We start from the raw sequence: 41,363 nt of genomic DNA, 5'->3' as shown, positions 1-41,363 counted from the left end.
CGGCACGGCGCTGGCGCTCGCGGCGGCGCGGGCCGGGCGGCGCGTCGTGCTCTGGGCCCGCGACGCGGAGACAGTGGCGAGCCTGCGCGAGAAGCGCGAGGCGCCGCGGTTGCCGGGGGCAAAGCTACCCGAGGCGATCGAGCCGACTTCCGACATCGCGCTGCTGGCCGGGGTCGAGGCGCTGATCCTGGCGGTGCCGACCCAGGCCTTGCGTTCGGCCGCGACGCTGCTGGCGCCGGCGCTGCCGAAAGGGCTGCCGGTGATCTCGGCCGCCAAGGGCATCGAGCAGGGCAGCGGGCGCTTCACCACGCAGGTCATCGCCGAAGCGCTGCCGCAAGCTTGTCCGGCGGTGCTGTCGGGGCCGAGTTTCGCCGCCGACATTGCGCGCGGATTGCCGACGGCGCTGTCGCTAGCCTCCGCCGACGCCGCTCTGGCCAAGGCACTGGCGGAGGCGCTGAATTCCTCGGCGCTGCGCCTCTATCACAGCAATGATCCGCGCGGCGTCGAGATCGGCGGTGCCGCCAAGAACGTGCTCGCCATCGCCGCCGGCATCGCCATCGGCCTCGGGCTCGGCGAGAGCGCGCGGGCTGCCCTGGTGGCGCGCGGATTTGCGGAACTCCGCCGCTTCGGCGAGGCGCATGGCGCGCAGGCCGAGACGCTGATGGGGCTGTCGGGGCTGGGCGACGTCGTGCTCTCCTGCGCCACGGCGCAATCGCGCAACTTCGCCTATGGCCAGGCGCTGGGGCAGGGCAAGACCCCTACTGACGCGTCCGGGGGCAGGCTCGCCGAAGGCGCCTTCACAGCCTCCGTGCTGGTCGAGATGGCGCGTGCGGAGGCGATCGACATGCCGATCGCCGAGGCCGTATCAAGCATCATCGCTGGGGCAGTCGGGGTGCGCGAGGCCGTCGCCGAGCTGCTGGCGCGGCCGGTGCGGGCGGAGAACTGAGCGGAGAGGATATGCATGGCGAATGACTGGTCCGATCTGACGAAGCGCGTCGCGCGCGGCATCGCCGAGGTGCGCAAGACCACGGGGGCCGAACTGGTGGCCGAGAGCCAGCCGGTGCCGCTCGCCGGGCGCATTGCCCAGCGGGTGATCGAGCTGCGCCGCCGGCGCGCCGAGGACACGCATCGCTTCGTGCTGATCCTGCCCTTCGGCGAAGCCGAGGTTCGCGTCGAGCTCAGCCCGCAGGACTATGCCGGGCTGACGCGCGAGATGGTCAGGTTCTGGAACGAGAATGGCGAGGCGGCATCGCGGCCGCCGGTGCCCCTGAAGGAAGAGGACGAAGGCTGATGGCGCACTGGCTGATCAAATCGGAACCGTCGGTCTACTCCTGGGACGACCTGGTCAAGGCCGGCGCCAAGGGCACGCATTGGGACGGGGTGAAGAACCACACCGCCAAGCTCAACCTGATGGCGATGAAGACCGGCGAGCAGGTCTTCTTCTATCACTCGAACGAGGGTCTCGAGGTCGTCGGCATCGCCGAAGTCATCAAGGAGCACTATCCCTGGACCGAGGCCGGCCCGCCCTGGGTGTTGGTCGATTTCAAGGCGCTGAAGCCTTTGCCGAAGCCGGTTTCGCTCGCCGCCGTCAAGGCGGAACCGAAGCTCGCCAAGATGGCGCTCGTCACCTCCTTCCGCCTCTCGGTGCAGCCGGTGACGGACGAGGAATGGGCTCTCATCTGCAAGATGGGCGGGCTCTGACAACCACGATTTCCGCCGAAAGTCGCAGCAACGAAAGTGCGAGCCCGCGGCGCTTGTCGGCGTGATGTCGCGCCCTATGATGCGACCAACTTGAAAAAGGCCGGTCGGATCGCGGTGGCATCGCCGTCGCGATCTGCATGCCGGCCCCGATGACGGCCGAAGTCCGGGGAGACGCCTGTTATGACCGAGATGATCTACGACGTGCCGGCTTCCTGGGCGAAGAAGGCCTATCTGAACGACGCCAAGTACAAGAAGATGTATGCGGCCTCGATCAAGGACCCGGACAAGTTCTGGGCGGAGCAGGGCAAGCGGATCGATTGGTTCAAGCCCTACACCAAGGTCCGCAACGCCAGCTACAAGCCGGGCAAGGTCTCGATCAAATGGTTCGAAGACGGGACCACCAATGTCGCCTTCAACTGCATCGACCGGCATCTTGCGACGCGCGCCAAGCAGACGGCGATCATCTGGGAAGGCGACGACCCCTCGGAGTCGAAGAAGATCAGCTACGGCCAGCTCTATACCGAGGTCTGCAAGTTCGCGAACGTACTGAAAGCCAAGGGCGTCAAGAAGGGCGACCGGGTCACGATCTACCTGCCGATGATCCCGGAAGCGGCCTATGCGATGCTGGCCTGCGCCCGGATCGGGGCGATGCATTCGGTGGTGTTCGGCGGCTTCTCGCCGGATTCGCTGGCGAGCCGCATCGAGGACTCCGATTCGAAGATCGTGATCACCGCCGATGAAGGCCTGCGCGGTGGCCGTGCCGTGCCGCTGAAGAAGAATGTCGATGCCGCCGACGACAAGGTGAAGGGTGGCATCGCGACGGTGATCGTGGTCAAGCGCACCGGTGGCAACGTCACCATGAAGGACGGCCGCGACGTCTGGTATCATGACGAGATCGCCAAGGTGTCCGGCCATTGCCCGCCGGTCGAGGTCAAGGCGGAGGACCCGCTGTTCCTGCTCTACACCTCGGGCTCGACGGGCAAGCCCAAGGGCGTGCTGCACACCAGCGCCGGCTATCTCGTCTACGCCGCGATGACGCATCAATACGTCTTCGACTACCATGACGGCGACATATACTGGTGCACCGCCGATGTCGGCTGGGTCACCGGTCACAGCTACATCCTCTACGGGCCGCTCGCCAACGGCGCGACCACGCTGATGTTCGAAGGCATCCCGACCTATCCGACGATCTCCCGCTTCTGGGAGGTGATCGACAAGCACAAGGTCAACATCTTCTACACCGCCCCGACCGCGATCCGCTCGCTGATGGGCGCCGGCGAGGAGCCGGTGAAGAAGACCAAGCGCAAGTCGCTGCGGCTGCTCGGCTCGGTCGGCGAGCCGATCAATCCCGAGGCCTGGGAGTGGTATCACCGCGTCGTCGGCGAGCGCCGCTGCCCGATCGTCGACACCTGGTGGCAGACCGAGACCGGCGGCATCCTGATCTCGCCGCTGCCGGGTGCGACCAAGCTCAAGCCCGGCTCGGCGACGCGGCCCTTCTTCGGGGTCAAGCCCGAGCTGGTCGACGCCGAGGGCAAGGTGCTGGAGGGCGCGGCCGAGGGCAACCTCGTCATCGCCGAGAGCTGGCCCGGCCAGATGCGCACGGTCTATGGCGACCACAAGCGCTTCGAGGAGACCTATTTCGCGACCTATCCGAACAAGTACTTCACCGGCGACGGCTGCCGGCGCGACGCCGACGGCTATTACTGGATCACCGGCCGCGTCGACGACGTGATCAACGTCTCCGGCCACCGGATGGGCACGGCCGAGGTCGAATCGGCGCTGGTGGCGCATCCCAAGGTCTCGGAAGCGGCCGTGGTCGGCTACCCCCACGACATCAAGGGGCAGGGGATCTACGCCTATGTCACGCTGATGGCCGGCGAGAAGCCCTCTGCCGACCTGAAGAAGGAGCTGGTCTCCTATGTCCGCAACGAGATCGGCCCGATCGCCTCTCCGGACCTGATCCAGTTCGCGCCCGGCCTGCCCAAGACCCGCTCCGGCAAGATCATGCGTCGCATCCTGCGCAAGATCGCCGAGGACGAGTTCGGCGCGCTCGGCGACACCTCGACCCTGGCCGATCCGGCCGTCGTCGACGACCTGATCGCCAACCGGCAGAACAAGCGAAAGGCGGGCTGAGGCTCGGGCGGCCTCAGGCTGCCCTGACCCGATCGGCCACGACCTGACCGGCGAGCCCGTGCTCGCCGGCGACGCCGACCCGGTTTCGGCCCTCGGCCTTGGCCATGTAAAGCGCCTGATCGGCTGCTTCGATCAATATCTTCCAGCCAGGGCCATCGCGTCGGCCCGTGGCGACGCCGAAGCTCGCAGTGACGAGCACTTCGGTGCCGTCGTCGAGCGCGATCGCCTGCTCGGCGATCGCCGCGCGCAGCGTTTCCGCGATCCGCGCCAGCGTGCGCAGGGAGGTGCTCGGCAGGACGATGGCGAACTCCTCGCCGCCATAGCGCATGACGAGGTCGTTCTTGCGAACCATTTCCACCACCAGCCCCGCCGTGGCCCGCAGGACCTGATCGCCGGCGATGTGGCCATAGGTGTCGTTGATCAGCTTGAAGCGATCGATATCCATCAGGATCAGGCCGGTTTCGACAGGCAGGTCGGCGAAGCCGGAGTCGTCCTGGCCGAGGCGATCGAACGTGCGGCGGTTGAGCAGGCCGGTCAGCGCATCGGTTTCGGCCTGCACCTTCAGGCGCTCGGTGAGGCGCAGGCGCTCGCGCAGCTTGAGGCGCAGCGATTCAAGGGCCGCGAACAGCTCATGAATCTCGCCGCCATGCCTGCTGACGCGCGTCGGCTGGTCGAGATTGCGTTCCTCGGCGAGTGCCACGATGTGGTTGCGGGCCTGCAGCAGCGGGTGGAAGATGCGCCGGCGCGCCAGCACGAGCAGCAGCAGATTGGTGAGGACGATCAGAACGGTGAAGGCCACGAGGAACTGAAGCCAATGGACGCTGTTCGCCCGGGTGGCCCGTGCATGCGCCAGCATATCGTCGAGGAAGCCGTCACGCAGGCGTTCCAGCGGCGCCATCGTCGGAACGTACTGCAAGGTCATCTGTTCGGTGGTGACAGAATAGTGGCCCGTCTTTCCCTCGGCGCTCAGCCGCGCGATGAGATCGAGCCCGTCGCGGAAGTAACGGATTCTCGCCTCGCCGACGGCGGCGACCAGCTCGGGCGCGTCGGCGTGCAGGGCAAGCTGGTGTTCCAGCGATTGCCAGATCTGCAGGACGCGCCCATGAGTCAGGATGAGTTCGTCGTAAGCCGTCGCGGAGAGCGGCTGGCGCGCAGCGATCGACGGGGCGAGAAAGGATCCGAGGCGCCCTGCATACTCGCGCAGATCGCCAAGCATCAGCCCGGTCAGGGCATGCCCCGTCAGCGAGATGTCGTGTTCCATCAGCTCGGCCATGGCGGCGAGCACCACTGGCCGCATCGTCTCGACGACCCCGAACATGCCCGCGATCACGCTGCGGATCTCGGTGGTGTCGCGCTCGGCCAGTGGCCGTGCGCTCAGCCGATCCGCTGCGCGTCTTGCCGTGGCGAGGCTGGCGCGGAGGTTGTCCAGCTTGTCGCGATCGACGAGACGCCGGGTGATCTCACTACCGTCATCGGGTGTGATCTCGGCCAGGGCCTGATCGCTCACTGTGCGGAATTTGGCGAGCTTGCGCGCGGCAGGGCCGTCCGCCGCCGGCTCCTCGCCGAGCACGCTGTTCATCGGGCCGCGTTCGGCCGAGAGCCGGTTCGCTGCTGTCAGCACTTTCCTGTAGAGCGTCAGCGCCTCGAGATTGCGGCTGGCACGGACATAATCGCTGCCGAGAATGGTGATCAGGCTGAGCGCCAGTGCAAGCGAGAGCGCGAGCAGGACCATGCAACCCAGAACGAGCTTGGTATCGAGGCTGGCGCCCGAGCGCGGGCGAATGGCGGCTCGCAATTCGAAACGATTACTCAAAGCTAATGTACGCTTCCGACAGGCACGTTGCCGTTGCGTGAGCTATCGAAGCTGGCGATTGAGATTCAGTAAACTCATTGCCGCCAAAAGCCGGCTTCAGCCTTCGCCGGGCTTGCGGCGGCCCTTCCGGCCGAGCTTCCTGCCATAGAGTTCGAGCTTGTGGCGGACGATCTCGTAGCCAAGGTCGGCCGCGATCTTCGCCTGGAGCGCCTCGATTTCGGGCGAGGAGAATTCGACGACCTGGCCGGTCTCGACATCGATCAGATGGTCATGGTGCTGCTGGTCGGCGTGCTCGTAGCGCGAGACGCCGTCCTCGAAGGCATGGCGCTCGATCGCGCCCTGCGTCTCCAGCAGTTTCATCGTGCGATAGACGGTCGAAAGCGACAGCGTCGGGTCGTGCAAGAAGGCGCGCGTGAAGATGCCCTTCGCATCGGGATGGTCATCGGCCTCGGCCAGGACCCGCAGGATCAGCCGGCGCTGCTGGGTCATGCGCAGGCCCGCCTTGCGGAGCTGGTGCTCGAATTCCGTTACGCGCTGGTCGATTCCTTTCATGCGCGAGAGGTAGCAACCCTGAGACGCATTTGCAAAAATGACTTGTCGCAATTGGGTTGCAATTGCGTTGACAGATGCAAATAGTTTGCAATAGCGTTGTATCAATCGCTGTTCGCTATCGGAGAGACCATGCCCTCGCGCCGCTGTTTCCTTGATCTCGTGGCAGCTGCGACGCTGACGCTTGGCTTCGCCGTTTTCGCTAGTAGCGCCCTGGCACAGGCCGCGCCGGGCAAGCCGCTGCGCGTCGTCACGACCTTCACGGTGATCCAGGACATCGCCCAGAACGTCGCCGGCACGGCGGCGATCGTCGAGTCGATCACCAAGCCGGGGGCAGAGATCCACGATTACCAGCCGACTCCGCTCGACGTGGTGAAGGCACAATCGGCCGATCTCGTGCTCTGGAACGGCATGAACCTGGAGCGCTGGTTCGAGAAGTTCTTCGACAATGTGAAGAACGTTCGGAGCGCGGTGGTGACGGACGGCATCGCGCCGATGGGCATCAAGGACGGACCCTATGAGGGCAAGCCCAATCCGCATGCCTGGATGTCGACGGCGAGCGCGCTGATCTATGTCGAGAACATCCGCAAGGCGCTGGCCGACGCGGATCCGGCCAATGCCGCGACCTATGCCAAGAACGCCGCCGACTATGCGACGCAGATCAAGGCGATCGACGCGCCCCTGCGCGCCCGACTCGACAAGGTGCCGGCCGAGAAGCGCTGGCTCGTCTCGAGCGAGGGCGCCTTCAGCTATCTGACGCGCGACTATGGCTGGCGCGAAGCCTATCTCTGGCCGATCAACTCCGACGAGCAGGGCACGCCGCAGCAGGTGCGCCGCCTGATCGACCTCGTCCGCAAGAACAAGATTCCGGCCGTGTTCAGCGAGAGCACGATTTCGGACCGTGCCGCCAAGCAGGTCGCGCGCGAGACCGGCGCCAAATATGGCGGCGTGCTCTATGTCGACTCGCTCTCCGATGCGCGCGGCGCGGTGCCGACCTATCTCAAGCTGCTCGAAGTCACCGTCGATACCATCGCGAAAGGGTTCGGCCAGTGAATCCGCGGACCGCCGAGATTCGCCCGGGGCAGGGAGCGACGCCGTCGATCGTGGTCAGCGGCGTCACCGTGCGCTACGCCAATGGCGTCACCGCGGTGAACGATGCCTCCTTCGCGCTCGGCCCCGGCACGATCTGCGCGCTGGTCGGCGTCAACGGCTCAGGCAAGTCGACGATCTTCAAGACGCTGATGGGCTTCCTCAAGCCGGCGCAGGGGCTGGTCAGCATCGCCGGTATGGAGGTGCGCGCGGCGCTGAAGCGCGGCCTCGTCGCCTATGTGCCGCAGGCCGAGGAAGTCGACTGGACCTTCCCGGTGCTGGTCGACGACGTCGTGATGATGGGGCGCTACGGCCATATGGGCTTCATGCGCCTGCCGCGTAAGGCCGATCGCGAGGCGGCCGAGCTGGCGCTCGAGCGCGTCAACATGCTGGAGTTCCGCCGCCGCCAGATCGGCGAACTCTCCGGCGGCCAGCGCAAGCGCGTCTTCCTGGCGCGGGCGCTGGCGCAGGGCGGACAGGTGATCCTGCTCGACGAGCCCTTCACCGGTGTCGACGTCAAGACCGAGGACCAGATCGTCGGGCTCATGCGCGAACTCAGGGCGGAAGGCCGGCTGATGCTGGTCTCGACCCATAATCTCGGCTCGATCCCGGATTTCTGCGACCAGGTCGTGATCGTCAACAAGACCGTGCTCGCGGCCGGGCCGACCGAGACGACCTTCACCCAGGACAATCTGCAGCGGGCCTTCGGCGGCGCGCTCCGGCATTTCCGCCTGGAGGGCGCGAGCCTGCATGCCGACGCCGACCAGCGGCGCGTCACCGTGATCACCGACGACGAGCGCCCGCTCGTCTTCTACGGCGATCGCGATCATGAGAAGCCCGCCGCCGGCAGGAAGGACGGGCAGCCGTGATGGAGCTCCTGCTCGAACCCTTCGGCTATCAGTACATGGTCAAGGCGATCTGGGTCTCGGCTCTGGTCGGCGGCGTCTGCGCCTTCCTGTCCTGCTACCTGATGCTCAAGGGCTGGTCGCTGATGGGCGACGCGCTGGCGCATGCGATCGTACCTGGCGTCGCGCTCGCCTATCTCTTGAAAGTTCCCTACGCCGCCGGCGCCTTCTTCTCCGGCCTGCTGGCGGCGCTTGCCATGGCGCTGGTCAGGGTGCGCACGCAATTGCGCGAGGATGCCGTGATCGGCATCGTCTTCACGACGTTCTTCGCCGTCGGCCTGATGATCGTCTCGATCAACCCGACCTCGGTCAACGTCCAGTCGATCGTGCTCGGCAACATCCTCGGCATCTCCGACGAGGACGTCGTCCAGGTCGCGATCATCGCCTTCGTCTCGCTCGCTATCCTGCTACTGCGCTGGAAGGACCTGATGCTGGTCTTCTTCGACGAGAACCAGGCGCGTGCGGTCGGCCTGTCGCCGACGCGGTTGAAGATCCTCTTCTTCGTGCTGCTTTCGGCCTGCACCGTCGCGGCGCTGCAGACGGTCGGCGCCTGCCTCGTCATCGCCATGGTGGTGACACCCGGCGCGACCGCCTATCTCCTGACCGACCGCTTCGGGCTGCTTATCGCAATTGCGGTGACGATGGGCGTCGTGACGTCGGCGGTCGGCGCCTATGCCAGCTATTTCCTCGACGGCTCGACCGGCGGGCTGATCGTCGTGTTCCAGACGCTGCTCTTCCTCGCCGCCTTCCTGTTCGCACCCAAACACGGCCGCCTTGGCGCGCGCCGGGCCGCCAGCGTCGGAGGCCCGGCATGAGCCTCGTTCAAACCTGGCTGCTCGCGCCCTTTGCGCACGAGTTCATGCTGCGCGGCCTTGCGGTCGCAGTGATGGTCGGCCTCGTCTGTGCCGTGCTGTCCTGCTTCCTCGTCCTCAAGGGCTGGTCGCTGATGGGCGATGCGGTCTCGCATGCGGTTCTGCCCGGCATCGTGCTCGCCCATATCGCGAGCCTGCCGCTCGCCATCGGCGCCTTCGCGGCGGGCCTCACCTGCGCCTTCGGCATCGGCTATCTCAAGGAGAACAGCCGGGTGAAGGAGGACACGGTGATGGGCATCGTCTTCTCCGGCATGTTTGCGCTCGGCCTCGTGCTCTTCGTCAAGGTCGACAGCGACCAGCACCTCATGCACATCCTGTTCGGCAATATGCTGGGCGTGACCTGGGGCGACATCGCCGAAACGGCGCTGATCGCCTTGCCGGTCGCCGGCTTCATGCTCGTCAAACGACGCGATTTCCTGCTACACGCCTTCGACCCCGCACATGCGCGCGCCATTGGCCTGCCGGTTAAGGCGCTGCATTTCGGCCTGCTCGCCATGCTGGCGCTGACCATCGTCGCGGCGCTCAAGGCGGTCGGCATCATCCTGGTCGTCGCCATGCTGGTCGCGCCCGGCGCGATCGGCTTCCTGACGACGCGCCGCTTCGACCTGATGCTCCTGACCGCGATCGCGGCGGCGGTGACGTCGAGCGTCTTCGGCACGATCCTGAGCTTCCATCTCGATGTCGCGACCGGGCCGTGCATCGTCGTGGTGCAGGCGGTTCTCTTCCTGGCGGCGTTGGCGCACAGCCTGTGGCGCGCCGGACGGCGGCGGATGGCGGCTGCCTGAGCTCAGGCAGCCTGCGCCGGCTCGCTGTCCTCGATGCGGCTGACCTCGACCCACTGGTTGAGGCACTGGCAGAAATGGCCGCTGGTCAAGAAGGCGATGTCGGCCGCGTCGCGCCCAGCCGCGATGCGGACCATGCCGTCGACCGGTGCCAGCCGCGTCGGATCGACCAGCCACCACTGGCCGTCGAGATAGACCTCGAAGACGGCGTGGAAGTCCGGCGGAGCGAGATCGGCTGCATAGACGCTGACGGCGCGGGCCGGCAGATTGAGCGCACGGCAGAGCGCGATGGCGAGATGGCTGAAGTCGCGGCAGACGCCGGCGCGGTCGATGAAGGTCTGCTCGGCCGTGGTCTGGGCGTTGCTGACGCCATGGATGTAATCTACGTGCTCCTGCAGCCAGTCGACCACGGCGAGCACCTTGGCGCCGCCGGCCTCGATGTCGCTGAACTCGCGCTGGGCGAAGCGCATCAGGTTGTCGGAGGGGCAGAAGCGGCTCGGCAACAGATAGGGCAGCACCTCTGCCGGCAGTTCGGCCCAAGCGTGCTGGCGCGCATCGGCGTGCAGCAGGCGGCGTGTGCCGTTGTCGATCGTGCCCTGATACTGGATCGAGACCTGGCCCGACAGCACCCCGCGGAAGCGGCGCATGCCGGTGTCCGCATCCAGGTCCCGGATCAATTCGGCGGGCTGGTCGATCAGCAGTTGCTCCGAAACGATGGTCTGATCCGGGGACCGCGCCGGCTCGATCGCGACGATCACCGGCGTTTCATGGTCGAAGCGATAGACCAGGGTGGCGACGACCTTCAACTTCACATCCTGCTCCTTGCGATTGCCGACGCGCGTCAACGTGACGAGGAGCAGGAAGTTCCGCGATTCCCGCGACAACGGCGCGACAGTTGGGCGCCGTCGTCGCGCGCCGTCAGCGCTTGGTCAGGAAGGCCATGAAGGCGGCCTGTGCCTCGGCCGATTTCAGGCGCTCGCCGAAATGGCGTGCCTCGGTGCCGATCGTCTCGGCCACGGCGGCGGCGCTGCCGCGCTTCAGCAACGACTTGGTCAGCGCGACCGATTGTGGCGGCAGCGCCGCCAGCGCCCTGGCCTTCTCGAGCGCGGCCGCCAGCGCGCCGCCTTCGTCGGTGACGCCGTTGATCAGGCCGGCGTCCTGCGCGACCTCGGGCCCGAAGGGCTCGCCCAGCATCAGCAATTCGGCGGCGCGCTTGCTGCCGGCGATCAGCGGCAGGAGATAGCTCGAGCCGCCTTCCGGGCAGAGGCCGAGGCTGACGAAGGGCATGCGGAAACTGGCGCTGCGTCCGGCGAAGGCGAGATCGCAATGCAGCAGCATGGTGGTGCCGATGCCGACGGCGAAGCCTTCCGCCGCAGCGACAATCGGCTTCTTCGCCGTCGAGATCGCGGTCAGGAAGTCGATGGCAATCTCGGCGCCGACGCCGGTCGCGGCAGCCGCAGCGAAATCCTTGATGTCGTTGCCGCTGGTGAAGCAGCCGCCGGCGCCAGTGAGCACGACGGCGCGCACCGAGGCGTCGGCATCAGCGGCGGCAAGCGCGTCGATCAGCCCCTGATAGGTGGCGCGGTCGAGCGCATTGCGCCGATCGGGCCGGTTCATGGTGATCTGCCTGACGCCCTCGGCCAGGGTCTCGCTCAGAACGGTCTCGGTCATGCAAACCTTCTCGAATGTCCTTCCTGCCGGAAACGGGCGGCAGACGATGGGGGAGCCGCTTGCGCCGGTCAAGGAAGCCCTTAGGCTCGCGGCATTGCGGGGCTCCCGTCATTATTTTAAGTTTCAACTAATTCAGCGGTGCGGTTGCGCTGCGAGCAGGACAGGGTGGAGATCGCATGCCTACCGTTACGTTGACCCGCCAGGGCGAGATCGCCATCGCGACGCTCGACAACCCGCCTGTGAATGCGCTCTCGGCTGCGCTGCGGAATGATCTCAACAACGCGCTGGCGCAGGCGATGGCCGATCCGGCCGTGACGGCACTGGTCATCGCCGCCAAGGGCCGCGCCTTCATCGCGGGCGCTGATATCAGCGAGTTCGGCAAGCCTCCGGCCCCGCCGATCCTGCCGGACCTGCTGGCGGCGATCGAGGATGCGCCGAAACCTGTGGTCGCTGCGATCGAGGGCGTCGCATTGGGCGGCGGGCTGGAAGTCGCGCTCGCCTGCCATGGCCGCATCGCGACGCCGGCCGCGAAGCTCGGCCTGCCGGAGATCAAGCTCGGCCTGATTCCGGGCGCCGGCGGCACACAGCGCCTGCCGCGCCTGATCGGAGCGGCCGCCGCCTTCCCGATGATGCTCTCGGGCGAGCCGATCCCGGCGCAGAAGGCGCTGGCGCTCGGGCTGGTCGACAAGCTCGTCGAGAGCGATGCCGTCGGTGCAGCGATCGCGCTGGCGCAGGAGCTGGCGGACGAGGGCGCGCCTGCGAGGACCGGCGCGCGCACCGACAAGCTGACCGGGAGCGAGCGCGAGGCTTTCGAGGCACTGGCCAAGGATGCGCTGTCGAAATCGGGCGAGATGCCGAATGTCGCGGCGCTGGTCGAGGCGGTGCGGGCGGCGCTGACGTTGCCGCTGGCGGAGGGGCTTGCGACCGAACGGGCTCTGTTCGTGAAGCTCCTCGGCGACGAGCGCTCCAAGGCGCTGCGCTATGTCTTCTTCGCCGAGCGCGAGGCGGCGAAGGTTCCCGGCATCGACGAGAGCGTGAAGCCGCGTCCGATCGCGCGCGCCGCCGTGATCGGCGCCGGCACCATGGGCGGCGGCATCGCGATTTGCTTCGCCAATGCCGGCATCCCGGTGACGCTGATCGAGACCACGCAGGAGCAGGTCGACAAGGGCCATGCCCGGGTGCGCGACACCTATGGCTTCTCGGTCAAGCGCGGCTCGATGACCGAGGCGGTGCGCGAGCAGCGCATGGCGCTGATCACGCCGGCGGTTGGGCTCGCCGCCGCCGCCGAGGCCGACATCGTGATCGAGGCCGCCTTCGAGGAGATGGGTGTCAAGCGCGAGATATTCGGGGCGCTCGACGCGATCGCCAAGCCGGGCGCGATCCTCGCCAGCAACACCTCCTATCTCGACCTCGCCGAGATTGCCGCCGTGACGAGCCGGCCGGCGGACGTGCTCGGCATGCATTTCTTCAGCCCGGCCAATGTGATGAAGCTGCTGGAGATCGTTCGTCCCGCCGGCGTCGCCAACGACGTCATCGCAACCGCGATCGGCCTCGGGCGCAAGCTCGGCAAGGTGCCGGTCGTGGTCGGCAACTGCTTCGGCTTCGTCGGCAACCGCATGCTGGAGGCGCGCACCCGCGCCGCCGAGCGCCTGCTCGTCGCCGGTGCCATGCCGCATGAGGTCGACGCGGCCTTGACCGGCTTCGGCTTCAAGATGGGCCCTTTCGCCATGTCCGATCTCGCCGGCAACGACATCAGCTGGCGCAGCCGCAAGGCACGCCGCAAGAGCGCGGCAGTGGCCGATGCGATCTGCGAGCGCGGCTGGTTCGGCCAGAAGACCGGGCGCGGCTATTACCGCTATCCCGAAGGCGCGCGTGCCGGCGAGCGCGATCCCGAGGTCGAGGGGCTGATCGCCGAGGTTTCGGCGAGCAAGGGCGTGACCCGGCGCAGCTTCACCAGCGAAGAGATTCTGGCGCGGCTGCTCGACCCGATGGTCAACGAGGGCGCGCGCATCCTCGACGAGGGCATCGCCACGCGCGCCGGCGACATCGATACGGTCTGGCTCAACGGCTACAACTGGCCCGCCTGGCGCGGCGGGCCGATGCATTGGGCTGAGAGCGTCGGACTGGCCACCATCGTCGAGCGGCTTGAGCAGCAGGCGAAGGAAAGCGGCGATGCCTCGCTCGAACCCGCGCCGCTGCTGCGCAAGCTCGCGGCCGAGGGCAAGGGTTTCACCTCGCTCCGCGCCTGATCCGTCAAGGCTCCTCGGCGGCGAAGCCGAGGGGGATCGCCGTGGTCGACTTCAGCTCCTCCATGGCGAACATGGAGGTGACGTCGCTGAGCTCGATGCGCGAGATCAGCTTCTTGTAGAGTGCATCATAGGCGGAGATGTCCGAGACATAGGCCTTGAGCAGATAGTCGATATCGCCGCTCATCCGATAGAAGTCGACGATCTCGGGCAGGTCGTGTACGGCGGCGTGGAAGCGCTCCAGCCATTCCATCGTATGGCGCGCCGTCTTCACCGCGATGAAGACGGTGACGCCGGCCTTCAGCTTGGTGCGGTCGAGCAGCGCGACGCGCCGCCTGATATGGCCTGCTTCTTCCAGCTTTTGGATGCGCCGCCAGCACGGTGTCGGCGACAGTCCGACCGCCGCCGCGATCTCCGCCAGCGGTTGGCTCGCATCCTGCTGCAGCAGGGCGAGAATGCGCAGATCGAAGGTGTCGAGCCTGGCCACGGCGATGGATCTCCTCGGAACAGAATATCACTCGCTATCTACGAGCGGAAATTATTTTCTCATATCGAGAACTATATTGGTATCAGTTTCTAATTTTGCGGTATTTTTAGCGGCGGATCGCAAACCGTTCCCACCGGGTCCGGCCTATCATCCTCCTGTCATTCGATGCGACGGGGGATCAGGGACATGCAAGGCTTTCTCGGCGAGGAGCGGAGCGGCGCGGTGCTGAATGCCCTGCAGACCCATGAGGGCACCTGCTCGCGCGACTATCTCGCCGCGGCCCGTGCCGTCCTCAACGAGCTCGTTGCTATCCCCGACCTGATCCAGGCCCTGCCGCTGCTGCGTAAGCAGGGCGGCTATGCCCGCAACCTGCTCGCCGGCAACGAGGCCGTCAGCGTCTGGGCGATGGTCTGGGGCGAAGGCGCCACGACCTGCATCCACGACCATCACTGCTCGTGCTGCTTTGGCATGGTCGCGGGCGCCCTGACGGAAACCTGGTATCGCGCCATCGATGCCAATCGCGCCGTTCCGACCGAGGAGCATGAGCGCCAGGCCGGCTATGTCGCCTGCATGCTGCCGACCGGGCCGAACATCCACCGCATGCAGAACCGCGGCGTGGGCGATGCGATCTCGATCCACATCTACGGCTACGACCACCATCTGCACGATTCCTCGGTCGAGACCGAGTATACCGCCGTCGCGGGCTGAGGCGCGGGGCGCGCCCTAATCCAGCCAGCTGGTGAAGCCCTCGACCGGCTCGCGCTCCGGCACGAGCCGGTTTGCCGGCGCGTCCGGATCGGCCTTGCCGATTGCGATGCCGCAGACCACGACCTCGCTCTGTGGAATGGAAAGCTCGCGCCGCACGATTCCATGAAAGCTGGCGAAGATCGCCTGCGGGCAGGAGTCGAGATCATGACCCTGCGCCGCGATCAGCAAGGTCTGGACGAAGGCGCCGAGATCGAGCCAGGAGCCGATCTCGAGATCGCGGTCGACCGTCAGCATCAGCGCGACCGGCGCGCCGAAGAAGCGCAGGTTCGCCTCGGTCTGGCGGCGCATACCGGCATGGTCGCCCTTGGCGACGCCGAGTAGGCCGTAGAGGTCCCAGCCGACCTTGCGGCGGCGAGAGAGATAGGGCTCGCGGAGGGTCGCAGGATAATAGCGATACTCCTCCTCACGCGGGGAGGGATCGTCGAGCGCGGCAACCAGCGCCGTCTCCAGCTTCGCGCGGGTCCTGGGGCCGAGCACGCGCAGGCGCCAGGGCTGCATATTGGTGCCGCTAGGCGCCTGCGCGGCCAGTGCGATCAGGCGGCGCACCAGTGCCGGATCGACGGGATCGGGCAAGAAGGCGCGCACGGCGCGGCGGCTGGCGATGGCCTTCTCGACCGCCTCAGCCGCCGCTGCACTCATGCGCTGAGCGGCTGGCGCGCCGCGAGGAAGGCCTCATGCTCGCGGATCAGCCCGCCATCGAGCGCCTTGGCGATCAGCTTGCGGGTGTTGTCGAGGCCGTAGATCGCAGCGAAGGAGCCGAAGCGCGGGCCCTGATCCTCGCCGAACATCACCTGGTAAATCGCCTTCCACCAGTCGCCGGAGACGCCCGGCCGCTCCGGCGTCGCATTCTTGGCGCTGAGGTTCTGGTAGCGCGGGATGGCGCGGGCGACGTCGAGGGCCGCATCCTGAACCTCTTCGGCGCTCGCACCTGCCGGCAGCGCGGCGAGTGCCGCGTCCAATGCTAGGAAGGCGGCGCGTTCGGTCTCGTCGGCCGGGCGGTAGTGCTTGGCCGGCTTCACGAAGTCTCTGAAGTAGGCGAGCGCGTAGCCGACGAGCGCATCGAGCCGCGGATGTGTCTGCGGCGAGATGCCGGGCGCATAGCGCTGCAGGAAGCCCCAGAGCACCGCCTTGTCCTCGGAGTTCGCGACGGCGACGAGGTTCATCAGCAGCGAGAACGAGATTTGCGTGCGCACCGCATTGTCGCCGGCGCCGGTGGCGACCACCTCCGGCTGCGGCGGGGTGCCGGCATGGATGTGCCAGACCGGGTTGCCGAGCCGGTTCTTCCAGTCCTGCCGATCATAGCCGCCCAGGAACTGCATGTAGTCGTCGACCGCGCGCGGGATCACGTCGAAATGCAGCTTCTTGGCCTCGCGCGGGCGCGAATACATGAACAGCGCCAGCGACTCCGGCGGGCCATAGCTCAGCCAGTCTTCGATGGTCAGGCCATTGCCCTTCGACTTCGAGATCTTCTGGCCCTGCTCGTCGAGGAAGAGTTCGTAGTTGAAGCCCTCCGGCGGCGTGCCGTCGATCGCGCGGGCGATCTGCGAGGAGACCTTGACCGAGTCGATCAGGTCCTTGCCGGCCATCTCGTAGTCGACGCCGAGCGCGACCCAGCGCATCGCCCAATCCGGCTTCCATTGCAGCTTGGCATGGCCGCCGGTCACCGGCGTGGTGAAGCGCTCGCCGCTCTGCGGATCGGTCCACGTGATGGTGCCGGCCTCGACATCGCGCGCTTCGATCGGCACCTGCATGACGATGCGGGTCTTCGGATGGATCGGCAGGAAAGGCGAATAGGTCGCGGCGCGCTCCTCGCGCAGGGTCGCCAGCATGATCGACATGATCTTGTCGAAGCGGGCCAGCATCCTGAGCAGGGTCGCGTCGAACTCGCCGGCGCGATAGGCGTCGGTCGAGGACTTGAACTCGTAGTCGAAGCCGAACTGGTCGAGGAAGGCGCAGAGCCGGGCATTGTTGTGCCGGCCGAACGAGTCGTGCGTTCCGAACGGGTCCGGCACCTCGGTCAGCGGCTTGCCGAGATGCTGAGCCAGCAGCTCCTTGTTCGGGACGTTGTCCGGCACCTTGCGCAGGCCGTCGAGATCATCCGAGAAGGCGATCAGCCGGGTCGGGATCGCGCCGTCGGTGAGCACCTGGAAGGCATGGCGCACCATCGAGGTGCGCGCGACCTCGCCGAAGGTGCCGATATGCGGCAGGCCCGACGGACCGTAGCCGGTCTCGAACACCACCTCCCGCTTGCCCGATTTCTGCAACCGCGCCACGAGCTTCTTGGCTTCCTCGAACGGCCAGGCGGCCGAGACGCGGGCGGCTTCGATCAGCGCGGGTTCGAAAGCGGGCATTTTGGCTAGAGGTCTCGCAGGATAGGGCAGGGAAGGGCGCGGTTTCGCAGATATGCGCGTGCGGTGCAACAACCGGGACGCCATCTGCCGGCAAGATGGAAAACGCCTGCCTGAAAAAGCGGCAGACAACCCCGCCCGGTCGATTGACTCACAAGAGAGCCCCGTTAGCGTCGTCGTACAACATAAGCAGGGGTCGGCTTCGATGGTTCGTGAGGTGAAGTGGGGGCATTCCGGCTCGCAGCGGGCCGGCAAGGGTTTGGCGTGGGCGCTCAGCCGCCGCGTCGCGCTCGCCGGCGCGGCTGCGCTGGCACTGGGGGCGATGTCGCCGGCGAAGGCGCAGACCGCGGTCAAGTTCACGCTCGACTGGGTGTTCCAGGGGCCGACCTCGCCGTTCCTGGTCGCGCTGGAGAAGGGCTACTACAAGGCCGAGGGGCTGGACGTGACGATGGATCCCGGCCAGGGTTCGGCCGGCGCGGTCCAGCGCGTCGCCACCGGCGCCTACGATATCGGCTTCGCCGATGTGAACTCGCTGATCGAGTACAACGCCAAGAACGCCGGCAAGGAGATCCTCTGCGTCTTCATGGCCTATGACTTCCCGCCCTTCGGCGTGCACACGCTGAAGAAAACCGGCATCACCAAGCCGGCCGATCTCGCCGGCAAGAAGCTGGGCGCGCCGGTATTCGACGCTTCGTTCCGGCTCTTTCCCGCCTTCGCCAAGAAGGTCGGCATCGATGCCAAGAGTGTCAATCACGTCAACCTGACGCCGCAATTGCGCGAGCAGTCGATGGTGCAGGGCACGGTCGACTTCATCAGCGGGCACTTCTTCTCCTCGGTGCTCGACCTCAAGGCGCGCGGTGTGAAGCAGGAGGACATCGTCTCCTTCAATTACTCCGACTACAAGATGGACGTATACGGCAACGGCATCATCGTCTCGCCGGCCCTCGCCGAGAAGCCTGAGGTAGTGAAGGGCTTCCTGCGCGCCACGGCCAAGGCCTGGAAGGAGGTCGCCGCCAATCCGGCTCTCGGTATCGCCGCCGCCAAGAAGCGCGACCCGCTGATCGACGAGAAGCTCGAGACCGAGCGCCTCGACCTGTCGCTGAAGATGAATGTGCTGACGCCCTTCGTGAAGGAGAACGGCATGGGCGATGTCGACCCGGCGCGCTTTGCCCGCTCGGTCACCGACGTTGCCGACGCCTTCGGCCTGCCGGCCGCGCCGGCACCCGACAAGGTGTTCACCAACAAGTTCCTGCCGCCCAAGGCGGAGCGCATGGTCGCGCCTTGAGGCGTTGATCTCAGCCGTCATGGTCGGGCTCGACCCGACCATCTCCTGGAGACTCCTGGTCCTGAGATTCTCGGGACAAGCCCGAGAATGACGCCCTCCATGCCGGCTTCCACCGACAGCCCTCTCGTCGAACTGCGCAAGGTCAGCCTCGCCTATGGCAGCGGGCCTTCGCGCATGCTGGCGCTGGAGGATGCGACGCTCGACATCGCCAAGGGCGAGTTCATCGCCGTGGTCGGCCCCTCCGGCTGCGGCAAGTCCACGCTGATGAAGCTGGTCACCGGGCTGCTGCCGCCGAGCGGCGGCGAGGTCCGCGTCCACGGCCAGCCGGTCAAGGGCCCGATCCGCGGCGTCGGCATGGCCTTCCAGGCGCCGACGCTGATGCCTTGGCGCACGACGCGCGACAACATCCTCCTGCCGCTCGAAGTGGTCGAGCCGCACAAGCGCCGCTTCCGGGCGAACAAGGGCGAATACGTCGAACGAGTGGAAAAGCTGCTCGCCTCGGTCGGCCTCGGCGGCTTCGGCGACAAGTTTCCCTGGCAGCTCTCCGGCGGCATGCAGCAGCGCTCCAGCCTGTGCCGGGCGCTGGTGCACGAGCCCGAGATCCTGATGCTCGACGAGCCCTTCGGCGCGCTCGACGCCTTCACCCGCGAGGAGCTCTGGGGCGTGATGCAGGCGCTCTGGCTGGAGCGCCGCTTCACCGCCGTGCTGGTGACGCACGACCTGCGCGAGGCGGTCTATCTCGCCGACACCGTCTATGTGATGAGCCGCCGGCCCGGACGGATCGTCAAGATCAGCAAGATCGAGCTGCCGCGCCCGCGCACGCTGGAGACGACCTTCACCGCCGAGTTCGTCGACATCGTCCACGATCTGCGCGAACGCATCCATATGGAGCATGCGTGATGCGGCCCCGGCAGGACCAAGGTCATGACTGATCGGCAGAGGCAGATCCTGCTCGTTGCCATGCCCTGGCTCGCCATGGCGGGCCTGCTGCTGCTCTGGGAACTCGCCTGCATCGTCTTCGACGTGCCGGAGATCCTGGCGCCGAAGCCCTCCCGCATCTTCGAGGTGATGATCCAGCGCTGGGACATCCTGCTGCGATACTGCCTGGAGACCTTGTGGACGACGGCGATCGGCTTCGTGCTGGCGATCGGCTTCGGCGTTCTGCTCGGCCTTGCCGTCGGTGCCTCGCCCTTCGTCTATTCCGGGCTCTACCCGCTGCTGATCGCCTTCAACGCGGTGCCCAAGGTCGCGATCGTGCCGATCCTGATGATCTGGCTCGGCGTCGGCGCCTTGCCGGCGATCATCACCGCCTTCGTCATCTCCTTCTTCCCGATCGTGGTGAACGTCGCGACCGGCCTCGCCACGATCGAGCCTGAGATGCGCGACGTGATGCGTTCGCTCGGCGCCAGCCAATGGGAGATCCTGACCAAGGTCGGCGTGCCGCGCGCCATGCCCTATCTCTTCGCCAGCCTGAAGGTTGCGGTGACGCTCGCCTTCATCGGCTCGGTGATCTCCGAGACGGTCGGCGGCAATCGCGGCATCGGCTTCCTGATGCTCTCGGCCGGCGCCCGCAACGATTCCGCCACGACCTTCGCCGGCCTCTTCGCCATCGCGATCATGGGCGTGCTGATGTACGCCGCCTGCGCGCTGGTCGAGCGCCGGATGACGCGCTGGGCGTTCAGGGGCGAGATCGTCGGCTGAGAGGCGGTCGACCTCTCCCGTCATTGCGAGGAGCGAAAGCGACGCAGCAATCCCAGGGGCCCCAGAACTCTACGCCCTTCTGAATTGCTTCGCTTCGCTCGCAGTGACGATCGAAGTCGGAGCGCTCTCGCTAGTGACAGCGCGGCTGCGCAACAATATACAGTCAATCCATTCAGTGCTTCGCCTCGTTACGGATCGCATCGATGGATTGGCTCCCGGATCTGACCCAGAGCGACAAGCCGCGCTATCTCGCCATCGCAGACCGCATCGCTGCCGACATCGCCGCGGGAGCGCTGTCGGCGGGTGACAGGCTGCCGCCGCAGCGTCGGCTGGCCGAGGCGCTCGCCGTCGACTTCACCACCGTGGCGCGCGGCTATGTTGAGGCGCAGCGGCGCGGCCTGGTCGAGTCGAGGGTCGGGCAGGGCACCTTCGTCAAGGCGGTGCCGACGAAAGCCGTGGCGCCGGACAGAGACTCGATACCGCGCGTATCCGCGCCGGAGCTTGTCGACCTCTCGATGACCTTGCCGCCGGAGCCCGACGATCCGGCACTGGTCGCCCGGCTGCGGCAGGGCATGGTCGAGGTCAGTGAGCGACTGGTCAGTCTGCTGCGCTATCAGCCGCTCGGTGGCTCGCCAGCCGACAAGGCTGCTGCTGGGCTCTGGCTCGGACGGCGCGGGCTTGCCCCCGCCCCTGAACAGCTCTTCGTTGTGCCGGGCGCGAATGCGGCGCTGCTGGCGATCCTGAGCGCTCTCGCCAGGCCGGGCGATGCGGTGATGTGCGAGGCGCTGACCTATCCCGGCATCCGCTCGATCTGCGCCCAGCTCGGCCTGTCCCTGACCGGGCTTGCCATGGATGGCGACGGTCTCGACCCCGACGCCTTTGCCGAGGCTTGCGGCCGCCTGAAGCCGAAGGCGCTCTATCTCAATCCCGTGTTGCAGAACCCGACGACGATCACCATGCCGGAACGGCGACGCGGGGAGATCGCAGCGATCGCCCGCCGGCATGGCGTAGCGATCATCGAGGACGATGCCTATGGCTTCCTGCCGCCCGATGCGCCCGCTCCCTTCGCAGCGCTGGCGCCGGAGCTGACCTGGCACATTGCGGGCCTGTCGAAATGCCTTGGGGCCGGCTTGCGGCTCGCCTATGTCGTGGTGCCGGATCTCCGTTCCGGCTGGTCCTTCGCCGCCGCGCTGCGGGCCAGCAGCATCATGGCCTCGCCCCTGACCGCGGCGCTTGCGACGCATTGGATCGAGGACGGCAGCGCCGATGCGCTGCTTGCCTTCGTCAGGGCGGAGACGGCGGCGCGGCAGCGACTCGCCGCCGAAATCCTGCCGGCGGGCTCGAGCCGCGCCGATCCGCTCAGCTTCAATCTCTGGCTGGAGCTGCCGCAGCCATGGACCCGGGCCGCCTTCGTCGGGCAGATGCAGGCGACCGGAATCGGCATCGTCGCCAGCGATGCCTTCACCGCGAAAGGGCCGGCGCCGGAAGCTGCCCGCATCTGCCTGGGAGGGCCAATCGGCCGAAAGGCGCTGGGCGATGCGCTCGCCTTCATGGCGCACGCACTGGAGCAGGCTCCGGAAGCGAGTGTCCGAGCGCTCTGATCGGATCGGGACTGTGCCCAATGCATAGGGTGCGACAGTGCTGCATACGCATGAATATTGACTGCAATCAATATCGGGATTATGTGGCTGTCAATCTCTGGTGAATGCAGTCAATTTCGTTGCTTCACCGTCAGGAGGACGACATGGCACATCAGCATTGGCCGGCGCTGTCTCCGCTCAAGACCGGCCTGCGCGGCCGCTGCCCGCGCTGCGGTGAAGGACAGCTCTTCGACGGATTTCTGACGCTAAAGCCGCGTTGCGAGGCCTGCGGGCTCGACTATTCCTTCGCCGATCCGGCGGATGGCCCGGCCTTCTTCGTGATGATGTTCGTCTGCGTGCCGGCGGTCGCCTTCCCGCTCTGGCTGGAGCTGAGCTACCAGCCGCCGACCTGGGTGCATCTGGTCACGACCTTGCCGCTGGTGCTGCTGACCTGCATCCCGCCCCTGCGGCCGCTCAAAGGTTGGCTGGTCGCATCGCAGTATTTCTACAAGGCCGAGGAAGGGCGCCTCGCCAAGCCGAGCCAGCCCGCCAGGGATGATCAGAACGGGCTGACCGGGAAAAACCGGATGAACAGCCTGGCATAGGTGCCGTCGTCCCAGAGGCCTTGCAGCGCGTAGTCGATCGCCCGCTTCAGCGCGAGATCGTCCTTGCGCAGCAGGAAGCCGACGCCCTCGCCGAAATAGCGCGCTTCGAGATAGGGGCCGCCGGCGAAGGCGAATTCGTTGCCGCCACGGCCGGCGATGCTCAGCGCCAGCGAGACCCCGTCTCCGAAGACATATTCGGCATCGCCGCTGCGTAGCATGGCAAGGGCCGCCTGCAGGTCGGGTGCTGTTCGGCGCTGGATGAACGGGGCGAGGCGCTCGAGGAAGGCCTCATGCGCGGTGCTCGCGACCACGGCGACGCGGGTGCCGCGCAAGCTCCCCAGTTCGAGGTCCGCACGGGCATTGCCCCGCGTCGTCAGCAGCCTTGCGGGCGAGCGGTGATAGATCTGGCTGGCGGCGAAGCGGGTGCGCAGTTCGACAGTGACCGGGATGGCGGCGGCGAGCACGTCGCCGCGTCCCTCGGCGAGGGAATCCAGCAAGGTGTCGAAGCGGCGCGCCTGGATGGTGCAGCTCAACATCAGCTTCTCGCAGACGGCTCGTGCGAGCTCGACGGAGAATCCGGTGACGCCGCCTTCCGGCGTGGCGAAATGCATCGGCGGGAAATCGTCGTCGGTCAGGAAGCGGATCACGCGCGGCGGGCCGGGATCGGGCCGCTCGACCCTGACATTCGGGTCCCAGTAGTTCGGCACCACATAGGTTGCGGCCGGCTGCGCCTGGGCCTTCGCTTCCGCTGAGGGCAGGAGCAGCAATGCGGCGAGGGCACTGGTGGCCAGGGCGTTGGCGAAGCGGGCGAACATCGCCTGTATCTGGCGTCAGGGCGGGGCGGGGATCAAGGGGGACCAAGTGCGTCATTCTCGGGCGGAGCGAAGCGCAGGCCCGAGAATCTCCTGACGAGGTGGCGCCGATCGGAGCCTCCTCCAGCCTGCGATGCTCGGGTCAGGCCCGAGCATGACGCACGTCATTCACCCCAGCGCCGCGGCCGTCGCCTTCGCGCCCTTCTGGAACAGGCTGTCGAGATGGCCGGCCACGGCCTGCGTGAAGCGCTCCTCGCGCGGCAGGTCCTCGCCGAAGATCGCGCCAATGCCGAACAGGGCCGTGCTCAGCGCCACGGCATCGCGGCCGAGCGCCTTGGCGCGGATCGCGAATTCACCGGCAAGCGGGTCGCGCACATCGATTTCAGCGCCCGTCTCGTCGGTGCCGGTGACATAGGACATCCAGGCGGCGACGCCGAGGGCAAGGTGATCGATCGGCGCGCCGGCCTTCAGCCGCTCGCGGATGGTGCCGAGCAGGCGCTGAGGCAGCTTTTGCGAGCCGTCCATGGCGATCTGCCAGGTGCGGTGCCTGATTGCCGGGTTCTGGAAGCGGGCGAGCAGGTCACCGGCATAGGTCTTGAGGTCGACGCCCTGCGGAGCAGGCACGGTCGGAATGATCTCGTTCCACAGGCCTTGCAGGAAGCGCGCGAAGACCGGATCACGGCTGGCCTCTGCGACCGTCTCGTGACCGGCGAGATAGCCGAGATAGGCCAGGCTCGAATGCGCGCCGTTGAGCATGCGCAGCTTCATGAACTCGAACGGCGCGACCTCGGAGACCATCTGCGCACCGACCGCATCCCAGCGTGGCCGGCCGGCGGCAAACACGTCCTCCACCGCCCATTGCCGGAAGGGCTCGCCGATCACCGGTGCGGCATCGTCGAGGCCGAGCAGGCCAGCGACCTCGGCGATATCGGCCTCGGTGGTCGCCGGCACGATCCGGTCGACCATGGTCGAGGGGAAGGCGCCGTTGGCTTCGATCCAGGCGGCGAGCTTGTTGTCGCGCAGGGCGGCGAAGTCCCTGATGAGACCGGCCAGGACATGGCCGTTCGAGGGAAGATTGTCACAGCAGAGCGCAGTGAACGGGCCAAGACCCGCGGCCTTGCGGGCGGCGAGACCTGCGACGATCAGGCCGACGGCCGAGCGCGGCGCAGCGGGATTGGCGAGGTCGTGGACGATGTCGGGATGGTCGGCCTTGAGCTTGCCCGTTGCCGGATCGTGGCAATAGCCCTTCTCGGTGACGGTGAGCGAGACGATCTTCGTCTCCGGGGCGGCGAGCTTCGCCACGAGCGCCTGCGGGTTCTCGGGCGCGACGAGCACGTCGAGCACCGAGCCGATGACGCGCAGCTCCGGCCCGGCGGGAGCGCGCTTCAGGAAGGTGTAAAGCCCGTCCTGCGGTTTCAGCCTATCGCGCTGGTCGGGACGTTGCAGGCTGGCGCCGACGATGCCCCAGGCGCCGAACTCCCGCTCAAGCGCGTCGTCGGTGAATTCGCAGAGATGGGCGCGGGTGAAGGCGCCGAGGCCGAGATGGACGATGCCCGGCTGGAGCTTGCTCCGATCATAGCTCGGACGCCTGACGGCGGCCGGGAGCGAGGCAAGGGTGGCGGAGGACAGACGGGTCAATGGAACAGCCTCGGCAGCCAGAGGGAGATGCCGGGCACATAGGTCACCAGCAGCAGCACGGCAACAGAGGCGCCGTAGAACGGCCAGATCGTGCGCATGGATTCGCCGATCGAGATCCGCCCGATGGCGCAGGCGACGAACTGCACCGAGCCGACCGGCGGGGTATTGAGGCCGATGCCGGCATTGAGGATCAGGATCACGCCGAAATGGATCGGGTCGACGCCGAAGGCCTTGACCACAGGCAGGAAGATCGGCGTGCAGATGATGATCATCGGCGCCATGTCCATGAAGGTGCCGAGCACCAGCAGGATGATGTTGATCATCAGGAGGATGACGAGCGGGTTGTCGGAGACCGCCTTCATCGCCGCGATCGTCGCCTGCGGCACCTGCAAGAAGGCCATCAGCCAGCCGAAGGAGCCGGCGGCGCCGATCACCAGCAGCACCATGGCGGTGGTGCGGACCGCGCCGAGCGTCGCCTCGACGAAGGCCGTCCAGGTCAGCTGGCGATAGACCAGGATGGTGACGAGGATGGCGTAGACCACAGCGACGCAGGAGGATTCGGTCGCGGTGAAGACGCCGGAGCGGACACCGCCGAAGATGATGCCGATCAGCAGGATGCCGGGCAAAGCGAGCACGACATAGCGCCCGACAGCGGCGAAGCCGGGGAAGGCCTCGCGCGGATAGCCGCGCTTTACCGCGACCGCCCAGGCAGCGACCATCAGCGCGCCGCAAAGCAGCAGGCCAGGAACGACGCCGGCGGTGAAGAGATCGGCGATCGAGAGATTGCCGCCCGCCGAGAGCGAATAGATGATCATGTTGTGCGAGGGCGGGATCAGCAGCGCGATGATCGCCGCGTTCGCGGTGACGTTGACGGCGTAGTCGGCGTCATAGCCGCGCTTCTTCATCTGGGGGATCATCAGGCCGCCGACGGCGGAGGCATCGGCCACCGCCGAGCCGGAGATGCCGCCGAACAGCGTGCAGGTGACGACATTGACCTGGCCGAGGCCGCCGCGCAGATGGCCGACCAGGCTCGCCGCCATCTGGATCAGGCGCTCGGCGATGCCACCGCGGATCATCAGGTCGCCGGCATAGATGAAGAACGGGATCGCCATCATGGCGAAGGCATTCATGCCGGAATTCATCTGCTGGAAGACGACGACCGGCGGCAGGCCCATATAGGCGACGGTCGCGACCGAGGCGATGCCGAGGCAGAAGGCGACGGGCACGCCGATCAGCAGCAGCAGCGAGAAGGTGCCGAAGAGAACCCAGAGTTCCATGGTTCAGACCTCCTGCTCGGAGCCGAAATGGCCGAAGCCGAGCGGGGCCTGCTTCTCGCCGGTGACGAAGAGCAGCATCTTCTCAAACGCAAAGAGGGCGATCAGCGCGCCGCCGGCGGCGATCGGGACATAGTCCCAGCCGCGCGAGATGCCGATGATCGGCATGCGGTCACTCCAGGTGCCGGCGGCGAGCTGGCTGCCATAGACGAGCATGGCGATGCCGAAAGCGCAGACGAGGCCCTCGCCGATCAGGATCAGAGCGGCGCGCAGGGGCGGCGGCGACATGGCGAGCCCGACCTCGAAGCCGAGATGATCGCTCTCGCGCACGCCGACGGCGGCGCCGAGCAGGATGAACCAGGACATCAGGAAGAGCGAGCCGGCCTCGACCCAGATCGGCGTGTCGTTGAGGACATAGCGGCCGAAAACGCCCCAGGCGACCATGATCGTCATCAGGACGAGACCGGCGCCGGCGGCGAACAGGGCGTAGAGGCTGAGCTTGGCGCCGAGGCGCGTGAGAGACGCGGTGAAGGCGTGCATGGGATGTCCGAGACTGATGTCGGTTGCTTGTGCTCAGCCCTCATCCTGAGGAGCCGCGGAGCGGCGTCTCGATGGATGCTCCAGGAGGCTCCGGAACCAACTGGAGCATCCTTCGAGACGCGATCTGCGATCGCTCCTCAGGATGAGGGCTTTGGAAAACGGGGCGGCCCGAAAGCCGCCCCGTCGTTCAGCTCACTTCACCGCCTGGATCGCGGCGACCATGTCCTTGAGCTTCGCGTCGGTGACGAACTTGTCGTAGACCGGCTTCATCGCGTCGATGAAGGGCTGCTTCTCGACAGTGTTGATCTGCGCGCCGCCGGCCTTGACCTTGGCTTCCGAGGCCTTTTCGCGCGCGTCCCAGAGCTCGCGCATCTTGGCGACGGATTCCTTGGCGGCGGCCTTGATCAGCGCCTGGTCGGCGGCATTGAACTTGTCGAAGCTCCTCTTCGACATCACCAGCACCTCTGGCGAGAGCGAGTGCTCGGTCACCGAATAGAACTTCGAGACCTCGAAATGCCGGGTCGATTCATAGGACGGCCAGTTGTTCTCGGCGCCGTCGATGACGCCGGTCTGCAGGGCCGAATAGACCTCGCCGAACGGCATCGGCGTGGCGTTGGCGCCGAGCGCCGAGACCAGCGCGACGAACATATCGGACTGCTGCACGCGGATCTTCATGCCCTTCATGTCGGCCGGGCTGTTGATCGCCTTCTTGGAGTTATAGAAGGAGCGCGAGCCGGAATCGTAGAAGGCGAGGCCGATCAGGTCGTGCTTCTCGAAGTCCTTCAGGAGATTGTCGCCGATCGGCCCGTCCATGACCTTCCGCATGTGGTCGACCGAGCGGAAGATGAAGGGCAGGGACGGCACGTTGGTCGCCGGGATCAGGTTGTTGAACGGCGCCATGTTGATGCGGTTGATGTCGATGACGCCGAAGCGCGTCTGGTCGATCGTGTCCTTCTCCTGGCCGAGCTGGGCCGAGTGGAAGACGTTGATCTTGATGCGGCCCTGCGTGCGCTCATCGAGCAGCTTGCTCATATGGCGGACGGCCTCGACCGTCGGATAGTCGGTCGGGTGGATGTCGGTCGAGCGCAGGGTGACGTTTTGCGCCTGAGCCGAGGTCGAAAGCAACGCGGCGAAGGCGACGCCGGCGAGCGCGGAGAAACTCCGTCGATTGAGCATGGTCTTGTCCTCTCCCCAATAAAATCGCCGGCTTATTCCGGTCGTTCTTGTCCCCTGACGGGAGCCACGCCGGCACGGCCGGCGCGGCGATCTCTCACAGAAATTCCGTCCGCATCGGTGTGAAGGAATCGATCAATTGCCCGGCCTCGACGTTGACGACGCCGTGGACGAGGTTCTCGGGCACAAAGAAGGTATCGCCCGCAACAAGCCGGCTGGTCTTGCCGTCGATGGTGACGTCGAAGACGCCGCTCTCGACATAAGAAGCCTGGCGGTGCGGATGCTGGTGGGCCTTGCCGACCGCGCCCTGCTCGAAGGCGACGCGCACCACCATTAGATCCGGCCCATAGGCCATGATCTTGCGCTTTACGCCGGGCTCGGTCGGCTCCCAGGCGATGTCAGCGTCGTGCTGGAAGAAGGAGTTGAGACGGTCGCTCATCGGGCCAGCCAGCCTCCGTCGACGGGAAGGATCGCGCCATGGATGTAGGCCGCGGCATCGCTCGCCAGGAACACCGCCGCGCCGCCGATATCGGACGGCCTGCCCCAGCGGCCGGCCGGGATGCGCGCGAGGATCGCGGCGTTGCGGTCGGGATCGGCACGGAGCGCCTCGGTATTGTTGCTCTCGACATAGCCGGGGGCAATCGCGTTGACATTGATGCCCTTGGCCGCCCATTCGCAAGCGAGCAGCCGGGTCAGCCCAGCCAGCCCGCTCTTGCTCGCCGTATAGGAGGCAACGCGGATGCCGCCCTGGAAGGAGAGCAGCGAGGCGATGTTGACGATGCGCCCGGTGCGTCCGGCGGAGAGCGCGGCCTTGGCGAAGGCCTGGGCCAGGAAGAAATTGGCCTTGAGATTGAGGTTCATCACCTCGTCCCAGTCGCTCTCGCTGAAATCGAGCGCGTCGGCCCGGCGGATGATGCCGGCATTGTTGACGAGGATGTCGAGCGGGCCGGCCAGTTCCGCGGCCTGCTCGATAACCCGTGCTGCAATGCCCTGCTGCTGGAGATCGACCTGCAGCGCGAAGCAGATCCCACCCGCCTCCGCGATGAGCTTCTCCGTCTCGGCCATGCTCGAGCGTCCAGCCGCGACGACCTTCGCACCAGCCTCGGCGAGCGCCACCGCGATACCCTGGCCGATGCCGGTATTGGCGCCAGTCACTAGCGCCGTGCGGCCGTCCAGCGAGAAGGGCGAAGTCGTCGCCATCAGCGCAGTGTCTCCACCGGGGCGGCGTCCATGTCGGTGAACTCGACATTATCGCCGGCCATGGCCCAGACGAAAGAATAGTTCGAGGTGCCGCAGCCGCAATGGATCGACCAGTTCGGCGAGATCACCGCCTGCTCGTTGGCGACGAGGAGGTGGCGGGTCTGCTGCGGCTCGCCCATGAAGTGGAAGACGCGGTGGGCGGGGTCGAGGTTGAAGTAGAGATAGGCCTCCATCCGCCGCGTATGGGTGTGGCAGGGCATGGAGTTCCAGACCGAGCCCGGCTCCAGCGCCGTCATGCCCATCACCAGCTGGTTGGTGCCGGTCGAGTTCGGCATGATGTATTGCCGGATGGTGCGCTTGTTCGAGGTCTCGGGCGAGCCGAGATGGATGGTGTTGGCGTCGTCCTTGCGGATGAGCTGATGCCTGGCCTCGCGATGGGCCGGGGCGCTGGTCAGGTAGAACTTGGCGGGGTTGGCCGGGTCGGTGCTGGCGAAAGACACCTCCTTTGCCCCGAGCCCGACATAGAGCGCGTCAAGGGACGGCAGCTCGAAGCGTTCGCCGTCGACGCTGACCGAGCCGGCGCCGCCGAGATTGATCACGCCGAGCTCGCGGCGTGCCAGGAAGAAGGGCGTGCCGGTCGGCGGGAACGGATCGAGCGTCAGCGGCTTGGCCGCCGGCATCGCGCCGCCGACGATCATGCGGTCGTAATGGCTGTAGGTCAGTGCGACCTCGCCCGGCACGAAGATGCGCTCGATCAGGAAATCCTGGCGCAGCGTCTCGGTGTCGTAGCCGCGCACATCACGGGGATGCGCGGCCTGGCGTTCGTCGATGGTCCTGGTGGCGCTGGTCACAGCCGGTAGGCCTCCTTGGCCAGGCGGTAGGCGAGATCGTGGGCGACTTCGGCAGCCTCGTCCTCGTCGAGGCGGTGCTCGGCGACGAGCCTGGCGAGGTAGTGGCAGTCCATCCGGCGGGCGACGTCGTGGCGCGCGGGGATCGAGAGATAGGCGCGCGTGTCGTCGTTGAAGCCGACGGTGTTATAGAAGCCGGCGGTCTCGGTGGTGAGCTCGCGGAAGCGCAGCATCGCCTCGGGCGCGTCGAGGAACCACCAGCCCGGTCCGAGCTTCAGCGCCGGGTAATGGCCGGCGAGCGGGGCGAGCTCGCGCGAATAGCTGGTCTCGTCGAGGGTGAAGGCGATGACGGTGAGGCCACGCTCATTGCCGACCGCGTCGAGCAGCGGCTTCAGCGCCGAGACATAGTCCATGCCGCGTGGGATGTCGGAGCCCATGTCGCGGCCGAACTGCTCGAACAGATGCGGGTTGTGGTTGCGATAGGAGCCGGGGTGGATCTGCAGGACGAGCCCGTCATCGAGGCTCATCTTCGCCATCTCGGTCAGCATCTGGCCGCGGAAGACGTCGGCATCCTCGGCCGAGAACTTGCCCTTCAGAATCTTGCCGAAGAGTTTTTCGCACTCGGCCGTGGTCAGGTTGGCGGTGCGGGCCGTGGCGTGGCCATGGTCGGAGGAGGTCGCGCCGCGCTCGATGAAATAGCCGCGGCGCTTGCGATGGGCTTCGAGATAGCCGGTCCAGCTCCCGACATCCTCGCCGGTCAGTTCGCCGAACTGGTCGAGATTGTCCCTGAAACCCTCGAATTCGGGGTCGACGACGCTGTCGGGACGGTAGGCGGTGACAACCTTGCCGCCCCAGCCGGAATCCCGGATCATGTCGTGCCATTTCAGCGGGTCGAGCGCGCCTTCGGTCGTGGCGATCGCCTCGATCTTGAAGCGCTCGAACAGAGCGCGCGGGCGCATCGCGTCCTGCTCCAGCTGCTCGGCGATGCGATCATAGATGCGGTCGGCGCTCTCGGCCGAGAGGCGTTCGGTGATGCCGAAGATCGAGAAGGCGGCGTGCTCGAACCAGAGCCGCGTCGGCGTGCCCCGGAACAGGTGCCAGTTGCTGGCGAAGAGCCGCCAGATCTGGCGCGGGTCGCCCTCGATCTCGCCGCCATCCTTGCGGGCGATGCCGAGCTGTTCGAGCTTGATGCCCTGCGAATAGAGCATGCGGAAGATGTAGTGGTCCGGCTTGACGAACAGCGTCGCCGGATCGGGGAACGGCTTGTCCTCGGCGAACCAGCGCGGGTCGGTGTGGCCATGCGGCGAGATGATCGGCAGGTCGCGGACGCCGGCATAGAGGCGGCGCGCAATGCCGCGCGTCACCGGCTCGGCAGGCAAAAGGCGATCGTCGTGCAGCAGCATCGCTGGCGTTTCCTCTGTCGGCCGGACCATAGGGCCGGCGCTGGTGATGTCAATATACTAATATACTAGTATGCGCCGCCTGGCCGTGTTACGTCCTGATTGGCCGCAGAGCGCGCATCGTGGTCCAATAAGGCGGTGATCATGGCCGGGATAGGACGATGTCGGAGGCGTTAGGGATAGGCGAGACTGGAGGCTCGCGCCGCGAGCGCAAGCCGCAGCGTCTGGCCGGAGCGTCGGCGGGCCGCGCCACGGCCGCCTCCGTCGTGCAGGACGAGCTTCGCCGCGAGATCCTCGACATGGTGCTCCGGCCCGGTGTGCCGCTGTCCGAGAAGGACCTGACCGCCCGCTTCGGCATGAGCCGTACCCCGGTGCGCGAGGCCTTGATTCGGCTGAAGGAGGAGGGGCTGGTCGAGATCTTCCCGCAGGCCGGCACCTTCGTCGCCCGCATCCCGGTGGGAGCGATCCCCGAGGCGGTGTTCATCCGCCAGGCGCTGGAATGCGCCACGGTCGAGGTGCTGGCGCGCACGGCCACCGCCGAGGACATCGCCCGGCTCGATGCGACGATCGCCGTGCTGCACGAATCGCATGAGGCCGATGATCAGGAGCGCTTCCACCTCGCCGACGAGGATTTCCACGAGGCTCTCGCCGACATCGCCGGCTATCCCGGCGTCTGGAAGCTGGCCCAGGCAGCCAAGAGCCAGATCGATCGCTGCCGGCGGATGACGCTGCCGGTGCCGGGGCGGATGGCGATGGTGATCCGCGAGCACCTCGCCATCCTCGACGAGATCAGGCGGCACGATGCCTCGGCCGCGGTCGTCGCGATGCGCCAGCATTTGGGGACGCTGCTGCCCGACCTGGTGCACCTCAAGGCGAGCTATCCGGATTATTTCGTCTAGGGCAGTCTTCGTGAGCCCTCGTCCTGAAGAGCCGCGTAGCGGCGTCTCGAAGGATGCTCCAGATGGTTCACGAGCCTCCTGGATCATCCTTCGAGACGCAGCCTAACGGCTGCTCCTCAGGATGAGGGCTGGTGGGCATGCCCGCTCTTGCCTCCCGCTTGCCTCCCGCGCCATCCTGCGCCGCAACAACGATGGAGGCGGACGATGACGACGCGGCGCGATCTTCTGGCGGGAGCGGGCCTCGCCGCGCTCGCAACCCAGCTTCCGTTCGCCGCGCTCGCGCAGGCCAGAGACAGCGTCACCATCGGCATGACGCTTGAGCCTCCGACGCTCGATCCGACCTCGGGCGCGGCGCAGGCGATCCGCGAGGTCGTGCTGCAGAACATCTTCGAGGGGCTGGTGGCGATGGACCGCACCGGCAAGCTCGTACCTGCGCTGGCGCAGAGCTGGACGCTCGCGCCCGACAATCTCACCTACACCTTCAAGCTCAGGCCGAACGCCCGCTTCCACGACAGCACGCCGCTGTCTTCGCGCGACGTGAAGTTCTCGTTCGAGCGCGCGGTCGCGCCCGACTCGACCAATGCGCAGCGCTGGATCTTCACGCCGATCGAGAGCATCGAGGCGCCCGATCCGATCACCGTCATCATCAAGCTGAAGCAACCGACGGCGAACTTCGTCTATGGGCTCGCATGGGGCGATGCGATCATCGTCTCGCCGACAACGGCAGCGAACAACAAGACCAACCCGGTCGGCACCGGCCCGTTCAAGTTCGCGCGCTGGAACCGCGGCGACCGGCTCGAACTGGCGCGCAACGACGAGTACTGGGGCGCCAAGCCTTCGCTCGCCAAGGCGGTCTTCCGCTTCATCTCCGATCCGCAGGCGCAGGTCGCGGCGCTACGTGCGGGAGACATCGACGTCTTCACCAATCTCTCGGCGCCGGAAGCGATCCCGCAGCTCAAGGCCGATCCGAAGCTCAAGGTCACGCTCGGCAAGACCGAGGGCGAGACCATCCTCGCGATCAACAACGCGAAGGCCCCTTTCAGCGATATCCGGGTGCGCCAGGCAATCTCGCATGTCCTCGACCGCAAGACGATCGCGCTCGGTATCTACGGCTTCGATCTCGACTATATCGGCAGCCATTTCTCGCCGCTGCATCCGGCCTATGTCGACCTGACCGGCACCTACCCGGTCGATCTCGCCAAGGCGAAGGCCCTGCTCGCGGCGGCCGGCTTCCCGAGGGGCTTCGAATGCACGCTGCGTTTGCCGCCGCCGGCCTATGCCAGGCGCGGCGGCGAGATCATTGCTGCGCTGCTGGCCCAGATCGGCATCACCGCCAAGATCGAGCCGCTGGAGTTCCCGCAATGGCTGGAACGGGTGTTCAAGAACAGGGATTTCGACCTGACGATCATCTCGCATACCGAGCCGCTCGACATCGCCAACTACGCCCGCGACGACTATTACTTCCAGTACAGGAATCCCGAGTTCAAGGCGCTGATCGAGACGATCGACCGCACTGTCGACGAGGCCGAGCGCAACAAACTCTATGGCGACGCCCAGCGCATGCTGGCGCGCGATGCCGTCAACGGCTTCCTGTTCATCCTGCCGAAGATCACCGTGACCAGGGCCGATCTGGAGGGCATGTGGACCGACTGGCCGCTGCCGCTGACGCCGCTGGCGGAGGTGAAGTGGCGGTAGGCGGTTTCGCGAGGACGACCGGGACATCCGCGGGGAACCCCTCTCCCCGATGGGAGAGGGGCAGGGGGGAGGGACCGCCGCCGATCGACAAACGGAGCGTGGCCGTTGCTCCATCTACTGATAGGGCAGGCCCTCATCCCTACCCTTCTCCCACACGGGAGAAGGGTTCCCCGCGTATCTCAAATCCGTTTCGCGTCGCCTCGCTCGGTCAGAGCCAGCGGAGCAACTGATGACCGCCTACCTGCTCCGTCGCCTCCTCTCCTTCGCCGCAACCCTGCTCGGCGCGGCGATCGTCATCTTCCTCGTGCTGGAGATCCTGCCGGGCGATCCGGCAGCGGTGACGCTCGGACTCAATGCGGCGCCGGAGGCGCTTGCGGCATTGCGGGCGGAGATGGGGCTCGATCAGCCGGCCTTGCTGCGGTTCTTCTCCTGGATCGGCGGCCTCGTCACCGGCGATCTCGGTCTCAGCTACACTTATCGCGTGCCGGTGACGCAACTGATCGGCGAGCGCATGGTGGTGACGCTGCCGCTCGCCTCGATGGCGATCCTGCTCGCTTCCGCCATCGGCATCCCGCTAGGCGCGCTCGCCGCGGCCAATCACAACCGCGCCGGCGATGCGGCGGTGATGGTTTTCGCGCAGGCCGGGCTCGCCATCCCGAATTTCTGGTTCGGCCTCCTGCTCGTGCTGGTCTTCGCCGTCGGCGCCGGCTGGCTGCCGGCCGGCGGCTTTCCGGGCTGGCAGGCCGGGCTCGTACCGGCGCTGAAATCGCTGCTGCTGCCGGCTGTCGCGCTTGCTTTGCCGCAGGCGGCGATCCTCGCCCGCGTCACCCGCTCGGCCATGCTGGAGACGATGCAGGAGGATTATGTCCGCACCGCCCGCGCCAAGGGCGTCAGCCGGCGGCGCACCATGCTGCGGCATGTGCTGCGCAATGCGCTGATCCCGGTCGTCACCGTGCTGGGCCTGCAGTTCTCGGTGCTGCTGGCCGGCGCGATCATCATCGAGAACGTCTTCGCCCTCCCGGGGCTGGGGCGCCTCGTCTTCCAGTCGATCGCCCAGCACGACCTGATCGTGGTCAAGGACCTGGTGATGCTGTTCTCAGGCCTGGTCGTCTTCATCAACTTCGCGATCGAATTGCTCTACGGGCTGATCGACCCGCGCCTGCGGCAGGCGTCATGAGCGTCGTCGCGCCACGTTCGCGCCCGCGGCGCTGGTGGGCTTCGCCGTCCTTCCTGACCGGCCTGCTGCTCAGCGGGCTCGTCGTCGCGATGGCGCTGATTTCCTATCTCTGGACGCCCTACGAGCCGACCCAGATGGCGATCCTGAAGCGCCTGCGGCCGCCCTCGGCCGAGCACTGGTTCGGCACCGACCAGTTCGGCCGCGACGTTTTCTCGATGATCATGGTCGGCGCTCGCAATTCGCTGGCGGTGGGGCTGGGCGCGGTCGGGCTCGGCTTGACGGTCGGCAGCGCGCTCGGGCTGATCGCCGCCATCCGGCGCGACGGCCTGCTCGACAACCTGATCATGCGCATGGCCGATTTCAGCCACGCCTTCCCGGCCGTGCTCTCGGCGATCATGATCAGCGCGGTCTGGGGCCCGGGCATGATGAACGCGGTGATCGCGATCGCGCTGTTCAGCCTGCCCTATTTCGCCAGGTTGGCGCGCGGGGCGGCGCTGCAATGCTGGGCGCTCGACTATGTGCTGGCGGCGCGTGCTGCGGGGCTCACGGAGATGGCGATCACGCGCCAGCACGTCCTGCCCAATATCGCCGGCGTGCTTGTGGTGCAGGCGACGATCCAGTTCGCGCTCGCCATCCTCGCCGAAGCCGGCCTGTCCTATCTTGGCCTCGGCACGCAGCCGCCGGCTCCCTCCTGGGGCCGGATGCTCAACGAGGCGCAGACCTTCATGGCGGCGCAGCCCTGGCTCGCAATCTTCCCCGGCGCGGCGATCGCGCTTTCGGTGCTGGCCTTCAATTTGCTGGGCGACGGGTTGCGCGACGCGGTCGATCCGCGCATGCGCCGTTCCCGGGACTGATATGACGATGCTTGCGGAGTTCAAGTCATGATCGAGTTCGCCGATCTCAGCGCCGTCGACATGCTCCGGGCCTTCCGCTCGCGTGAGCTCTCGCCGGTCGAGGTCACGGAGGCGGTGATCCAGCGCGTCGCGCTCTGGGAGCCGGCGCTGAAGGCGCTCTACGCCTATGATCCCGAGGGCGCACGTATCGCTGCGAAGGAAAGCGAGGGCCGCTGGCGCCGCGGCGAGGCGCTGGCGCTCGACGGCGTGCCTTGCACGATCAAGGAGAACATCGCGACGAAGGGCACGGCAGTGCCGCTCGGGACGGCGGCGATGGAGCTCGCCCCCGCTGCTGCGGACGCGCCGCCGGCGCAGCGCCTGCGCGAGGCCGGCTGCGTCATCTTCGCCAAGACGACGATGCCAGATTACGGCATGCTCTCCTCCGGCCTGTCGAGCTTTCACGAATTGGCGCGCAACCCGTTCGATCTCACGAAGAACCCGGGCGGTTCTTCGGCCGGTGCGGCGGCCGCCGGCGCAGCCGGCTACGGTCCTTTCCATGTCGGCACCGATATCGGCGGCTCGATCCGCCTGCCGGCCGGCTGGTGCGGGCTGGTCGGCCTCAAGCCGAGCTTCGGCCGCGTGCCGATCGACCCGACCTATTACGGCCGCGTCGCCGGGCCGATGACGCGCACGGTCGCCGATGCGGCGCTGATGATGCGCGAACTCTCCAAGCCTGACGAGCGCGATCCGATGAGCCTGCCGCCGCAGGAGATCGCCTGGACCGATCTGGAGCGCGAGCCGCGCGGGCTGAAGGTTGGGCTCCAGCTCGAAGCCGGGATCGGCCTGCCGGTCGAGCCGGAGGTGCGGGCGGCGATCGTCAAGGCGGCCGATGCCTTCCGGCGGGTCGGTGCAATCGTCGAATTGGCTCCGCCCTTCCTGACGCAGGACATGCTCGACGGGCTCGACGACTTCTGGCGCCAGCGCGCCTGGGCCGAAATCGGCTCGCTACCGCGGGAGCGGCAGGACAAGGTGCTGCCCTATATCTACTCTTGGGCCGAGCGCGGTCGCTCGCTCACCGGCGCGCAGGTGCATCGCGGCATGAGCCAGATGCTGGCGATCCGCCATGCGGCGCTGAAGGCGATCGCGCCCTTCGACTATGTGCTCTCGCCGGTCTCGCCGGTGCCGAGCTTTGCCGCCGAACTGGCCTCGCCGACCCACGATCCCGAGCGGCCCTTCGAGCACATCGTCTTCACGGTCGCGGCCAACATGTCGGACCAGCCGGCGATCTCGGTCCATGCCGGCATGGCGGCGTCGGGCCTGCCGATCGGCCTGCAGATCACCGGCAAGCGCTTCGACGATCTCGGTGTGCTGCAGATGGCGCGGGCCTGGGAGAGGCTGCGGGGGCAGGGACCGGACTGGCCGCGGACGCCGCCGGCTCGCTGAACCGTTCTGGAACCACAGGCCTCATCCTGAGGAGCGCTCCGCAGGAGCGCGTCTCGAAGGATGCTCCAGGAGGCTCCGGAGACAACTGGAGCATCCTTCGAGACGGCCGCTCAAGCGGCCTCCTCAGGATGAGGGCTGTGAATGGGAGTCTCTCAGGCCTTCTTCGGCTTCTTCCCGACCGTGTTCAGTGCAACGGCAGCCTGGATGAGTGCCGCCAGCGCAGCCTCGTCGATCGCAGCGCCCTCGTGGATGTCGATGGCGCGCCTGGTGTTGCCGTCGAGGCTGGAATTGAACAGGCTCGCGGGATCGGGCAGCGCGGCGCCCTTGGCGAAGGTCAATTTCACCACGGCCTTGTAGGTCTCGCCGGTGCAGATGATGCCGGCATGCTCCCAGACCGGGACGCCGCGCCATTTCCAGGTTTCCTCGACCTCGGGATCGGCCTGCCGGATGACGGCGCGGACCCTCGCGAGCGTCGCGCCGCGCCAGTCCGTCAGTTCCGCGATCCGGGCGTCGATCTGCTCCGAGGCCGAGGCTTCGGCTTCCGGCTTCGGCGCCGCTTTCGTGGTCTTGCCAGCCACGGCTCGGCTCCTAGCCTTGCGCCCGTCGCCCTTGGCGCCAGCTGGCGGCATAGGGCAGGGCGAACATGGTGAGGCCGGAGAACATCAGCAGGAACAGCGGCGGCAGCGGGGAATAGACGATCCAGGCCGGCGGCTGCCCCAGCGCCATGGCGACGAAATTGGCGATCACCGTCGCGGTGAAGATGAGGGCGAGCCAACGATGGCCCTGCCGGATGACGTTGTTCCAGGTCAACGGAACCTCCTTCTTGAGATGAGAGCCAGGGCGAGTGTTCAGGCTTCGCGCGCCAGCAACTCTTCCAGCTTGCCGAGAAACTCCTGCCAGCCGGCTTTGGCGCCGCCGAAGGCCTGCTTCTGCTCCGGCCGGAAGCCGGCCTGCTCCATGCGCAGCAATGTGCCTTTGGGCGTCGGTGTCAGGGTGAAGGTCACCGTGCTCTTCAGGTTGAAGGCCGGATCGTCATGGGCGAAATCCCAAGTGTAGGACAGCATCCGGTTCGGCTCGATGTCGAGGACCTCGCAATCGAGCACGCCGCCCCATTCCCCGCGCAGGTTGAAGCGATGGCCGACGACCGGCGCGAAATCGTTCTTCATCAGCCATTCCGCGATCAAATGCGGCTGCGTCAGCGCGCGCCAGAGCTTTTCCGGCGGATGGGCGATCTCGCGCTCGACGGTGACGGAGCGGGTCAGTGTGGCGGCGGTCATTGGTCCATCCTTGCCAGCAGATTTTCGAGGTCGTCGAACCGCGCCTCCCAGAACCCGGCCATCTGGCTGGTCCAGTCGATCAGCGGTCTGAGCGCGCCGAGCTGGGCGCTGTAATGGGTCTGGCGGCCGGCCTGCCGGTCACGCACAAGCCCGGCCTGCTTGAGCACGCCGAGATGCTTGGAGACGGCTGGCTGCGACACACCGGCCTGCGCGGTCAGCGCCCCGACGGTCAGCTCGCCATCACGGCACAGGCGCTCGAAGATGGCGCGCCGCGTCGGGTCGGCGAGCGTCCTGAACAGCATGTCGTGGGAGTCTGGCATTACAATCGATAACCCGTTGGCTATGGGTTTATTCATAACCAGAGAGATATGAGTTGGTCAAGCGCCTTCGCGGGCAAAGCAGAACGGGGGTGTGACAGGGGCGCTGGACCAGTTCGCGCGGCTCACGCAGGATGCGCCCGAAACTGCGGGGACCGATGCAGTCTACGCGCCCCGCCATCCCGCCTTCGAGGACCTCACCATGGATCTGATGCTGAACGGCAAGCGCGCTCTGGTCACGGGCGGCAGCAAGGGGATCGGCCGTGCCATTGCGCGGCAGCTGGCGCTAGAAGGCGTCGATGTCGTCATCGCGGCGCGCAACCAGGCGGAGCTCGATGCCGCCGCGGCCGAGCTGGCGAAGGAGACCGGCCGCAACATCGTCGGCCTGACCGTCGATACGCAGGACGATGCCTCGGTGAAGGCGGTGGTCGCCGGCACCGTTGCGGCGCTGGGCGGGCTCGACATCCTCGTCAATGCCGCGGCCAAGCCCGGCGGTCAGGCAACGCCGCCCAAGCTCGCCGAGATCACCGACGCGCTCTTCTTCGACGACGTCAACGTCAAGGTGATGGGCTATCTCAGGATGGCCCGCGAGGCGGCGCCGGTGATGGCGACGGGTGGCTGGGGCCGTATCATCAACATCAGCGGGCTGGCGGCGCGCCTGACCGGCTCGACCATCGGCTCGATCCGCAATGTCGCGGTGGCGGCGCTGACCAAGAACCTCGCCGACGAGCTCGGCCCGCAGGGCATCAACGTCACCGTGGTGCATCCCGGCACGACGCGGACCGAGAAGACGCCGGGCGTGGTCGCGGCACGGGTGGCGGCGTCAGGGCTGGCGCCCGAAGAGGTCGAGCGCCGCATGGCCGCCAATGTCACGATCGGCCGGCTGGTCGACATGGCCGAGGTCGCCGACATCGTCGCCTTCCTGGCCTCGCCGCGCAGCGTCGCGATCAATGGCGACGCGATCGCCTGCGGCGGCGGCTCGAAGGGCGCGATCCACTACTGAGTGCCGCGCCCTCGGCTTGATCAGAACAGCGCGGTCGGCGCGACCTCGGCGATGATCATCAGCGCGAGCCCGAGCGCGCCGAGGCCGACGCCGGTCCAGGCAAGCAGGGCGACGCCGGTGATGATCGCCGCGGACGAGACCACGATCGCGATCTGCAGCAGGCCCGAGACGATGTCGTATTTGTCGTCGCGAGCGCTGGAGATGTCACGCTTGGCCTCGGCCGCCTTGGCGCGGACGATCAGCTCCTTGCGGCCTTCATTGGTCTCGGGTTCGGACTCATAGCGGGCGATCGTCGCCTTCCAGCCGTCTATGCGCTTCTGCAGGCGCTCGCGCACGGCCGGGTCGGTGGTGCCGGCGAGCTCGACCTCCATCGCGTCGGCGGCGGTGCGCAGCGTCGTGCCGCGGATCGTCTTGGCCTGGAAGAAGGCCCAGAGATTGGAGGCTTCGATGTTCTTGGCGAGCGCGTCCTGCTCGGCGTTCTTGCCGCCGATCTCCGAGAAGGCGAGCAGGAGCGCGAGAATGCCGATCAGGAGCGCGATGCGCTTGTTGACCTTGCTGGTCGGCTGGTTGTCTTCGGTGACGTCTGGTGCAACTGAGGCCATCAGTGATTCCCCCCGGAAAGGCCGCGCCTGATGCCCGGTGCGCGTGACGGAATCAAGACGAATTTACCGAAGGTAAGCGGTTATCCCCGGGCGCGCGGATGGGCGGAATCATAAGCCGCGAGCAGGCGGACTGAATCGATGCGGGTGTAGATCTGCGTGGTCGAGAGCGAAGCGTGCCCAAGCAGTTCCTGGATGGCGCGCAGGTCGCCGCCGCGGCCGAGCAGGTGGGTGGCGAAGGAATGGCGCAGCGCATGCGGCGTCGCGCTGCCCGGCAGTCCGAGCGAGCCGCGCAGGCCCTCGACCGCGAGCTGGATGATGCGCGGCGAGAGCGGCCCGCCTTTCACGCCGACGAAGAGCGGCCCCTCCGGCGCCAGCCGCCACGGGCATTGCGCGAGATAACCGCCGATCGATTCGACCACCACCGGCAGCACCGGCACCATCCGGGTCTTGCCGCCCTTGCCGAGCACCGTCAGCGCATCGGCGGTGCTGAGCGGTGCCTGCGAGCGCTTGAGGCCGAGCGCCTCGGAGATGCGCAGGCCGCTGCCATAGAGCAAGGAGAGCACGGCGGCGTCGCGCGCGAGAACCCAGTCGGGCCGCTCCTCGCCGGCGCGGCTGTCGGCTTTGGTCACGGCCGCGGCGGCCTTGGCGTCGAGCGGGCGCGGCAGGCCCTTGCCGAGCCGCGGTCCGCGGGTCGCGG

43 protein-coding genes are annotated in these 41,363 nt (G+C 67.0%); 21 read left to right on the top strand and 22 right to left on the bottom strand.

What is annotated here, in order from left to right; genetic code table 11:
- From CXY91_RS20095 to acs, 4 genes are all read left to right on the top strand, one after another.
- Window positions 1-946 (top strand): NAD(P)H-dependent glycerol-3-phosphate dehydrogenase (locus CXY91_RS20095; protein ID WP_100962974.1); only part of this gene is annotated, 946 nt, incomplete at its 5' end.
- Between the two features lie 15 nt (window positions 947-961).
- Window positions 962-1,291, top strand: coding sequence for a hypothetical protein (locus CXY91_RS20090; RefSeq protein WP_091836329.1), 330 nt, complete (start codon window positions 962-964; stop codon window positions 1,289-1,291).
- The gene (locus tag CXY91_RS20085; protein WP_100962973.1) at window positions 1,291-1,701 is read left to right on the top strand and encodes an EVE domain-containing protein; all 411 of its coding nucleotides are present in this window, start codon (window positions 1,291-1,293) and stop codon (window positions 1,699-1,701) included. The genes CXY91_RS20090 and CXY91_RS20085 overlap by 1 nt, the downstream gene beginning before the upstream one ends.
- Before the next feature lie 180 nt (window positions 1,702-1,881).
- A complete protein-coding gene (acs, locus tag CXY91_RS20080) occupies window positions 1,882-3,834 on the top strand; it encodes an acetate--CoA ligase (protein ID WP_091836325.1) in 1,953 nt (650 codons plus the stop codon).
- A 13-nt stretch (window positions 3,835-3,847) separates the two neighbouring features.
- Here the strand turns inward: acs and CXY91_RS20075 are convergent, their stop codons facing one another.
- Together CXY91_RS20075 and CXY91_RS20070 are read right to left on the bottom strand one after the other, a co-directional pair.
- Complete coding sequence (locus CXY91_RS20075; RefSeq protein WP_158673506.1) at window positions 3,848-5,647, bottom strand: GGDEF domain-containing protein; 1,800 nt, start codon at window positions 5,645-5,647, stop codon at window positions 3,848-3,850.
- Between the two features lie 96 nt (window positions 5,648-5,743).
- Window positions 5,744-6,199 (bottom strand): Fur family transcriptional regulator, encoded by a 456-nt coding sequence (locus tag CXY91_RS20070; RefSeq protein ID WP_100962971.1) that lies wholly within the window; start codon window positions 6,197-6,199, stop codon window positions 5,744-5,746.
- Window positions 6,200-6,328: 129 nt separating this feature from the next.
- On the opposite strand from CXY91_RS20070, the gene CXY91_RS20065 reads away from it, so the two are divergent.
- The 4 genes from CXY91_RS20065 to CXY91_RS20050 are packed head-to-tail and all read left to right on the top strand — an operon-like array spanning window position 6,329 to window position 9,847.
- On the top strand, window positions 6,329-7,249 hold the full coding sequence (locus CXY91_RS20065; RefSeq protein ID WP_100962970.1) for a metal ABC transporter substrate-binding protein: 921 nt from the start codon (window positions 6,329-6,331) through the stop codon (window positions 7,247-7,249).
- On the top strand, window positions 7,246-8,154 hold the full coding sequence (locus CXY91_RS20060) for a manganese/iron ABC transporter ATP-binding protein (protein WP_100962969.1): 909 nt from the start codon (window positions 7,246-7,248) through the stop codon (window positions 8,152-8,154). Before CXY91_RS20065 ends, CXY91_RS20060 begins: the two co-directional genes overlap by 4 nt.
- Entirely contained in the window at window positions 8,154-9,005 is an 852-nt protein-coding gene (locus CXY91_RS20055) for a metal ABC transporter permease (RefSeq protein WP_199777516.1), read from the top strand. The genes CXY91_RS20060 and CXY91_RS20055 overlap by 1 nt, the downstream gene beginning before the upstream one ends.
- Window positions 9,002-9,847, top strand: a complete 846-nt coding sequence (locus CXY91_RS20050; RefSeq protein WP_100962967.1) for a metal ABC transporter permease — start codon at window positions 9,002-9,004, stop codon at window positions 9,845-9,847. Before CXY91_RS20055 ends, CXY91_RS20050 begins: the two co-directional genes overlap by 4 nt.
- A 2-nt stretch (window positions 9,848-9,849) precedes the next feature.
- Here CXY91_RS20050 and CXY91_RS20045 read toward each other — a convergent pair whose 3' ends face one another.
- Together CXY91_RS20045 and CXY91_RS20040 are read right to left on the bottom strand one after the other, a co-directional pair.
- Window positions 9,850-10,656 carry a transglutaminase-like domain-containing protein gene (locus tag CXY91_RS20045; RefSeq protein ID WP_100962978.1) on the bottom strand — a complete coding sequence of 269 codons (807 nt, stop codon included), beginning with the start codon at window positions 10,654-10,656 and terminating at the stop codon, window positions 9,850-9,852.
- Between the two features lie 106 nt (window positions 10,657-10,762).
- Window positions 10,763-11,515 (bottom strand): enoyl-CoA hydratase-related protein, encoded by a 753-nt coding sequence (locus tag CXY91_RS20040; protein ID WP_248307569.1) that lies wholly within the window; start codon window positions 11,513-11,515, stop codon window positions 10,763-10,765.
- A gap of 176 nt (window positions 11,516-11,691) precedes the next feature.
- On the opposite strand from CXY91_RS20040, the gene CXY91_RS20035 reads away from it, so the two are divergent.
- Complete coding sequence (locus CXY91_RS20035) at window positions 11,692-13,764, top strand: 3-hydroxyacyl-CoA dehydrogenase NAD-binding domain-containing protein (RefSeq protein ID WP_100962966.1); 2,073 nt, start codon at window positions 11,692-11,694, stop codon at window positions 13,762-13,764.
- A 4-nt stretch (window positions 13,765-13,768) separates the two neighbouring features.
- On the opposite strand, the gene CXY91_RS20030 is transcribed toward CXY91_RS20035, so the two are convergent.
- A complete protein-coding gene (locus tag CXY91_RS20030) occupies window positions 13,769-14,248 on the bottom strand; it encodes an Lrp/AsnC family transcriptional regulator (RefSeq protein ID WP_091836306.1) in 480 nt (159 codons plus the stop codon).
- Between the two features lie 186 nt (window positions 14,249-14,434).
- Between CXY91_RS20030 and CXY91_RS20025 the strand changes: the two genes are divergently transcribed.
- Window positions 14,435-14,956, top strand: coding sequence for a cysteine dioxygenase (locus CXY91_RS20025; RefSeq protein ID WP_158673505.1), 522 nt, complete (start codon window positions 14,435-14,437; stop codon window positions 14,954-14,956).
- Window positions 14,957-14,971: 15 nt separating this feature from the next.
- Here the strand turns inward: CXY91_RS20025 and CXY91_RS20020 are convergent, their stop codons facing one another.
- Both CXY91_RS20020 and CXY91_RS20015 read right to left on the bottom strand, forming a co-directional pair.
- On the bottom strand, window positions 14,972-15,655 hold the full coding sequence (locus CXY91_RS20020) for a nitroreductase (protein WP_100962964.1): 684 nt from the start codon (window positions 15,653-15,655) through the stop codon (window positions 14,972-14,974).
- The gene (locus CXY91_RS20015) at window positions 15,652-17,367 is read right to left on the bottom strand and encodes a lysine--tRNA ligase (protein ID WP_100962963.1); all 1,716 of its coding nucleotides are present in this window, start codon (window positions 17,365-17,367) and stop codon (window positions 15,652-15,654) included. The genes CXY91_RS20020 and CXY91_RS20015 overlap by 4 nt, the downstream gene beginning before the upstream one ends.
- A 202-nt stretch (window positions 17,368-17,569) precedes the next feature.
- On the opposite strand from CXY91_RS20015, the gene CXY91_RS20010 reads away from it, so the two are divergent.
- The 5 genes from CXY91_RS20010 (at window position 17,570) to CXY91_RS19990 (ending at window position 22,535) form a co-directional block, all read left to right on the top strand.
- On the top strand, window positions 17,570-18,649 hold the full coding sequence (locus CXY91_RS20010; protein WP_100962962.1) for an ABC transporter substrate-binding protein: 1,080 nt from the start codon (window positions 17,570-17,572) through the stop codon (window positions 18,647-18,649).
- Between the two features lie 99 nt (window positions 18,650-18,748).
- A complete protein-coding gene (locus tag CXY91_RS20005; protein WP_100962976.1) occupies window positions 18,749-19,549 on the top strand; it encodes an ABC transporter ATP-binding protein in 801 nt (266 codons plus the stop codon).
- Between the two features lie 24 nt (window positions 19,550-19,573).
- On the top strand, window positions 19,574-20,350 hold the full coding sequence (locus CXY91_RS20000; RefSeq protein ID WP_100962961.1) for an ABC transporter permease: 777 nt from the start codon (window positions 19,574-19,576) through the stop codon (window positions 20,348-20,350).
- A gap of 203 nt (window positions 20,351-20,553) precedes the next feature.
- Window positions 20,554-21,951, top strand: coding sequence for an aminotransferase-like domain-containing protein (locus tag CXY91_RS19995; protein ID WP_100962960.1), 1,398 nt, complete (start codon window positions 20,554-20,556; stop codon window positions 21,949-21,951).
- Between the two features lie 143 nt (window positions 21,952-22,094).
- Window positions 22,095-22,535, top strand: coding sequence for a DUF983 domain-containing protein (locus CXY91_RS19990; protein WP_091836288.1), 441 nt, complete (start codon window positions 22,095-22,097; stop codon window positions 22,533-22,535).
- Here the strand turns inward: CXY91_RS19990 and CXY91_RS19985 are convergent.
- From CXY91_RS19985 to uxaC, 9 genes are all read right to left on the bottom strand, one after another.
- A complete protein-coding gene (locus CXY91_RS19985; RefSeq protein WP_100962959.1) occupies window positions 22,490-23,350 on the bottom strand; it encodes a transporter substrate-binding domain-containing protein in 861 nt (286 codons plus the stop codon). The two genes, CXY91_RS19990 and CXY91_RS19985, sit on opposite strands and share 46 nt — an antisense overlap.
- 165 nt (window positions 23,351-23,515) lie before the next feature.
- Window positions 23,516-24,985 (bottom strand): mannitol dehydrogenase family protein, encoded by a 1,470-nt coding sequence (locus CXY91_RS19980; protein WP_100962958.1) that lies wholly within the window; start codon window positions 24,983-24,985, stop codon window positions 23,516-23,518.
- Window positions 24,982-26,262, bottom strand: a complete 1,281-nt coding sequence (locus tag CXY91_RS19975; RefSeq protein ID WP_100962957.1) for a TRAP transporter large permease — start codon at window positions 26,260-26,262, stop codon at window positions 24,982-24,984. The genes CXY91_RS19980 and CXY91_RS19975 overlap by 4 nt, the downstream gene beginning before the upstream one ends.
- 3 nt (window positions 26,263-26,265) lie before the next feature.
- Window positions 26,266-26,799 (bottom strand): TRAP transporter small permease, encoded by a 534-nt coding sequence (locus CXY91_RS19970; RefSeq protein WP_091836280.1) that lies wholly within the window; start codon window positions 26,797-26,799, stop codon window positions 26,266-26,268.
- A gap of 192 nt (window positions 26,800-26,991) precedes the next feature.
- Complete coding sequence (locus CXY91_RS19965) at window positions 26,992-27,975, bottom strand: TRAP transporter substrate-binding protein (protein WP_091836278.1); 984 nt, start codon at window positions 27,973-27,975, stop codon at window positions 26,992-26,994.
- 94 nt (window positions 27,976-28,069) lie between these two features.
- The gene (locus CXY91_RS19960) at window positions 28,070-28,411 is read right to left on the bottom strand and encodes a cupin domain-containing protein (RefSeq protein WP_100962956.1); all 342 of its coding nucleotides are present in this window, start codon (window positions 28,409-28,411) and stop codon (window positions 28,070-28,072) included.
- Window positions 28,408-29,172 (bottom strand): 2-dehydro-3-deoxy-D-gluconate 5-dehydrogenase KduD, encoded by a 765-nt coding sequence (kduD, locus tag CXY91_RS19955; RefSeq protein WP_100962955.1) that lies wholly within the window; start codon window positions 29,170-29,172, stop codon window positions 28,408-28,410. The genes CXY91_RS19960 and kduD overlap by 4 nt, the downstream gene beginning before the upstream one ends.
- Entirely contained in the window at window positions 29,172-30,023 is an 852-nt protein-coding gene (gene kduI / locus CXY91_RS19950; RefSeq protein ID WP_248307568.1) for a 5-dehydro-4-deoxy-D-glucuronate isomerase, read from the bottom strand. The genes kduD and kduI overlap by 1 nt, the downstream gene beginning before the upstream one ends.
- Window positions 30,020-31,423, bottom strand: coding sequence for a glucuronate isomerase (uxaC, locus tag CXY91_RS19945; RefSeq protein WP_100962954.1), 1,404 nt, complete (start codon window positions 31,421-31,423; stop codon window positions 30,020-30,022). The genes kduI and uxaC overlap by 4 nt, the downstream gene beginning before the upstream one ends.
- A gap of 158 nt (window positions 31,424-31,581) precedes the next feature.
- On the opposite strand from uxaC, the gene CXY91_RS19940 reads away from it, so the two are divergent.
- From CXY91_RS19940 to CXY91_RS19920, 5 genes are all read left to right on the top strand, one after another.
- Window positions 31,582-32,319 carry a GntR family transcriptional regulator gene (locus tag CXY91_RS19940; protein ID WP_100962953.1) on the top strand — a complete coding sequence of 246 codons (738 nt, stop codon included), beginning with the start codon at window positions 31,582-31,584 and terminating at the stop codon, window positions 32,317-32,319.
- Window positions 32,320-32,523: 204 nt separating this feature from the next.
- On the top strand, window positions 32,524-34,014 hold the full coding sequence (locus tag CXY91_RS19935) for an ABC transporter substrate-binding protein (RefSeq protein WP_100962952.1): 1,491 nt from the start codon (window positions 32,524-32,526) through the stop codon (window positions 34,012-34,014).
- 229 nt (window positions 34,015-34,243) lie between these two features.
- Window positions 34,244-35,191 (top strand): ABC transporter permease, encoded by a 948-nt coding sequence (locus tag CXY91_RS19930; RefSeq protein ID WP_100962951.1) that lies wholly within the window; start codon window positions 34,244-34,246, stop codon window positions 35,189-35,191.
- Window positions 35,188-36,045, top strand: a complete 858-nt coding sequence (locus CXY91_RS19925) for an ABC transporter permease (RefSeq protein ID WP_100962950.1) — start codon at window positions 35,188-35,190, stop codon at window positions 36,043-36,045. The genes CXY91_RS19930 and CXY91_RS19925 overlap by 4 nt, the downstream gene beginning before the upstream one ends.
- Before the next feature lie 27 nt (window positions 36,046-36,072).
- Window positions 36,073-37,467, top strand: a complete 1,395-nt coding sequence (locus CXY91_RS19920; protein ID WP_100962949.1) for an amidase — start codon at window positions 36,073-36,075, stop codon at window positions 37,465-37,467.
- A gap of 152 nt (window positions 37,468-37,619) precedes the next feature.
- Here the strand turns inward: CXY91_RS19920 and CXY91_RS19915 are convergent, their stop codons facing one another.
- From CXY91_RS19915 to CXY91_RS19900, 4 genes are read right to left on the bottom strand one after another with little or no spacing between them, the layout of a single operon-like run.
- Window positions 37,620-38,096, bottom strand: coding sequence for a DUF1801 domain-containing protein (locus tag CXY91_RS19915; protein WP_100962948.1), 477 nt, complete (start codon window positions 38,094-38,096; stop codon window positions 37,620-37,622).
- Window positions 38,056-38,277 carry a hypothetical protein gene (locus CXY91_RS19910; RefSeq protein ID WP_167561650.1) on the bottom strand — a complete coding sequence of 74 codons (222 nt, stop codon included), beginning with the start codon at window positions 38,275-38,277 and terminating at the stop codon, window positions 38,056-38,058. The genes CXY91_RS19915 and CXY91_RS19910 overlap by 41 nt, the downstream gene beginning before the upstream one ends.
- 38 nt (window positions 38,278-38,315) lie before the next feature.
- Complete coding sequence (locus tag CXY91_RS19905; RefSeq protein ID WP_100962947.1) at window positions 38,316-38,744, bottom strand: SRPBCC family protein; 429 nt, start codon at window positions 38,742-38,744, stop codon at window positions 38,316-38,318.
- Complete coding sequence (locus tag CXY91_RS19900) at window positions 38,741-39,064, bottom strand: ArsR/SmtB family transcription factor (protein ID WP_100962946.1); 324 nt, start codon at window positions 39,062-39,064, stop codon at window positions 38,741-38,743. Before CXY91_RS19900 ends, CXY91_RS19905 begins: the two co-directional genes overlap by 4 nt.
- Window positions 39,065-39,155: 91 nt before the next feature.
- Between CXY91_RS19900 and CXY91_RS19895 the strand changes: the two genes are divergently transcribed.
- Window positions 39,156-40,064: an SDR family NAD(P)-dependent oxidoreductase gene (locus tag CXY91_RS19895; protein ID WP_248307566.1), complete on the top strand. Its 909-nt coding sequence runs from the start codon at window positions 39,156-39,158 to the stop codon at window positions 40,062-40,064.
- Window positions 40,065-40,084: 20 nt separating this feature from the next.
- On the opposite strand, the gene CXY91_RS19890 is transcribed toward CXY91_RS19895, so the two are convergent.
- Window positions 40,085-40,666: a DUF4337 domain-containing protein gene (locus CXY91_RS19890; RefSeq protein ID WP_100962945.1), complete on the bottom strand. Its 582-nt coding sequence runs from the start codon at window positions 40,664-40,666 to the stop codon at window positions 40,085-40,087.
- Window positions 40,667-40,746: 80 nt separating this feature from the next.
- Window positions 40,747-41,363: tyrosine-type recombinase/integrase (locus CXY91_RS19885; protein WP_100962944.1), on the bottom strand; the 617-nt coding region annotated here is incomplete at its 5' end.

It is taken from the genome of Allobosea sp. FBZP-16 (assembly GCF_002831785.1).
Taxonomy (GTDB): Bacteria; Pseudomonadota; Alphaproteobacteria; order Rhizobiales; family Beijerinckiaceae; genus Allobosea; species Allobosea lupini.
This window is presented reverse-complemented; position numbering and strand designations above follow the sequence as displayed.

Excerpts from the sequence above, each read along its gene's own strand:
- CXY91_RS20090 (WP_091836329.1), top strand. The coding sequence starts at position 962 with ATGGCGAATGACTGGTCCGATCTGACGAAGCGCGTCGCGCGCGGCATC.
- CXY91_RS20085 (WP_100962973.1), top strand. The coding sequence starts at position 1,291 with ATGGCGCACTGGCTGATCAAATCGGAACCGTCGGTCTACTCCTGGGAC.
- acs (WP_091836325.1), top strand. The coding sequence starts at position 1,882 with ATGACCGAGATGATCTACGACGTGCCGGCTTCCTGGGCGAAGAAGGCC.
- CXY91_RS20070 (WP_100962971.1), bottom strand. The coding sequence starts at position 6,199 with ATGAAAGGAATCGACCAGCGCGTAACGGAATTCGAGCACCAGCTCCGC.
- CXY91_RS20065 (WP_100962970.1), top strand. The coding sequence starts at position 6,329 with ATGCCCTCGCGCCGCTGTTTCCTTGATCTCGTGGCAGCTGCGACGCTG.
- CXY91_RS20055 (WP_199777516.1), top strand. The coding sequence starts at position 8,154 with ATGGAGCTCCTGCTCGAACCCTTCGGCTATCAGTACATGGTCAAGGCG.
- CXY91_RS20050 (WP_100962967.1), top strand. The coding sequence starts at position 9,002 with ATGAGCCTCGTTCAAACCTGGCTGCTCGCGCCCTTTGCGCACGAGTTC.
- CXY91_RS20040 (WP_248307569.1), bottom strand. The coding sequence starts at position 11,515 with ATGACCGAGACCGTTCTGAGCGAGACCCTGGCCGAGGGCGTCAGGCAG.
- CXY91_RS20035 (WP_100962966.1), top strand. The coding sequence starts at position 11,692 with ATGCCTACCGTTACGTTGACCCGCCAGGGCGAGATCGCCATCGCGACG.
- CXY91_RS20025 (WP_158673505.1), top strand. The coding sequence starts at position 14,435 with ATGCAAGGCTTTCTCGGCGAGGAGCGGAGCGGCGCGGTGCTGAATGCC.
- CXY91_RS20020 (WP_100962964.1), bottom strand. The coding sequence starts at position 15,655 with ATGAGTGCAGCGGCGGCTGAGGCGGTCGAGAAGGCCATCGCCAGCCGC.
- CXY91_RS20015 (WP_100962963.1), bottom strand. The coding sequence starts at position 17,367 with ATGCCCGCTTTCGAACCCGCGCTGATCGAAGCCGCCCGCGTCTCGGCC.
- CXY91_RS20010 (WP_100962962.1), top strand. The coding sequence starts at position 17,570 with ATGGTTCGTGAGGTGAAGTGGGGGCATTCCGGCTCGCAGCGGGCCGGC.
- CXY91_RS20005 (WP_100962976.1), top strand. The coding sequence starts at position 18,749 with ATGCCGGCTTCCACCGACAGCCCTCTCGTCGAACTGCGCAAGGTCAGC.
- CXY91_RS20000 (WP_100962961.1), top strand. The coding sequence starts at position 19,574 with ATGACTGATCGGCAGAGGCAGATCCTGCTCGTTGCCATGCCCTGGCTC.
- CXY91_RS19995 (WP_100962960.1), top strand. The coding sequence starts at position 20,554 with ATGGATTGGCTCCCGGATCTGACCCAGAGCGACAAGCCGCGCTATCTC.
- CXY91_RS19990 (WP_091836288.1), top strand. The coding sequence starts at position 22,095 with ATGGCACATCAGCATTGGCCGGCGCTGTCTCCGCTCAAGACCGGCCTG.
- CXY91_RS19985 (WP_100962959.1), bottom strand. The coding sequence starts at position 23,350 with ATGTTCGCCCGCTTCGCCAACGCCCTGGCCACCAGTGCCCTCGCCGCA.
- CXY91_RS19975 (WP_100962957.1), bottom strand. The coding sequence starts at position 26,262 with ATGGAACTCTGGGTTCTCTTCGGCACCTTCTCGCTGCTGCTGCTGATC.
- CXY91_RS19970 (WP_091836280.1), bottom strand. The coding sequence starts at position 26,799 with ATGCACGCCTTCACCGCGTCTCTCACGCGCCTCGGCGCCAAGCTCAGC.
- CXY91_RS19965 (WP_091836278.1), bottom strand. The coding sequence starts at position 27,975 with ATGCTCAATCGACGGAGTTTCTCCGCGCTCGCCGGCGTCGCCTTCGCC.
- CXY91_RS19960 (WP_100962956.1), bottom strand. The coding sequence starts at position 28,411 with ATGAGCGACCGTCTCAACTCCTTCTTCCAGCACGACGCTGACATCGCC.
- kduD (WP_100962955.1), bottom strand. The coding sequence starts at position 29,172 with ATGGCGACGACTTCGCCCTTCTCGCTGGACGGCCGCACGGCGCTAGTG.
- uxaC (WP_100962954.1), bottom strand. The coding sequence starts at position 31,423 with ATGCTGCTGCACGACGATCGCCTTTTGCCTGCCGAGCCGGTGACGCGC.
- CXY91_RS19940 (WP_100962953.1), top strand. The coding sequence starts at position 31,582 with ATGTCGGAGGCGTTAGGGATAGGCGAGACTGGAGGCTCGCGCCGCGAG.
- CXY91_RS19935 (WP_100962952.1), top strand. The coding sequence starts at position 32,524 with ATGACGACGCGGCGCGATCTTCTGGCGGGAGCGGGCCTCGCCGCGCTC.
- CXY91_RS19930 (WP_100962951.1), top strand. The coding sequence starts at position 34,244 with ATGACCGCCTACCTGCTCCGTCGCCTCCTCTCCTTCGCCGCAACCCTG.
- CXY91_RS19925 (WP_100962950.1), top strand. The coding sequence starts at position 35,188 with ATGAGCGTCGTCGCGCCACGTTCGCGCCCGCGGCGCTGGTGGGCTTCG.
- CXY91_RS19920 (WP_100962949.1), top strand. The coding sequence starts at position 36,073 with ATGATCGAGTTCGCCGATCTCAGCGCCGTCGACATGCTCCGGGCCTTC.
- CXY91_RS19915 (WP_100962948.1), bottom strand. The coding sequence starts at position 38,096 with ATGCCGCCAGCTGGCGCCAAGGGCGACGGGCGCAAGGCTAGGAGCCGA.
- CXY91_RS19905 (WP_100962947.1), bottom strand. The coding sequence starts at position 38,744 with ATGACCGCCGCCACACTGACCCGCTCCGTCACCGTCGAGCGCGAGATC.
- CXY91_RS19900 (WP_100962946.1), bottom strand. The coding sequence starts at position 39,064 with ATGCCAGACTCCCACGACATGCTGTTCAGGACGCTCGCCGACCCGACG.
- CXY91_RS19890 (WP_100962945.1), bottom strand. The coding sequence starts at position 40,666 with ATGGCCTCAGTTGCACCAGACGTCACCGAAGACAACCAGCCGACCAGC.